Source organism: Hoylesella shahii, from assembly GCF_937990675.1.
GTDB lineage: Bacteria > Bacteroidota > Bacteroidia > Bacteroidales > Bacteroidaceae > Prevotella > Prevotella shahii.
Genome location: NZ_CALKQY010000072.1, coordinates 1 through 57,671 on the forward strand (window position 1 = coordinate 1; position 57,671 = coordinate 57,671).

Annotated in this window: 43 protein-coding genes and 1 tRNA gene (1 of these 44 running past the window's edge); 33 read left to right on the forward strand and 11 right to left on the reverse strand. The window is 43.0% G+C overall.

Going from position 1 to position 57,671, the window contains the following annotated elements; translation table 11 throughout:
- Positions 1-670 precede the first annotated feature (670 nt).
- The gene (locus QME03_RS10155; protein ID WP_281724290.1) at positions 671-2,380 is read right to left on the reverse strand and encodes a glycoside hydrolase family 10 protein; all 1,710 of its coding nucleotides are present in this window, start codon (positions 2,378-2,380) and stop codon (positions 671-673) included.
- Between the two features lie 265 nt (positions 2,381-2,645).
- On the opposite strand from QME03_RS10155, the gene QME03_RS10160 reads away from it, so the two are divergent.
- The 5 genes from QME03_RS10160 to rpiB all read left to right on the forward strand — a co-directional run bounded on the left by QME03_RS10160 (position 2,646) and on the right by rpiB (position 9,546).
- Positions 2,646-3,134 (forward strand): outer membrane beta-barrel protein, encoded by a 489-nt coding sequence (locus tag QME03_RS10160; protein WP_110369922.1) that lies wholly within the window; start codon positions 2,646-2,648, stop codon positions 3,132-3,134.
- A 353-nt stretch (positions 3,135-3,487) separates the two neighbouring features.
- Positions 3,488-4,141 (forward strand): DUF4468 domain-containing protein, encoded by a 654-nt coding sequence (locus tag QME03_RS10165; RefSeq protein WP_273116566.1) that lies wholly within the window; start codon positions 3,488-3,490, stop codon positions 4,139-4,141.
- A 288-nt stretch (positions 4,142-4,429) separates the two neighbouring features.
- Positions 4,430-6,727, forward strand: coding sequence for a putative porin (locus tag QME03_RS10175; protein ID WP_281724291.1), 2,298 nt, complete (start codon positions 4,430-4,432; stop codon positions 6,725-6,727).
- Between the two features lie 354 nt (positions 6,728-7,081).
- The gene (locus QME03_RS10180; RefSeq protein ID WP_281724292.1) at positions 7,082-9,100 is read left to right on the forward strand and encodes a transketolase family protein; all 2,019 of its coding nucleotides are present in this window, start codon (positions 7,082-7,084) and stop codon (positions 9,098-9,100) included.
- 2 nt (positions 9,101-9,102) lie between these two features.
- Positions 9,103-9,546: a ribose 5-phosphate isomerase B gene (gene rpiB / locus QME03_RS10185; protein WP_025815185.1), complete on the forward strand. Its 444-nt coding sequence runs from the start codon at positions 9,103-9,105 to the stop codon at positions 9,544-9,546.
- Between the two features lie 291 nt (positions 9,547-9,837).
- Here rpiB and QME03_RS10190 read toward each other — a convergent pair whose 3' ends face one another.
- The 4 genes from QME03_RS10190 to QME03_RS10205 form a co-directional block, all read right to left on the reverse strand.
- On the reverse strand, positions 9,838-10,971 hold the full coding sequence (locus QME03_RS10190; RefSeq protein WP_281724293.1) for a hypothetical protein: 1,134 nt from the start codon (positions 10,969-10,971) through the stop codon (positions 9,838-9,840).
- A gap of 196 nt (positions 10,972-11,167) precedes the next feature.
- Complete coding sequence (locus QME03_RS10195) at positions 11,168-12,841, reverse strand: peptide MFS transporter (RefSeq protein ID WP_025815187.1); 1,674 nt, start codon at positions 12,839-12,841, stop codon at positions 11,168-11,170.
- Positions 12,842-12,944: 103 nt separating this feature from the next.
- Positions 12,945-13,691: a porin family protein gene (locus QME03_RS10200; RefSeq protein WP_281724294.1), complete on the reverse strand. Its 747-nt coding sequence runs from the start codon at positions 13,689-13,691 to the stop codon at positions 12,945-12,947.
- A 3-nt stretch (positions 13,692-13,694) separates the two neighbouring features.
- A complete protein-coding gene (locus QME03_RS10205; protein ID WP_281724295.1) occupies positions 13,695-15,074 on the reverse strand; it encodes a LysM peptidoglycan-binding domain-containing protein in 1,380 nt (459 codons plus the stop codon).
- A 2,646-nt stretch (positions 15,075-17,720) separates the two neighbouring features.
- Between QME03_RS10205 and QME03_RS10210 the strand changes: the two genes are divergently transcribed.
- From QME03_RS10210 to metH, 14 genes are all read left to right on the forward strand, one after another.
- Positions 17,721-18,239: a DUF4199 domain-containing protein gene (locus QME03_RS10210; protein ID WP_274947148.1), complete on the forward strand. Its 519-nt coding sequence runs from the start codon at positions 17,721-17,723 to the stop codon at positions 18,237-18,239.
- A 222-nt stretch (positions 18,240-18,461) separates the two neighbouring features.
- A complete protein-coding gene (locus tag QME03_RS10215) occupies positions 18,462-19,424 on the forward strand; it encodes a glycosyltransferase family 2 protein (RefSeq protein ID WP_025815193.1) in 963 nt (320 codons plus the stop codon).
- Positions 19,412-19,903 (forward strand): DUF6452 family protein, encoded by a 492-nt coding sequence (locus tag QME03_RS10220; protein ID WP_273115844.1) that lies wholly within the window; start codon positions 19,412-19,414, stop codon positions 19,901-19,903. Before QME03_RS10215 ends, QME03_RS10220 begins: the two co-directional genes overlap by 13 nt.
- Positions 19,854-20,549, forward strand: coding sequence for a DUF6048 family protein (locus QME03_RS10225; RefSeq protein ID WP_281724296.1), 696 nt, complete (start codon positions 19,854-19,856; stop codon positions 20,547-20,549). Before QME03_RS10220 ends, QME03_RS10225 begins: the two co-directional genes overlap by 50 nt.
- 132 nt (positions 20,550-20,681) lie before the next feature.
- Positions 20,682-21,710: an FAD:protein FMN transferase gene (locus tag QME03_RS10230; protein WP_273262328.1), complete on the forward strand. Its 1,029-nt coding sequence runs from the start codon at positions 20,682-20,684 to the stop codon at positions 21,708-21,710.
- A 62-nt stretch (positions 21,711-21,772) separates the two neighbouring features.
- Positions 21,773-22,453 carry a Crp/Fnr family transcriptional regulator gene (locus QME03_RS10235; RefSeq protein WP_110369919.1) on the forward strand — a complete coding sequence of 227 codons (681 nt, stop codon included), beginning with the start codon at positions 21,773-21,775 and terminating at the stop codon, positions 22,451-22,453.
- 161 nt (positions 22,454-22,614) lie between these two features.
- Positions 22,615-22,974, forward strand: coding sequence for a ribosome silencing factor (gene rsfS, locus QME03_RS10240; protein ID WP_025815196.1), 360 nt, complete (start codon positions 22,615-22,617; stop codon positions 22,972-22,974).
- A 48-nt stretch (positions 22,975-23,022) separates the two neighbouring features.
- Complete coding sequence (gene ftsH, locus QME03_RS10245; RefSeq protein WP_025815197.1) at positions 23,023-25,026, forward strand: ATP-dependent zinc metalloprotease FtsH; 2,004 nt, start codon at positions 23,023-23,025, stop codon at positions 25,024-25,026.
- Positions 25,027-25,207: 181 nt separating this feature from the next.
- Positions 25,208-26,071 carry a phosphatidate cytidylyltransferase gene (locus tag QME03_RS10250; RefSeq protein WP_025815198.1) on the forward strand — a complete coding sequence of 288 codons (864 nt, stop codon included), beginning with the start codon at positions 25,208-25,210 and terminating at the stop codon, positions 26,069-26,071.
- A gap of 46 nt (positions 26,072-26,117) precedes the next feature.
- Entirely contained in the window at positions 26,118-27,458 is a 1,341-nt protein-coding gene (gene mtaB, locus QME03_RS10255) for a tRNA (N(6)-L-threonylcarbamoyladenosine(37)-C(2))-methylthiotransferase MtaB (protein ID WP_110369918.1), read from the forward strand.
- Positions 27,459-27,482: 24 nt separating this feature from the next.
- Positions 27,483-28,508, forward strand: a complete 1,026-nt coding sequence (locus QME03_RS10260) for a glycosyltransferase family 2 protein (protein WP_025815199.1) — start codon at positions 27,483-27,485, stop codon at positions 28,506-28,508.
- A 371-nt stretch (positions 28,509-28,879) separates the two neighbouring features.
- Positions 28,880-29,386: a DMP19 family protein gene (locus tag QME03_RS10265; protein ID WP_110369917.1), complete on the forward strand. Its 507-nt coding sequence runs from the start codon at positions 28,880-28,882 to the stop codon at positions 29,384-29,386.
- A 127-nt stretch (positions 29,387-29,513) separates the two neighbouring features.
- The gene (smpB, locus tag QME03_RS10270; RefSeq protein ID WP_273115115.1) at positions 29,514-29,993 is read left to right on the forward strand and encodes an SsrA-binding protein SmpB; all 480 of its coding nucleotides are present in this window, start codon (positions 29,514-29,516) and stop codon (positions 29,991-29,993) included.
- Positions 29,994-30,117: 124 nt separating this feature from the next.
- Positions 30,118-32,883 carry a methionine synthase gene (gene metH, locus QME03_RS10275; protein WP_281724297.1) on the forward strand — a complete coding sequence of 922 codons (2,766 nt, stop codon included), beginning with the start codon at positions 30,118-30,120 and terminating at the stop codon, positions 32,881-32,883.
- Positions 32,884-33,173: 290 nt separating this feature from the next.
- Here the strand turns inward: metH and QME03_RS10280 are convergent, their stop codons facing one another.
- The 4 genes from QME03_RS10280 to QME03_RS10295 form a co-directional block, all read right to left on the reverse strand.
- The gene (locus QME03_RS10280; RefSeq protein WP_281724298.1) at positions 33,174-34,316 is read right to left on the reverse strand and encodes a DUF6057 family protein; all 1,143 of its coding nucleotides are present in this window, start codon (positions 34,314-34,316) and stop codon (positions 33,174-33,176) included.
- Positions 34,317-36,404, reverse strand: a complete 2,088-nt coding sequence (locus QME03_RS10285) for an alpha amylase C-terminal domain-containing protein (RefSeq protein WP_410521771.1) — start codon at positions 36,402-36,404, stop codon at positions 34,317-34,319.
- Positions 36,405-36,649: 245 nt separating this feature from the next.
- A complete protein-coding gene (locus tag QME03_RS10290) occupies positions 36,650-37,099 on the reverse strand; it encodes a NanQ anomerase/TabA/YiaL family protein (protein WP_273146430.1) in 450 nt (149 codons plus the stop codon).
- A gap of 58 nt (positions 37,100-37,157) precedes the next feature.
- Positions 37,158-38,279 carry an MORN repeat-containing protein gene (locus QME03_RS10295; RefSeq protein WP_110369914.1) on the reverse strand — a complete coding sequence of 374 codons (1,122 nt, stop codon included), beginning with the start codon at positions 38,277-38,279 and terminating at the stop codon, positions 37,158-37,160.
- A gap of 435 nt (positions 38,280-38,714) precedes the next feature.
- Here QME03_RS10295 and rfbA point away from each other — a divergent pair, with 435 nt between their 5' ends.
- From rfbA to QME03_RS10310, 3 genes are all read left to right on the forward strand, one after another.
- Positions 38,715-39,593, forward strand: coding sequence for a glucose-1-phosphate thymidylyltransferase RfbA (rfbA, locus tag QME03_RS10300; protein WP_273116445.1), 879 nt, complete (start codon positions 38,715-38,717; stop codon positions 39,591-39,593).
- Positions 39,594-39,667: 74 nt separating this feature from the next.
- On the forward strand, positions 39,668-42,172 hold the full coding sequence (locus QME03_RS10305) for a GumC family protein (protein ID WP_273116447.1): 2,505 nt from the start codon (positions 39,668-39,670) through the stop codon (positions 42,170-42,172).
- A gap of 62 nt (positions 42,173-42,234) precedes the next feature.
- Entirely contained in the window at positions 42,235-42,666 is a 432-nt protein-coding gene (locus tag QME03_RS10310) for a BT0820 family HAD-type phosphatase (protein WP_025815203.1), read from the forward strand.
- 641 nt (positions 42,667-43,307) lie between these two features.
- On the opposite strand, the gene QME03_RS10315 is transcribed toward QME03_RS10310, so the two are convergent.
- Positions 43,308-43,490, reverse strand: coding sequence for a hypothetical protein (locus QME03_RS10315; protein ID WP_273262336.1), 183 nt, complete (start codon positions 43,488-43,490; stop codon positions 43,308-43,310).
- 346 nt (positions 43,491-43,836) lie between these two features.
- Positions 43,837-44,481 carry an HAD family hydrolase gene (locus tag QME03_RS10320; RefSeq protein ID WP_281724299.1) on the reverse strand — a complete coding sequence of 215 codons (645 nt, stop codon included), beginning with the start codon at positions 44,479-44,481 and terminating at the stop codon, positions 43,837-43,839.
- A gap of 188 nt (positions 44,482-44,669) precedes the next feature.
- On the opposite strand from QME03_RS10320, the gene mltG reads away from it, so the two are divergent.
- From mltG to QME03_RS10375, 11 genes are all read left to right on the forward strand, one after another.
- Positions 44,670-45,719, forward strand: coding sequence for an endolytic transglycosylase MltG (gene mltG / locus QME03_RS10325; protein WP_281724300.1), 1,050 nt, complete (start codon positions 44,670-44,672; stop codon positions 45,717-45,719).
- A gap of 635 nt (positions 45,720-46,354) precedes the next feature.
- Complete coding sequence (locus QME03_RS10330; protein WP_274947096.1) at positions 46,355-48,070, forward strand: glutamine--tRNA ligase/YqeY domain fusion protein; 1,716 nt, start codon at positions 46,355-46,357, stop codon at positions 48,068-48,070.
- Between the two features lie 145 nt (positions 48,071-48,215).
- A complete protein-coding gene (locus QME03_RS10335; RefSeq protein ID WP_281724301.1) occupies positions 48,216-49,634 on the forward strand; it encodes a tetratricopeptide repeat protein in 1,419 nt (472 codons plus the stop codon).
- Between the two features lie 9 nt (positions 49,635-49,643).
- The gene (locus tag QME03_RS10340; protein WP_281724302.1) at positions 49,644-50,327 is read left to right on the forward strand and encodes a DedA family protein; all 684 of its coding nucleotides are present in this window, start codon (positions 49,644-49,646) and stop codon (positions 50,325-50,327) included.
- A 28-nt stretch (positions 50,328-50,355) separates the two neighbouring features.
- Entirely contained in the window at positions 50,356-51,042 is a 687-nt protein-coding gene (gene trmD / locus QME03_RS10345; protein ID WP_281724303.1) for a tRNA (guanosine(37)-N1)-methyltransferase TrmD, read from the forward strand.
- 136 nt (positions 51,043-51,178) lie between these two features.
- Positions 51,179-52,516 carry a DUF3078 domain-containing protein gene (locus tag QME03_RS10350; RefSeq protein WP_281724304.1) on the forward strand — a complete coding sequence of 446 codons (1,338 nt, stop codon included), beginning with the start codon at positions 51,179-51,181 and terminating at the stop codon, positions 52,514-52,516.
- A 12-nt stretch (positions 52,517-52,528) separates the two neighbouring features.
- Entirely contained in the window at positions 52,529-54,127 is a 1,599-nt protein-coding gene (locus tag QME03_RS10355; RefSeq protein WP_281724305.1) for a ComEC/Rec2 family competence protein, read from the forward strand.
- 25 nt (positions 54,128-54,152) lie between these two features.
- A complete protein-coding gene (gene truA / locus QME03_RS10360) occupies positions 54,153-54,893 on the forward strand; it encodes a tRNA pseudouridine(38-40) synthase TruA (protein ID WP_281724306.1) in 741 nt (246 codons plus the stop codon).
- Positions 54,894-55,063: 170 nt separating this feature from the next.
- Positions 55,064-55,987 (forward strand): DMT family transporter, encoded by a 924-nt coding sequence (locus QME03_RS10365; RefSeq protein WP_281724307.1) that lies wholly within the window; start codon positions 55,064-55,066, stop codon positions 55,985-55,987.
- A 164-nt stretch (positions 55,988-56,151) separates the two neighbouring features.
- Positions 56,152-56,228, forward strand: a tRNA-His gene (locus tag QME03_RS10370).
- A 404-nt stretch (positions 56,229-56,632) separates the two neighbouring features.
- Positions 56,633-57,671 carry the 5' portion of a C10 family peptidase gene (locus QME03_RS10375; protein ID WP_025815211.1) on the forward strand. It continues 521 nt past the right edge of the window, so 1,039 of the gene's 1,560 nt are visible here — the first part of the coding sequence; it begins with the start codon at positions 56,633-56,635; the stop codon falls past the right edge of the window.

A 57,671-nucleotide genomic window follows, 5' to 3' on the forward strand; every position in this document is an offset into this window, starting at 1 on the left:
TTCGCAATTGAGACCTCTTAACATAGTTGGGACTATACGATTTAAAATATTATAGAATAGAAAAAGCATAAAAAAATGACTTTGTTAATCGATTGGGAGGGGGGTAAACAATATCAATATTTAAGGAAAACTTTTCGTCGAAAAAAATCTCCGCGAGAATCGATTATTTGCGAGCGAATGGACAGTTGGTGAAAAATATAGCGCTCACAATGTTAAATTCTATATTAAATATTTTACACCAAAGCAACCTATACACCCTTAACCCTTAAACCCAAATCAATGGTTAGAGCCTTTTAGGTTTTGTGTATGGTTGAGCACACCACCCGACTTATTCTGTTGACAGGGCGCTACGCAAAAAAATAAGATAGACAAAGATGCCGACTAGCATACGAAAAATAGACTGGAAGCCATGAAAATAATCTAAAAAACATGTGATAAGCGGTATAACGACTGATAGGAATAAATGAAACGAGCAGAGAAATTAAGCAATCACAATCATACAACACGAAAACACTCTTCGCCAATTGGCGATTAAGCATTAATTCGGGAAACTTGCGTTGTATGCTAAAGCTTTGGGCGCTCATTTACTCTTAAAATAAGACAGTTCAAAGAGGATATTGATAAGAAGTTTATTACTGCATTAACCAGTTAAAACCAATTGAGCACTCGTTTACTTCTTAGTAAACATCCCCAAACGATGGCCAACCCCCTTGCTATTAAGCGCTCTAAGCACATAAACACCATTGACAAGGCTTCGCACATCAAGCCTATCGCTTTGAGAAGAAAGCGTGGCAACATGTTGCCCTTGCAAACTTTCTACCACCCACACGCGCCCCCAAAGGGCATCAGCGCCAACAGGTAGCAACACCCTTCCATCGCTATAAGGCAACATCTTGAGTTGGCTTTTACCTCCGCCTGCAGCCTTGAGCGCTTGCAAAGGTTGGCTTTCGTTGCCATATCGGTCGATAGCGGTAATGGCAAAATACATTTTGGCGTTACGTGGGCTCACCGTAATGCTGTTTTTGGCATAGCGCACAGCAATGAGATTGCGTGCATCGCTAATATCAACAGGCAGCATTGTGCTAGCATATACATTATAGAATAGGTTTGGCGAATTGTTTGTGACACGTGCCGCATCCCAACTAACCACAGCTCTGCCTTGCTCCTCGCTCGTGGTGAGATTGGTAGGGGGCAAGGGTTGTTTGCTATTTTCCCAGGTCAAGGCTGGCGCAAGGGCTGGCGTTGGTGTAAAAATGCGCTGTGCATAGGTGTAAATCCCCTTGAGGTTATCTGTAAAAAACTTGCTTCTGAAATATGCATGTCCCATGCCATATTGCCTAGTAAACTGAAGTTCGCGAGTAATGACATCGAGCGCCCAATTCTTTTCGCTAGGCGACATAAAGTAAATGCCCAATCCAGGCACCACCATTCTGCCGTGACTTTGCTCTGCCCAGTCTATTGCGAAGGGATAAAAGTTGTTGCCTTGAAAATACATCATGGGATAAAGCGCATCCATCAATCCATCACGAAGCCAGGCTTGCGCATCTTGACACACCTTAGCATAAGCATTCCAGCCATTACTGCCAAACCTACTTAGGTCGTTATACTTACCAATGGGCGAGCAACTATATTTCACCCAAGGCTTTGCAGCTTTCACCTTGTTACCAATAGCACGCACAATGCCAGTGATGTTTTGCCTAGCAGCATCGTGCGATATATTTATTTTCCAGGTTTCGGGATAGCGAATATAGTCAAGATGTAAGCCATCGATGTCATATCGTTCGGTTATCTCCTTGCACATGTTAGCCAGATAAGTAGCCGTGGCTGAGTTTTCGGGATCCATAAATCCCTCTTCGCCCACCCTCTTAATAAGGTTGGGATGTTTACTGCGAAGCGTTTTACAACCTAAGCCATTCCATTTTCCCACAGGAATGGTTACCACCCAGGCATGAAGTTCCATTCCACGCTTATGACATTCGTCGATGGCAAAGGCTAAAGGGTCGTAGCCAGGCGACCTACCAGGCACGCCCGATAAGCATCCGTCCCAAGGTTCGAGCTGCGAAGGGTAGACCACAGTTCCACGAACACGCGTCTGAAACAACACAGTATTAATACCCGAACGTTGCAACTTATCCAAAATATCGCACAGTTCTTGCTTCTGCCTTCCAGCAGCCAAGCTGTTTTGGGCATACGAATGCGGCCAATCCAGTCCGCCAATGGTGGTGAGCCACACCGCCCTCACCTCACGTTTAGGCAATTTCCAACCCTGCAAAGCATTGGGTTTGAAAAACGAAAATGATTGGGCACACAGTGAAGTGGCGACAGTAAGTGCAAAAAATAACAGCAAGTATTTATTTGAAAACGACAGTTGCTTTATCATTCGTAAGTCTCTCTATCTGTTGTTGTTGCCTAGTTCAAATCCCAGGCACGATTAAATGTTTACTAAGATATCTAAATATATAACGAATGCAAAGATAAGTATATTTCTCGCATTTGTCGAATAATTTATTTACTTTTGCAGTTAATGTGGTTAAACGTAGGAAAAAGGCGGTTAAGCTTGTAACATAGCGCACTGCAATCATAGGCGTTTGAGCTGCAAAATAGAGAATAATCAATATCGAATTTAAAGTATTAATCCTTTAGAAATGAAAAAGAAGTTAGGTTTGCTTATCGTGTCGTTGATGCTAACACTCACGGCAAGCGCGCAGTTTGAAGAAGAAAAAGTTTACGTGGCCGGTTCGTTAACAGGACTAGACCTCAATTACAATGGCAACAATGGGTTTAGTTTTGGCGTGCAAGCCAAAGCAGGTTATTTCTTTGACGATGCTTGGATGATGCTAGGACAAGTGGCATATAACCACTCGGGCAATGAAACCGTACCCGACTATATCGCAGTTGGTGCGGGCCTAAGATATTATATCGAGCAAAACGGGCTCTATGTGGGTGTTAATGCAACACTTGTTCACACTTACCGCAACTACAATGACCTGATGCCTGGAATAGAATTGGGCTATGCTTTCTTTGTTAGTCGCACCGTAACTATCGAGCCATCTGTTTATTACAACCAATCGTTTAAGAGCCATACCAAATACTCAACCGCAGGGTTTAAAATTGGTATCGGTATCTACATCTAACAGAAAGCAAACAAAAAATACAAACAAGGCATAGGCATTGCAGGCACAAAAAACGCCTCTGTTACCACCAATAAGGTAAAAACAGCGCAAACAAATGCGCTAAAGGTAAATCGCCTACCCTTGTTTCTACAACCCTACGTGGCTCGCATGTGGCTTATCTGCCAAAGCATGCGAGCCTAAGTAATATTATTGTGCACCATTTTTTAGTTAAATATTGCATATTAACGATGCTTCCCTCTGATTATTCGTATATTTGTAAGTTCAATGCATAGGCCTAAAGCAACAAATAGCCATGCACACAGCCCAAGGGCAATTGTATTCATCAGCTATTCAACGGCACAAAACTCATCACGATGAAAAGAAAACTATTTTTAGCGCTACTCTTCGCTCCTGTTTTCGCATTCGCACAAAACGAATGGGAACGTCCACAGGATAAAACGCAAAACAAATCTACGCAGACAACAAGTAAAATAGAGAAACAAAACCCCAATATAGATGCTCGATACCTAGAAGGCGCAGTGCCCGAGGTTGAAGGAAAGGTGGTGTTCGACTATGAAATAGACGTTCCTGGGAAAACCGCACAAGAGATTTATGATGCCACCTATACAGCAATAGAAGAACTTACAAAGGGGCAAAACCAATTCCCAGAAAGTGCTATTGCGCTGGTGAACAAGAAAGAGCATATCATAGCCGCTAGATTTAAGGAGTGGTTGGTGTTTCAAAACTCGTTTCTGTCGCTCGACCGCACTGTGTTTAATTACACGATAATTGCTAAATGCTACGACGGAAAGCTTAATCTAAGCTTATCGCGTATAAACTATGCCTACGAAATGAATCGCGGAGCTGGCAACGGACTGGAAACAACAGCAGAGAAATGGATAACCGACAAATATGGATTGAACAAAGCTAAAACGAAACTCAGTAAGATGTCGGGCAAATTCAGACGTAAAACCATCGACCGCAAAGACGAGGTGTTTGAAACCATTAAACAACGCCTGCAACAATAAACCCACCTTTGGGTAAGAAACAGGCTAAACGCACTCTATTCAAATAACATTAGCAACACTAAAAGCAAGTACATGGACACGCAATATCCACACAAAAGACACAGACGAGATGATAAAGAACAAGACCAGTTCTTATTTATTAGAAACATTCTAAACATTATTTTCATTCTTGGGGCAGCCGTTGGCTTAGCCGTATATTTCTTTTCAAGCACCACTGTGGGTACATTTATCATATTGGGCTCAATGGTTTTTAAAATAGCTGAAACAATACTTCGCTTTATCCGCTAGATGAACAGGTTACTAATGCTAGTTGTTGGGCTATCGATGGCTCTTTTGCCCGCGATTGCACAAGACGATTTTACACGCATTGATGAGAACGGAAACTTCTCGTCGAACACGAATGAGAATAAAAAAGACTCGCTGGGTTCTGATAAAGAAATACCCAAGGGATTAAAGGTTTGGACCGTAGACACGCGTTTTGGCGATAGGATTGCAGCGCAACCCGACACCCTTTCACACATGTTTATGAACAAACTCTACACCTACGGACTGCGAGGTGAATATAACATGCTGGGTAACTTGGCGTCGCCCAGACTAAATCGTGTGTTTGTAGATAGACCCGCCGATACTCAATTTATCTTCACTCAGCCCTACAGTTACTTTATTGTGCCTGTAGATAGGTTCTTATTCACCAACACGCTGTCGCCCATAACAAACCTTAGCTACTTTAGCTGTGGCGACAAGAACGATGGCGAAGACCATTTCACAGCTATCTTTGGTGTAAATGCAGGCAAACGTGTGGGCGTTGGATTTAAGTTTGATTACGACTATGGTCGCGGTTTCTACCAAAATCAAAGCACGGCCATGTTTAATTACACCATGTATGGGTCGTATCTGGGTGACAGATACCAGGCCCACTTGCTCTTTACCACCAATCATCAAAAGACAAGTGAAAACGGAGGTATCACAAACGACAACTATATCACTCACCCCGAAACATTTAACGAATCGTACTCAACAAACGAAATCCCAACTGTTCTAAGCAAAAACTGGAACAGAAACGATAATATAAACGTGTTTTTCACACACCGGTACAACATCGGATTTAACCGAAAAGTACCCATGACCAAAGAGGAAATCGAGGCAAAAAAGTTTGCCTTGGAGGCTAAGAAAGACCAAAACCTGCGCGAAAAAAATAAAAAAGGGCACTCGGGCGATAACAACAGCAAAGACAATGACAATAAAACCTATACAGGTAGACCCGATAATGCCACCATTGCTGGCGCTGAACCCGAAGACTCGGTACGTAACAACGCTAGAATTAAAGTTGGTAGCAAGGCGCAAGCAGACAGCTTAATGGCCATCAACAAACAAACAAAGAAAGATACTGCATGGTTTAAAAACGAGTATGTACCCGTTACAAGCTTTGTACATACAGTGAATTTCGAAAACTATAAACGCATTTACGAGGCACACGAAACGCCAACAGGCTATTATGCCAACACTTATTATAATGCAGGTCGATTAACTGGCGACTCCATTTTTGATGAAACGCGCCACCGCCGACTGCGCAACACCTTGGCTCTGGCACTACTAGAAGGCTTTAACAAATGGGCTAAAGCCGGCATTAAGGCCTTTATTAGTAGCGATATACGCCATTATGAATTGCCCAACACACTAGGAAATCTAGAATCTTTTAATGAACAAACCATGAGCTTTGGCGGTCAGCTGGCAAAGACTCAAGGTAAGACGTTACACTACAGCGTTACAGCCGAAACGTGGTTTTTAGGAAAAGACGCAGGTCAACTCAAGGTAGACGCCACAGCCGACCTCAATTTTGCACTCTTCGGAGACACGGTAACGATGGCTGCAAGTGCATTCTTCCATCGCACAAGCCCTGGTTTCTACTTCCGTCATTACCAATCGAGACACCTATGGTGGGAAAACGACAATCTTTCTAAAACCATTCACTCGCGCCTACAAGCCACATTGAACTACCAAAAGACGCGAACAAAATTGCGTTTCGCCGTAGACGAGCTGAAAGATTACACCTATTTTGCACAAAACTACACGATAAACAACGACTTCACACGTTCGGCTAACACCGTAACAGTTAAACAAAGTGGCTCGGCAATCAATCTGTTAACAGCCGAATTGATGCAAGATGTGAAATTTGGACCCCTTAACTGGGAGAGCGTTGTGACATGGCAACGAACCAGTCATCCTGATGTTCTGCCCCTCCCTTCGCTCAATATCTACACCAATCTGTATCTTCGCTTTAAAATAGCACGTGTACTAAACTGCGACTTCGGTGCTGATATGCGATACTTCACAGCATACAACGCTCCCGATTATAGTGCCGCATTAGGACAGTTTGCTGTTCAAGCCCAAACAGATAAGGTGAAGATAGGAAATTATCCGCTCATTAACGTGTATGCCAATTTTAAACTTAAGCAGGCGCGATTCTTCATTTTGATGAACCACATCAATGCAGGCAGCGGAAACAAAAACTATTTCTTCGCACCGCATTACCCCTTAAACGAACGCATGTTGTGCTTTGGTCTTAGCTGGAGTTTCTTTAATTAAAACGCTTTTCTAAGCCCATAACAGTAAAAGAAACACCCCTCAAGGTAAAACAACAAAAAAGAAACACAACAATAGGTATAAACTAAGAAATAAAACCGCAACGACGCTTATCTCTATAAAAGATAACGTGTTGCGTTTTTTTCGTAAATAAACTTCTTAAATGATAACATGTGGCAATACCATTGCAGTGAACACGGCATACGTTTAAAATTACTTTAAAGTGAAAGATACAGCCAAAATCAATTGTTTTATTGAACATTAATTTGTAACTTTGTTTCCATATTCAGGTGGGAACACATCATCCCGAAAACAAAGCACATTGAAATGAACATGTTTAACTAAAAACTACAATAAATGAACGATAAGAAATTGATGGATTTGGCTGCGGACAACATACGCATTCTTGCAGCGTCAATGGTTGAAAAAGCTAAGTCCGGACACCCTGGCGGAGCTATGGGCGGTGCCGACTTCATTAATGTTCTCTTCTCAGAGTTCCTCATTTACGACCCCAAAGACCCATTGTGGACCGGTCGCGACCGCTTTTTCCTCGACCCTGGACACATGTCGCCTATGCTTTATTCGGCATTGGCTTTGCAAGGAAAGTTTACTATTGACGAGCTTCAACAATTTCGCCAGTGGGGTTCGCCCACTCCTGGTCATCCCGAAAGGGACGTAATGCGTGGAATTGAAAACACTTCTGGTCCCTTAGGACAAGGACACGCATACGGAGCTGGTGCAGCTGTAGCCCAAAAGTTCCTCGAAACGAAACTCTCTCACACAATGATGCAACACACCATATATATATATATATCTGATGGTGGTGTGCAAGAGGAAATTTCTCAAGGCGTTGGACGCCTAGCTGGAGCACTTGGACTAGACAACATTGTGATGTTTTACGATTCAAACGACATTCAACTCTCTACCGAATGTGGTGCTGTTACCTGCGAAAACACGGCAGCTAAATACGAATCGTGGGGATGGAAAGTGATAACTATCAACGGAAATGATGCTAACGAAATTCGTAAAGCACTTAAAGAAGCAAAAGCAGAGAACCAAAAACCCACGCTTATCATTGGTAATACAGTGATGGGCAAAGGCGCTTTGCGAGCAGACGGTTCTAGCTTCGAACATCATATTGGTACGCATGGCGCTCCTCTTGGTGGCGATGCTTACCGAAAAACAATCATTAACCTTGGCGGAAACCCGGATAATCCTTTCGTGGTATACCCCGAAGTGGAAGAACTTTACGCCAAACGCAATGAAGAACTGAAAGGCATTGTAGCCAAAAGGCGCGAAGAAGAGGCTCAATGGGCAAACAACAACCCAGAACTAGCAGCTCAAATGAAAGAATGGTTCAGCGGAAAAGCACCTAAAGTGGATTGGAGTACACTTACCCAAAAAACCGATGCCGCAACTCGTGTGGCTTCAGCTGCATGCCTAGGTTTGCTTGCAGAGCAAGTTCCAAACATGGTTTGCTCTTCGGCCGACCTCTCTAATAGCGATCGTACAGACGGCTTCCTAAATAAGACGCACGAAATGAAGCACGGCGACCTTTCGGGTGCGTTCTTCCAAGCAGGCGTAAGCGAACTTACAATGGCCTGCATGTGCATCGGTATGTACCTGCATGGTGGTGTTATTCCTGCCTGCGGAACATTCTTTGTATTCTCAGACTATATGAAACCCGCTGTGCGCATGGCCGCATTGATGCGCGTTCCCATCAAATTTATCTGGACGCACGATGCTTTCCGCGTGGGAGAAGATGGTCCGACACACGAACCAGTTGAACAAGAGGCGCAAATAAGACTGATGGAAAAACTGAAAAACCATCATGGTGAAGACTCGGTTCGCGTATTCCGCCCCGCTGATGTTAACGAAACCACGGTATGTTGGCAGATGGCAGTAGAGAATATGAACACCCCTACAGCCCTTATTCTTTCGCGTCAGAACGTAAAGAACCTACATCCAGACAACAATTACGAACTTGCTCGACGCGGTGCTTACGTAGTTGCTGGAAGCGATAGCCAATTCGACGTGATATTATTAGCCTCAGGTTCGGAGGTTTCTACACTTGAAGCAGGTGCCGAACTGCTAAGAAAAGAAGGTGTAAAGGTTCGCATTGTGAGCGTTCCCTCTGAGGGATTGTTCCGCATGCAAAGCAAGGAGTACCAAGAAGAGGTACTACCCAAGGGTTCGAAGATATTCGGTTTGACAGCAGGTTTACCCGTTACACTCGAAGGTCTTGTTGGTGCTAACGGCACTGTTTTTGGCCTAAATAGCTTTGGTTATTCCGCTCCATTCAAAGTGCTAGACGAGAAATTGGGCTTCACAGCAGAGAATGTATATTATCAAGTTAAATCTTTAATAAGAGAGTAAGTATGGAAATAAAAACTATTGGTATCGCTTGCGACCACGCAGGCTTCCCGCTCAAGCAATACGTTCTTCAATATTTGGAAGAACATGGTTATCCGTACAAAGACTATGGCACATATAGTGACCAGAGTAGTGACTATCCCGACTTTGCTCATGCCTTAGCAGAAGGCATTGAAAGTGGCGAGGTTTATCCAGGCATTGGTATCTGCGGAAGTGGCGAAGGCATTGCCATGACCCTCAACAAACACCAAGGTGTGAGGGCTGGGTTGGCTTGGATGCCCGAGATTGCTCAACTTATTCGCCAACATAACGATGCCAACGTGCTGGTTATGCCTGGCAGATTTGTCGACAATAACACAGCAAAGAAAATCTTAGACGGATTTTTCTCGGCTACATTCGAGGGTGGACGCCATCTCAATAGAGTGAACAAAATTCCTATCGCCAAATAAAGCACATGCTTTCTTGTTTTAGGCATCTACAAACAAGGCGAAACAGAAAAAAGGCAAACAGCTATTTAAATCATAGTTGTTTGCCTTTAATCGTTTTAGGCAAGTTGTATAAATTGCTTTTATGTCTATCAACAATCCAAAGAGGGCTTTCAAATCGACTACACTTGGGCATAGAGAAGAAGAAATAAGTGCTTTAACTTGGCATTCACCCGCACCTTATTCTTGCGTTATTGCCCCAACACACATCATGTGTTATCTACGAATTGTGAATTACATATCTTGCACAATTCTTTAAAGTCGTGCAATACTAGTATTTAGTAAACCATCAGCGAGTGTATGCAAGCGAAGATGGTACGTACCCTTGGAATAATCAATATTCATTAACTGCTGTGGCTCGGTTTCCAACGGCGACAATGCCAAAGCCACATGCCCCATTGTACGCCTAAGATTAAGTTCAACACAAGGATGAACCTTCAAATTAGACTCGCCCTCCACATTTACAAGCATCATATCCACACCCAACGGCCCCACATAGTTGTTGGCAAGAAGGCGCGATAACATCTCTGCAATGATGTAGGCAGTGGTTTTAAGCACATCAGCATCTACATATTGCAACAGATATTGAGTTTTTGTGGCTTCGGTGGCTAACAAACTACCAGTGTATGTACGCTTCGAAGTCTTGAAAATAGATAATCCAAGATATCTTACATGTCCATTGGCATCCACGTTAAACTCCATTCCAAAGTCACGCACCTTATTATAATAAGGCTCAACCGTTATGCAACCTTGCTTCTCTATCATGTTGGCGCACCAACCTGCTGTTGATGGATCAGGACTATTTTCAATGTAACGAATACCTCTACCGCTACTACTCCAAGGCGCCTTAACCACCACTTGCGTATGACTTTGTAACAATTTGCCCAACTGTTCCATAGATTTCACCACGAAAGATGCACCCAAAAAATTAGCAGGATGAATGTTATTCAATTGCGACACCAACGTAGGCAAGAGATTATCCGACACCCATTCACGCGAGCTTATGCATCTAACGTTCTCTAGCCATTCTGTTGTGGGTAGAGCATCGGCCTTTACACCCAAACCTTCGAGCAGCTCGCTAACATTCTTATCCCACCCCCAGGGTTCTATTTTTAGCGTGCTACAATTGATGGAACCATCGGCAAGCATTCGTTTTAGTGTGTCTCGGTCGATTAATTGTACCCCTTTTCCCCTACCCTTTATATGTCGAAGCCGTTCGTTAGCCGACTCCATTTCGGCTACAAGCACAAAATCGCCCTCGTTTGCCCATAAAGCCGGCAAGAAACCTAAGTCGGCATACAGGGTTCGCGCTGCTTTTGGCGCAGTGAAATGTTCGTTACCTGCAGCCAAAACCAAATCGTGGTCGGGATTAAAAATATGTAGTGTCATTGATATCCTATGTTTTATACTGCAAAGGTACGATAAAAACGGGGAAACCGAACATGCATAGCACGAGAAGTTGGCCAACAACTAGTATCACACAACAACAAAAAGGAGTGCAACCTCTTGGCGCACTCCTTTTATTATTAATGGCACAACCTCAAAACTCTTTGGATTTAGAGTTGGCCTTATAGGCAATAGTTTTTTAGCAAACCTTTTCCAAACGCTTAATGATGGAGAATATGAACAATGCCGAAATCAAACAGCAAGTGATAAGCACACTCCATACCATCCATAACTGCATATCGCCCCACAAGTAACCGATAACAGCAACCAGATAGTTACCAATTGCAGTAGCCACAAACCATCCACCCATCATCATTCCCTTATACTTGGGAGGTGCAACTTTCGATACAAACGAAATACCCATGGGCGAAAGCAGCAACTCGGCAAAGGTCAATACAAGGTAAGTAGAGATAAGCCAATCAGGTGAAACTAGTTGACTATCGCTGATACCCGAGTTCTTCACCTCGTTGGGAGTGGGCAAACCAAAAGAGGCAATAGCCAAAACAAGGAAGCCACAAGCCGCTATAAGCATACCATAACCAATCTTACGAGGTGCCGAAGGCTCTTTACCTTTACGAGCAAGATAGCCAAACACTGCCAAAGAAACTGGTGTTAACGCTACAACGAAGAAAGGATTGAACTGCTGGAATATTTGAGGAAGAATTTTAATCTCTGCATCCAAAGACGAATAGTTGGCAACAATACCGCCGATAGCAGCCAATAACACAAGGCCAGCGATAGTTTTACCCTTACTGGTTTTCGACTGGAAGAGCGAGAATGCACTATAAACAGAAACCACAATGAGCACCAAGTTAAGGATATCAAAGCCCAAACGGTTAAATCCTACTACTGATTTAGCTGTATAGTCACGTGCAAAGAATGTCATGGTAAGACCATTCTGGTGGAATGCCATCCAGAAGAAAATAACCACAGCAAACACCAACAACAGCGCAACAATACGCTGACGAGTTTCCTCTGGCGACAATTCTTGTTCAGCTGCTGCACCATCTGCTGCTTGAGAAGCTTTCTGTTTGTTGTTCACATCAGCATGTTTGAAGGTTGAACGGAACACCAAATAGATAATCATCGAGATAATGAGTGATACACAAGCCACAGCAAAACCATAGTTGTATGCGCGAGAAAGCTCAGCAATATAGGTGGTACAGAAGCTAGTCATGTCGCCTGCATAACCTTGTGCGGCCTTCAATTGTTCTAGCAACACACTACCATCTGGCTTAATTGTGCCATCAAGGAACTGGTGAGCCAACGAAGGAATTTGTGGCTCGTAGGTGAAGTTAACACCCGACAACACGTAATTGGTGATTTTTGTAGCTGCAGTAGGAGCGAAAAGCGCACCAATATTAATGGCCATGTAGAAAAGACTGAAAGCAGTGTCGCGCTTTGCGCTAAGCTGGGGATTGTCGTACAGATTACCCACAAGCACTTGCAAGTTGCCTTTGAACAAGCCTGTGCCACAAGATATCAGCGCCAAAGCACCAAACATCATGGCCTTACCCGACATATCTGCAGCAGTGGGTATGGCCAACAGCACATAACCAAAAAACATAATGGTGATACCCGAGGTTACCATCTTGCCATAACCAAACTTATCGGCTAAAATTCCACCGATGAGTGGCATGAAATAGACAAACCCTAGGAAACCGGCAAAGATGGTAGACGTCTCCGTTGCGGTGTAACCAAACTTCGCTTGTAAGAAGAGTGTAAAGATGGCAAGCATCGTGTAATAACCAAAGCGCTCGCCCGTATTGGCTAATGCCAATGCATAAAGTCCTTTCGGTTGACCTTCAAACATAATCGTTAATTTTTAGTTTTTAATAAATGATATTTTTAGTAATTGTATTTTTCTGTGGAAAGTGTGGGTGTTTAGCCATGGCTTGAGCGGTGTCCACCCTACTTTACTTGGCCGTGCGGGTCAAATCGAACAAATAAGCCATCTTCACAACAATGTTTCCAAAGTTGGAACGCCCGAAATAGTCGCGCTTACTTTCGCCAAAGATACTACCTAAACCATAATAATAGCGCCCTTCAAGAAGAAAATGGCCAACTCGTGGCACACTATATTCAACCCCCAAGCCTGCTGCGATGCCGTAATCAAACTTATGTTCAACGGCCATCGACTCTTGTTCTATCACCTTATTGGCTCTATCTGAAAGGTTTCTCGTGGCTGGGTCGTAATTGCTTTGCGTGCTTTCGCTAAGATAAATCCCCATTTGCGGACCCAATTGGAAGAAGAACTGAGCACCGCGGGTTTCTCGTCCCCAAGCCAAATGTGCAAAAATAGGTACTTGCACATAGTTTATCGTGCGACTATATTCCTCTGCCAGTCCTGTACTGCTATTCACTACTGCATTGCCTAGCAAGTCTTTTATATCTTGTTTCCAGCCAAGGGCGGCATAATTCACCTCGGCATAGATGCTACAGATAGTATTGAAGTATTTTTCGGACACATAACGAAAAGACAAACCACCTGTTATGCCGCTGTGGTAACCTTGGTCTACGCGCGGACTGAAGCCCACATTACTAAGCACGTATCCGCCGTTAAAACCAATAGAGAAGTTGTTGCGGTATGCTCCTATCTGAGCCTTGCATATTAAAGAGGTACCCAAACAGATGGCAACGATGGCCAATGTTCTTATTCTCATTCGTCAATAATTGATTAGTTCTATTCTCTTACCATTGGTATAGTGCACCAACATGAAAGCTTTGTTTTGCATTCCACCTGTGCCCACACGTCTAAAGTCAAGCGGAGTTTGCACGGGAGTATATGTATTTTGCGTCTTTGTGCCATTAAAAGCCTTGCCATATTTATGCACACCACGTATAAAGAATTGCGCATGGTCGTATCCCATCAACGCAAACTTTGGCAGGGCATACAGCGTTTCCAATCCAAACCAACGACGATAACCATTCTCTATATTTTGCGTTCTTGCCGAAACTGGGTTGTAATAGAAAGTGGATGGAATGTGGGTATTGAAAGTAAAAAAGTTGTCAAGATTGTTTCGTGTATACATTAGCCACTCGGTGTAACCGAAAAGCGACACAACTATACCTGGATTACTAGCCACTAGTCCTTTAAGTTTAGCCATGGCCACCGACAATTCTGGCGAACGGCCTGTGTTGAGCACAACAATATTGGGCTGAGTACGACTAAACGCCTTGGCAAATAGTTCCTCGCTCGACTTCAAATTGGTAATGCTATACGATACACCGCGATTATTTAGGCGATTGCGTAAGCCGAAAGTAAAAATACCTTTCTTACTCGTCGAGTCGTTACAGTCGATAAATACAGGGTGTTGATTACCAAAACGCTCTAAAAAAGCATCTATCGAGGCATTATTTATCTCGTCTGCCGATTGGTAAATCTGAAATATCTCTGTGTTACGGCTCACTTCGTCGCCCCATATAGAGAAGGGGATAACCAATTTAATGCCAGCACTCTTACAAAAATCTGATAGCGGCTTCACCTGCTTGGTGTACAATGGACCAAAAATAATATCGCAATTACGTAAGCCTGATTCTTGAAGTGTGGCGCGAATATCTCCATCAATGGGCACGTTCCAAGCACGAATATCTATAGAATAACCCATTTGTTTTAAACTATCGCATCCCATCAAGAAACCACGATAATATTCTGTAGCACGTTTACCGTCGCCATCCACATCATGTAATGGCAACACTACGCCCACCCTAATGGTTTTACCCACTGGGTTTTGCACTGCTTTTGGTGCTGTTTGCGTCTGTACAGCAGTTGAAGGTTGTGCCGTTGCTGTCTTTGGAGCAGTGTTCGAAGGGTAAGGAATGAAGATATAATCGCCTTTTTTCAGTTCGTACCCCGCCACTTTCATCTCTGGATTGGCATTGATAAGTTCTTCAACAGTAAGTCCAAAGTTTTTAGCGATACCAAAGATGGTGTCTTTTTTCTTCACCTGATACATGTCGCGCCACTTCAAATTTTGCGCCATTACAGTGGCGCAAACAAATACTGCGAACAGCATTAACAGGTATCTAAGAATTGCTTTTGTCATTGTTCTTCCAATAATTGGTTACTGCAAAGATAACGATTTTGTAAGAATGAACAATGAATTTTAAAATTAATTGCAGACTATTCTACATTTCTGACACGCATATTGCCTATAAAGCCTTTAAGAAATGGCAATTATCCATCAATATATAACCTTAATTTTTGCTTTCACCAGTCTTTTTTCTATTACCAAAAGCTTCTAACAGCTAACTTTTTCACTCATTAATTTAAATCATTACGAATCATCAAAATGTTAAATAATTAGATATATTTTACAAAACACACTCTCCGAACCAAGTCATTCTAGCAAAAACAAATGCCCAAAAGCATGCATTCTGCCACAATTAAGCCCTTGGAGCATTAATTTTTCAAGCCATTTTTCAACCTAAAACCTGCAATTTGCACCATTTTGCCTCTCTAGTTGTGCTTTAGCTCTCTGTTTTTCACTGCCTAAAAAACCGCTTTTTCATGCTAAATAGCAGAAAAATAAGAGCGTTTTACCTTCAAAGTGTATAAGTTTATGCTACTCGAAATGAAGCAAAACACATTATCAATGTCCTAAATATAGCATCTAAACTCGCGTTTTGCTGCATTTAGCATTGCGTTTTGTAGGAGATAGCATTGCGTTTAGCACGAGTTAGCACTGCGTTTAGTAGGAGTTAGCACTGCGTTTTGCTGCATTTAGCAAGCCTTTTTGCTACAAATAGCCCCAAAATATATAAAAAAGACTGTTGTTTTCAACAAAAAGCCCACTTATCACCTTAAGCCTTCTAACCCCATTTTTACCGAAACAAACCTCCGCGAGAATTGATTATTTGCAAGCGAACGAGCAATTGATGAAGAAAAAGTGACTCACAATGTTAAAATCCTTACTTAATATTTTACAATCTCTCAATATCAAGTATTCATAGTAATAAGTCTGGCATCAAATTCGTCGATTTCCTCGAAACAATAAGAATAAAAGTGCAATCCATTAAAACAGATAGCAAACTAAATATTTCCACCTTCGATACACATAACTCAAAAGCCACATAATCTAACTATTCAATTAATACGGAGTTAAAACCCAATCAATTCATCATTACACCTAGGCAATAGTTGAAATCCGCGCTATATTTTCTGTACAACTTACGTTTACTTAACTACATTTTTACTATAAATAGCAGGTTAACAAATAGCCCACCATCACTTCAAGAATAAAAACAGCATTAAAACAATCAAACAAAAACTGTATCGCCCCTAAACCCTTTAGATGGGTGAAGTGCATATTTCCATGAAAATCAGCAAAAAAGGGCAAACGTTCACCACAAAACAAACCTATTACTAAACGTTTGACGAAAGATAACCACACCACCGCAACCCATCATCACATATTTGGAGCGATATAAAAGCCAATAAAGAAACCGAAACTATACCAAGACAGCATATCTAAAAATTCAAATGCTCTACATCGCTACACCTTATTATATATAAGGACTACCAATAAACACCATCTTATCCATCTGTATAACCTCAACAATGAATAAAAAAACACCCCGTAAGTCATCAACACACAATCAATTTATCAAAAAAAGAAGCACAAATATTTTATGTTATTTTTTACATTACAGCAAAATCCCGCCTAATTCCATGGTCAAAATTGCGTATTTTCTAGATTTTTACAGAACTCTTTCATAAATCGACAATATTTTTTTAATTTTTTTCGACTTTTTATTTGACGGTTCAAATATTATGTTTAATTTTGCGATGTGTTTTAGAACCACAACCCTCTAGCACAAGAAAGTTCAAAACGTTATCAATTAACACTCAATAATTATAAATTATATGAATATAACAACGTTAGAATACAAAATAAAAATTAAACACGAAAATTCGTGTTAATAAAGAGCAACCCCTAACTTAGAAATGGAATTTTCAAAGAAAATCTCTACTCAAAGTAAAGGATAAAACAGATAACTCTTTTAAACAATATTTAATATACCATACAAAAGACAAGAATATTTCCAAATAATATACATATATATCGAAACCATGAAAACAAAGGCAATGTTTCCCAACCTATGTGTTTGGCCTATTCAACATCAAAATACCATTACACATCCTTGAAGCGCTACGCGCAGAAGCAACCTTAATACGCCATGAACATGCACAAAGTTAGTTCACATCACAATGATGGGTAAAACAAAAACGCCTGAAGCCTCGAGATGGGTTATTCAAAACGCCACGTTTAGGAACGATGCGCTTTGAATCCCATCCGGCCGAGGCATCAAAAACAACACACCAAACGAGCAAACAAAGCTCTACAAACTTGTCGTTAACAACTATAACATATACCTCTCGCTAACTGGAGAACATCAGGCTCTTAAAAGCAACAGCCAAAAACATCAGGTTAGGCAATGCAAGACAAAACACTCACACCAGTAGCGAAAGACATTGAGGCAGCAAAAACTAACATAACCCATGCAGCCTCACTTGAATAGAACTCGTTTTTATCAATCAATAATACTTCATAGCTTAATAAAAAGGCAGACTGATGAGACATCAGCCTGCCTTTGTTTTACGCCTAGTTAACCGCATAGTTTTAAGAGATTTATTAGATTTCGGCGCATAGCGCGTAATATATGATAAAAAATACGTAATTTTGCAGTGCATGAACTTTTTAGAATCATTGAAACAACTAAAGGCATTTGCCCGCCAAGACGGTGCCATTTTGGCATTGGTATGGATAGTGTCGTTCCTCTTCACCATGCTGCTACCTCAGTCGGCGATGGGGAATATCCTTACATTCTCCACACCATTCGTTGTAACTTGGCGTTTGCGAACCTTTCGCGACTACGCTCTCGATGGACAAATATCCTATCGTCGAGCTTTGGCCTACTCATGGTACACATTTGTCTATGCCTCACTTATCTTTGCTTTAGCGCAATATCTCTACATTCGCTTCTACGACTCGATATCGCTCGTAACAATGATGAGCAACTCGATAAAAGCCTTTGGTGCTACATATGAGCAAATGGGCATTAACGAAACCCAGATGCAAGAGTCGGCAAAACTTCTCACCTCGCTCACTCCTATGGAGCTTACGTTTCTATTCTTCACCCAAAACGTCTTTATAGGCTGTATTCTGAGCCTCATAACTGCTGCATTTGGAATGAAACGATCACGATAAACAAGCAAAGTCTTAACGCCGCTTGGAACAAAAACGCCCAACAACTTCTACGCATGGTGGGGTATTACCAAGAGCACAAAAGCCAACAAGGCAGGTATCAAGATTGTAAAAGCTTCAAAGAGAGACAACAGAGAAAGCAAGCTATGGTAAGAAATGCCATTAGCCCAATTAAGAGAATAACAACGATTAATCAACATAACTAATAAGACAACACAAACAAAAATGGACATTTCTGTAGTTATACCCCTATACAACGAAGACGAATCACTACCCGAACTCTATGCATGGATTGAGCGAGTGATGAACGATAACCACTTTTCATTCGAAGTGATTTTCGTCAACGATGGTTCTACCGATCGTTCTTGGGAAGTGATTGAAGAACTAAGCAAGCAGTCTGAACACGTTCGGGGAATAAAGTTCAGACGCAACTATGGTAAAAGTCCCGCTCTCTACTGTGGGTTCAAAGAGGCCAAAGGCAACGTGGTAATAACCATGGATGCCGACTTACAGGACTCGCCCGACGAAATACCCGAACTCTACCGCATGATAATGGAAGAGAAATACGACCTTGTCTCGGGCTATAAACAAAAACGCTACGACCCACTTTCAAAAACCATTCCCACCAAATTATTCAATGCCACGGCAAGAAAAATTAGCGGAATAAAAAACCTTCACGACTTTAATTGCGGACTAAAAGCCTATCGCAAGGCGGTGGTGAAGAACATCGAGGTATATGGCGAAATGCATCGCTACATCCCCTATCTTGCAAAAAATGCAGGGTTTGGTAGAATTGGAGAAAAGGTGGTGCAACATCAGGCTCGTAAATATGGCAGTTCTAAATTTGGACTCAATCGTTTTTTCAATGGTTATCTAGACCTTATCACACTTTGGTTTCTCAGTAATTTCGGAAAAAAACCCATGCATGTATTTGGGCTTTTGGGCTCGCTGATGTTTCTGTTGGGCTTTATCGCCACCTGTTTGTTGGGTGTCGACAAGTTATATTGCCTCGCACAAGGCATTCCACAACGACTCATAACCGACTCGCCCTATTTTTATCTCTCGTTAACAACAATGATGATAGGCACACAACTATTTCTTGCTGGATTCCTGGGCGACCTCATCAGTCGCAATTCGCCAGGAAGAAACGACTATCAAATAGAGGAGGAAATAAGATGCGGAGAATAATTCCACTACTCGTAATAACCATTGCGCTACTGGCTGCTTGCTCGTCTATTGACTGTCCGTTCAACAATACGGTTTATTCACAATACACTTTAGCTAAAGGCAATAGCCTTAATCCCGACACACTAAGCGACACGCTCACCATTTTCACAAAGCGCAGCAACGGACAAGACACCATTATATATAACAAAGGTGTAAAGACAACACAACTAAACCTTCCAATGAGCTATACGCGCAATGAAGATGTGCTGGTGTTTCAGCTAAAAGACACCCTGGGAAACATTGTGCACGACACCATCAAAGTGAGCAAAACAAATACGCCACACTTCGAGTCAGTAGATTGTGACATGACTTATTTTCACACAATAACGGCAGTTAGCACATCTAAACATGCCATCGACTCTGTTGTTCTCATCAACCCAAACGTTACATATGACACTTCTTCGCCACATTTCCGCATCCACTTTAAGAGCGGCCACTAGTGTTTTGCTATCCTTTGGTGCTTTGACAACCAGTGCACAGATACTTAAGCCCAAAACTCAAAGCCCCGACACCACCCGCTTTTTCCGTGGCCTTCAGGTCATGGCAGATGTGGTTGGCCCAATACAATTGGCCGTCAGCGACTACGGACAATATGAGGCAGCGCTGCGAATAAACTTCAAAGACAGGTATTTTCCTGTGTTTGAGGTGGGTTATGGCAGTGCCAACCACGAAGACGACCCGGTAACTCACGTGATGTACAAAACAGCTGCACCATATGGCAAGGTGGGTTTTGACTACAACATCATGAAAAATAAACATGATGTCTATCGTGTATACGTAGGAGCAAGATATGCTTTCACCTCATTCAAATACGATGTAGGCAGCTCTGTACTAAACGATCCCGTTTGGCAAGACCACGCTACCATACAGATTAACAATGCATCAGCCCACTGCCATTGGGCAGAATTGGTGTTCGCAGTCGACGCAAAGATTTGGGGGCCGCTGCATTTAGGATGGTCGGCCCGATATAGGCGCCGCCTGGCACACAACGATGGCGATGCAGGAAACGTGTGGTACGTGCCAGGATTTGGGAAAACAGGCACATCCCGACTGGGTGCCACATTCAACATCATCATCACCTTATAACAATTTCGATGCATGCACACGGCCACACGCCATTCTTTTACGTCCCCCGACAACGTGCATACCAATATTATATAGGCTGCATAAAAAGAGTATGCCAGCAAAACTCAAGATAACAAGACTCTAAACAAACAAATGAACACTCCAAATAGAAAACGCCGCCTGCTTTGGCAGATTCCATTTCTGTTGCTGCTTATAATAGGCACTATCTACATCATCAAGCAACAACAAGATACACCCTATCAACACGATAGCGGAACAGTGTTTGGCACCACATACAGCATTATTTATCAAAGCAATGATAATTTGAATAAAGAAATTATGGCCGCACTTAACGAGGTAGACCAATCCATGTCTACTTTCAACAAAGGTTCGGTTATCTCTAAAATTAATCGTAACGAACAGGTGCAACCCGACAAGATGTTCGCAGACGTATTTCAATTGGCCGAAAAAATATCCAACGAAACCAATGGAGCGTTTGATGTAACCGTGGCTCCACTTGTCAACGCTTGGGGATTTGGCTTTAAAAGCGGTGTTCGCCCCACCCCACATGCCATCGACAGCATAAAGCAATTTATTGGTTATAAAAAAGTGTCTTACGTGGATGGGCGCATCAAAAAGAAAGACCCACGCCTGATGCTCGACTTCAGCGCAATCGCCAAAGGCTATGGTAGCGATGTTGTTGCAAGTTTGCTAAAACGCAAAGGAATAGAAAACTTTATGGTAGAAATTGGTGGAGAAATCGTTACACGTGGCATTAGCGAAAAACGACTGCCTTGGAAAGTGGGCGTAACCAAACCCTCTGACGATTCGTTAAACGTAAATCAAGAGTTACAAACCATCTTAAACGTTACAAATAAGGCCATGGCCACAAGTGGCAATTACCGCAAGTTCTATTATAAAAACGGTAAAAAATATGCTCACACCATCGACCCTATGACGGGGTATCCTGTACAACACAATATCCTTTCATCTACCGTACTGGCTAGTAACTGCGCCGAAGCCGATGCATACGCCACTGCCTTTATGGTGCTAGGACTGGAAAAGGCACAAAAAGTGTTAGACCAACATCCCGAACTAATGGCCTATTTCATTTATTCGGATAAAGATGGCAAAAATGCAGTGTGGTTCTCTTCATCGCTAAAAGATAAGATACAAAAATAAGTGTAGCCTTTGTAGCTGCTACAGTAGGCATTACATAAACCAAAAACACCGTATAAGCACAGATGCAACACATGCCTCTTTATGCCAAGCTGATAGAGTTGCCCATGTTTCAAGGCATGAGCACAGACGACCTTGTTGCTGTACTGGGGCAAACAAGGTTTGACTTTGCACAAAAAAAAGCCGAAGAAACAATTGCAAAAGCAGGAAACGAATGTACACACCTTTGTTTTTTACTTAACGGAAAAATGCAAGTTGCATCGCAAGCCGATGACAATAGCTACACATTTATCGAAGAAATTGATGCTCCATATATTCTTCAGCCCGAAAATCTCTTTGGTATATCGCCCCGTTACACCCGCACCTTCATCGCTCAGTCAACATGTAGCCTACTGCTTCTAAGCAAAAGCGAGGTGTTAAGGCTAACCGACGACTTTATAATTTTTAAGTTTAACCTGCTTAACACCATCTCAACACAAGCCCAAAAAGCAGCTAGACAGCCTTGGAGACACTGCCGTTCGCCTCTACTACATCGCATTGCACGCTTCTTCATAGTTCATTGTCTGCACCCAGCAGGCAAAAAGCTAGTGCATATCAAGATGGAAAAACTTGCAAACGAGATGAACGACAGCCGCCTTAATGTATCAAGGGCACTCAACCATATGCAGAGTCAAGGTCTTATAGAATTAAAACGAGGACGAATTGCCATTCCCATGCTTGAGAAATTAGTAACCGAATGGGGATAACCCCCACTCAGCAACATCATTCGCATGCCAATTAACTTCAATAAATGCAACTCTTGCTGCAACTTTACATCCTATTTTGGCGTAAATATGCAGCAAATCGCGCACAAATCGAATAAATTATCTTAACTTTGTAGCTTCAAAGAAATTACATCAACATCAGAATGACAAGAACAAACAATTTGGTAGATACCATTATTAAAGGAATACAAGAGAAAAAAGGCAGCAAAATCGTTGTAGCCGACTTAAAAGGAATTGAGGGAGCAATAACCAATTATTTCGTTATATGCCAAGGAAACTCGCCCACACAGGTTGAAGCTATTGCCGAATCTATTGGCGATACAGTGCGCAAAGAACTTAAAGACAAGCCTACCAGCGCAGTAGGGCTAGGTCTAAACCAATGGGTGGCCATTGATTTTGTAGACGTTATTGTGCATGTTTTCTTGCCCGAGACACGTGCATTCTACGATATTGAACATCTTTGGGCCGACGCAAAACTCACCCACCTCACTGACATAGATTAAAATTGGCACAACGTTTGATAGAATGTTCGTGTCACCAACAATTGAATTATGAGTAATAAACAACCGCACAACAATAAACAGCCCAAGATGCCCCGCTTTAATATGAACTGGATTTATGGGCTGATAATCATTGCGCTGGGGCTTCTCTTCTTCACAGGAGGAGGCAACATGATGGCAGGAAGCGTAAAACAAGAGGCCACATACACCAAGTTTCAGGAGTATGTGAATAAAGGTTACGCCAATAATGTGGTGGTAAACACCGAACAAAAAACGCTTAAAATGTTTGTCAAACCCGAAAACACACGCGATGTTTTTGGTAAAGACCCGAAACAATTGGGCGAAAAACCATATGTTAGCGTGCAAATTGGCTCGATAGACGAACTTGAGAAATACCTCACCGATGCCCAAAAAGCAGCTAAGATAAAAGACTTTGCCTTCGATAACGATAAGGGCGGACACTTCACCGACATCCTTATTCAAATCGTTCCATTCGTTTTGCTCATCGCCATTTGGATTTTCATCATGAGAAGAATGGGCAGTGGCGGAGCTGGTGGTGGTTCGGGCGTTTTCAATGTTGGCAAAAGCAAAGCCAAAATGTACGAAAAGGGAAACGAAATTGGCATCACATTTAAAGACGTTGCAGGACAAGAAGGAGCTAAACAAGAGGTGCAAGAGATTGTGGAATTTCTTAAAAGTCCACAAAAATATACCGACCTAGGTGGTAAAATTCCCAAGGGAGCGCTGCTTGTTGGCCCTCCGGGAACTGGTAAAACTCTTTTGGCCAAAGCCGTTGCTGGCGAAGCTGGCGTTCCTTTCTTCTCTATGAGTGGCTCAGACTTTGTTGAAATGTTCGTAGGTGTGGGTGCTAGCCGCGTTCGCGACCTTTTCCATCAAGCCAAAGAAAAGTCGCCATGCATCATCTTCATCGATGAAATTGATGCCGTGGGACGTGCGAGAAGCAAAAATCCCTCGATGGGCGGAAACGATGAACGAGAGAACACCCTTAACGCGCTACTCACTGAAATGGACGGATTTGGCACAAACAGTGGTGTTATCATCCTAGCTGCCACCAACCGAGCCGACATGCTAGACAGCGCACTACTAAGAGCAGGGCGTTTTGACAGACAAATAAACGTAGACCTGCCCGACCTGCCCGAACGTAAAGAGATTTTCCAAGTTCACCTTCGCCCTGTTAAGGTGGACGAGACCGTAGACATCGACTTCCTGTCTCGCCAAACTCCAGGCTTCTCGGGCGCTGATATAGCCAACGTTTGTAACGAGGCTGCACTGATAGCTGCACGACACAATAGCAGTGCTGTAGGAAAACAAGACTTCCTTGACGCAGTTGACCGTATCATCGGTGGTTTAGAGAAGAAAACAAAGATAATGACTGCTGCCGAGAAGCGAACCATCGCCCTACACGAGGCTGGACATGCCACCGTGTCTTGGTTCTGTGAGCATGCCGACCCATTGGTTAAAGTGTCTATTGTGCCTCGCGGACGTGCTTTAGGTGCAGCATGGTATCTACCCGAAGAGCGACAAATCACCACTAAAGAGCAAATGCTCGATGAAATGTGTGCACTGATGGGCGGACGAGCTGCAGAAGAACTCTTCACCGGACATATCTCAACAGGAGCAATGAACGACTTGGAGCGAGCCACAAAAAGTGCCTATGGCATGGTGGCCTACGCTGGTATGAGCGACAAAATACCCAACATCAGCTTCTACAACAACCAAGAATACCAGTTCCAAAAACCTTATTCGGAAACTACAGCGAAGATTATCGACGACGAAGTGATGAAGATGGTTAACGAACAATACAACCGCGCTAAACAGATATTACAAGAAAATAGCGAAGGACATAAAAAACTGGCCGACCTACTAATATCGCGCGAGGTGATATTCGCCGAAGATGTGGAAGAAATTTTCGGCAAACGTCCTTGGGTTAGTCGTTCCGAAGAAATTATGGAAGACAACACACCTAAGTTGGAAGACATGCCCGACGAGGTGAAAGCGGCCGAAGAAGAACACCGCAGGTCGCAAGGACTTTAACAAATAATTTGCTTGTCGCCATTCGTTTGCCCTTTTAACAGGGCTAGCGAATGGCGGTGCGCTGTTATCATCGCCCACTTTGCCACACACACGCAATATTTTGCCCATATGGCATAACTGGTGAACATACCTAGCGCAGCAGCAAGCCCACCATTACATAACTGCGAAAAAAGAAAAGACAATGACTCCCAAGATTAAGAATTTAATAACGCGCACTATCACAGGCGTTCTTTTCGTAGCCATCATGGTTACTTGCTTCTTACGTCCCTTAGCTATGGTGTTTGTTTTCGCACTCATCACGTCGCTAACCCTTTGGGAATATGCAGGTCTAGTTAACGAAAACAAAGGCACCAGCGTTAATCGCTTTATTTCGACCGTGGCTGGAACCTACTTTTTCTTGGCTGTAGCTGGAGTAAATAGTGGTTTTATTGGCACCAATGCCGTTTTTGTGCCTTACCTTCTCACCATTGTTTATCTCTTTATCAGTGAACTTTACACCAAAGCAAACGACCCAATAAATAACTGGGCCTACACGATGTTTGGGCAGATGTACATTGCTTTGCCCCTATCTATGATAAATGTACTGGCCTTTAGGCAAGCAGGCAACGAGACCTATTTTTATTACCTGCTCCCTCTTAGTGTGTTTATCTTCCTTTGGACCAACGACACAGGCGCCTATTGTTCGGGGTCGCTCTTTGGCAAACATAAACTTTTCCCACGTATTTCGCCCGCAAAAAGCTGGGAAGGAAGTATCGGCGGGGGTATCCTTGTGCTGCTTGTTGCAGCCTTAATCGGTTATCTTGAAACCCAATCAGATGCACCAATCAACCTTTCTATCCCACAATGGTTGGGTTTAGGACTTGTTGTAGTGGTGTTTGGCACATGGGGCGACCTGGTTGAGTCGCTCTTCAAGCGCACAATAGGAATTAAAGACAGCGGCAACATCCTGCCTGGCCATGGCGGAATGCTCGACCGTTTCGATTCTTCACTCATGGCCATACCCGCTTCTGTGGTATATCTTTATTCATTAACACTAGTTCAATAATATTGTAGAGAAAGCTCTTCGGGGAGCATTCTCTCACTTATATAATATGATAGACAGTTCTGCTTTTCAAGGAAAAACGGCTGCTTACTACACCTTAGGTTGCAAATTAAACTTCTCGGAGACCTCTACCTTTGGTCAAATGCTCCAAGACATGGGCGTTAGAACGGCCAATGAGGGTGAGCCCGCCGACATTTGTCTGATTAATACATGCTCGGTTACAGAAGTGGCCGACCACAAATGCCGGCAAATTATTCACCGCATGGTGCGCCAAAATCCTGGTGCCTTTGTGGTTGTAACAGGATGCTACGCCCAACTTGAGTCTGAAAAGGTTAGCGCTATTGAAGGTGTTGACCTCGTTTTAGGTAGCAACGAAAAAGCCAACCTTATTCAATATCTCAATGATGCATGGGCCGACGGTCAACGCGGAGATACTTTGCACCGCCATTTCTCGGTAAAAACCAAAGATATTAAGACCTTTGCACCAAGCTGTAGTCGCGGTAATAGAACCCGCTATTTCCTTAAAGTGCAAGATGGTTGCGACTACTTCTGCACCTATTGCACCATCCCCTTTGCCCGTGGTTTTTCGCGTAATCCCTCTATTGCGTCGCTAATTAAGCAGGCACAAGATGCTGCCAACGAGGGTGGAAAAGAGATTGTGCTCACTGGTGTGAATGTGGGAGAGTTTAAAGGCGAGGGCGATGAGCGATTTATTCATCTGGTTAAAGCACTCGATGAAGTTGAAGGCATACAACGTTTTCGCATCAGCAGCATTGAACCCAACCTTCTTACCGACGAGCTTATCGACTATTGTGCGTCTAGCAGAGCTTTCATGCCCCACTTCCACATACCCTTGCAGAGTGGAAGCGATGAGGTTTTAAAACTAATGCATCGCCGATACGACACCGCATTGTTTGCCCATAAGGTGCAACGCATCAAGGAACGCATACCCAATGCCTTTATCGGTGTAGACGTAATGGTGGGATCGCGCGGCGAAGAAGAGGCCTATTTCGACGAATGTTATAACTTCTTGAAATCATTAGATATTAGTCAACTTCATGTCTTTCCTTACAGCGAACGCCCTGGAACGGCTGCCCTTCGCATTCCCCATGTGGTTAGCGATGCCGAGAAACGTCGTCGAAGCAAGCTACTTTTGGAGCTATCTGACGAAAAGTTGGAAGCTTTCTACGCCTCCCAGATAGGCACACAAAGCGAAGTTCTCTTCGAAAAATCGGCCAAAGGTAGAGCTATGCATGGCTTCACCCCCAACTATGTGCGTGTAGAATTGCCCGCATCACTAGCCAAAGAAGAGTTTGACAATCAGGTGTTGCCCGTTAAACTTACCCAATTTAACCACAACAAGACGGCCGTTAAGGTAGAATTAATATAATACATTCAACATAAGAAGAGACTCATGGACAAGATTGCAATCGTTATTCTCAACTGGAACGGGCAAAAAATGTTAGCTCAATATCTGCCATCCGTTATGCGACACTCGAATAATGATGCCGTGGTTTACGTTGCCGACAATGCCTCGACAGATAATTCGCTTGACTATCTTGCCCAACATTTCCCACATTGCCGCACCATTGTGCTAGAAAAGAACTGGGGTTTTGCCGAGGGGTACAACAAAGCTTTGGCCCAAGTTGAAGCCGAATATTATGTGTTGCTCAATTCAGACGTTGAAGTAACTCATCAATGGTTAACCCCATTGATAGAAGAAATGGATGCTCACCCCTCAACAGCAGCCTGTCAACCCAAACTTTTAGCCATGCACGATAAGGAATCCTTTGAATATGCAGGTGCCTCGGGCGGCTTTATCGACTGCTTGGGATACCCCTATTGTCGAGGAAGAATATTCGACCACGTGGAGAAAGACAACGGACAATATAATTACCGACAAGAGATACACTGGGCAACAGGTGCTTGCCTAGTGGTAAGAGCCAAAGACTACTGGGCCGCAGGAGGTCTTGACGCAAGATTTTTTGCTCATAACGAGGAGATAGACCTTTGTTGGCGTCTTAGGCTTATGGGCAAAAAAATATACTGCATACCCGAAAGTGCAGTGTTTCATGTGGGTGGTGGCACGTTGCCAAAGGTAAATCCCATGAAAACTTATCTTAATTTTCGCAACAATCTCACCATGCTTTATAAGAACCTTGCCTCTTCACAGATGCGTAAGGTTATGACATGGCGTTTGGTTCTTGATTATGTGGCCGCCTTGCAAACGCTTATTCTAAACAGGAACTGGGGAGACTTCAAAGCCATTCTTAAGGCGCGCCACGACTTTAATGCTTGGAAACACAGCTTTGACGCAACTCGTGGAGAGATTCAAAACACAAAAACGATTAACACCGATAATCCCAATAGCCACTTTTCGATATTATGGCAATACTATGTCAAGGGTAAACGCACCTTCGATATGCTACCGCAGAATTAGTCTATGGGTGTTATGCACAATCAATAAAACACACCTTTCAGTGAAACATACGCATAAACAGCCTCACCTACTCAATGCTCTCCACATTGTTCATAGCCATATAATAAGCAAGAAGAAAATAAACACCTTGCTTAATATTATTCTTCACAAAGCAACAATCAAAGAAAAATCGCCACTTTGTTAAATCTAGCCATTTAACAAGTTAATAACATCAGAAACACAAGCCTTTGTTATACAACAGAAGCCATAAAACTAGCGCATAAATTCATGATTTAAAAGCAGCAACACACACATTCTCACCTCATAATGCAGGCATTCGGTGGTTTTGTTGTAACTTTGTAGGCTAATAATATAAATTATAATAAAGAACTATGCCCAACAAAGTAACAGTTAGCGACGCCACTTTAAGACAAGCAGCAGAAGAAGGAATGGACGCCTTTGTAGACACCTTTGTGAATGCCATCAATGCCTCGGTGGGCGGAAAACTTACTGCCGAAACGATGGCGCAGCTTAATGCTAGCCAAATAACACTTTTGGCCTATCGCATTTTGCGCGATGAGGTGATGGATGGAGGCTTCATACAGCTGATACATAACGGCTATGGTGGGTTTATTTTTCTCAACCCCTTTGCTAAAATGGTTAAACAATGGGGTATCATAGAATTGGGAAGGCTCATCAGTAAGGTGCATCCCAACTTTAAAAAATATCGCGAAGAGATTGAGAAAGATTGCACCGACGAGGAGTTTATGTCACTTTTCGAGCGCTTCCCAGTGTTTGACGACTTCGACGATAGTTTCGTTGAACACGAAGAAGAATGGACTGCAGCCATCGCCGAATACATAGACGGGCATATAGAAGAGTTTGCTGAGATTGGGTAAAGACTGCCATGAGAGGCTACTCTCGTTGCACTTGATGGCACAACCTTTGCAAAAAGCTTAAAACAAACGGCTAATGCGTGGGCTATAACCCAATAAACAAGCCACATGATGAAAGAAAGGACAAACAATGGCCAAAGAAACAGATTCGATAAGAAAGAAAAGTGCCGTGCAAATAAGAAACAAGAAGGCTTCGTTTGAATACTTCTTTGTTGAAACTTTTATGGCCGGCATCGTTCTAACAGGAACAGAAATAAAGTCTATCCGCCTGGGAAAAGCCTCGCTGGTAGACAGTTTTTGCTATATCAACAATGGCGAACTGTGGGTTAAGGGAATGAATATTTCACCCTATTTCTACGGTTCGTTCTCAAACCACGAAGCTAAACGCGATCGCAAATTGCTTCTCACAAAACGTGAGATACGCAAACTTCAAGAGGCTACCAAGCAGGTGGGATTCACCATTGTACCCACATTGGTATTCATCGACCCACACGGACGTGCAAAAGTTGATATCGCTTTGGTTCGAGGTAAGAAAGAATACGACAAGCGACAAACACTGAAAGAAAAGGAAGATCGCCGACAAATGGACAGGGCGATAAAGAGATATTAGACAGATAAGGTCTGAACACGGCACTTTGTCGCACAAGATAAAATAATAACGGCTGTTTGGTACAGCCAACACAGAATGAGTGAAACACGCCAACTGGCGCAAATGGTTAGGAAAGGTCAGCACAATGAAAATTCAGGATATAATAAAACAGCGCATCATGATTCTAGATGGTGCGCTGGGTACAATGATTCAAGACTACAATCTGGAGGAAAAAGATTTCAGAAATGTTGAATTGGCAGCACACGAGGGTCAACTAAAAGGCAACAACGACTTGCTGAATATCACCCGTCCCGACCTTATTCTCGACATTCATCGCAAGTATCTAGCTGCTGGTGCCGACTTTATTGAGACCAACACCTTTTCTTCTCAATATATATCGCAAGCCGATTACCAACTTGAACACCTATCGCGGCCCATGGCTTTACAAGGTGCAAAACTGGCCAGACAAGCTGCCGACGAGTTTAGCACCAACGAATGGCCACGCTTTGTGTGCGGTTCGGTTGGACCTACTAACAAAACCTGCTCGATGAGTCCCGACGTGAGCGATGCCGCTGCACGTGATATAACCTACGACCAACTGTTTGATGCGTACAGCGAACAGGTGGGAGCACTCATCGAAGGAGGCGTTGACGCCATCTTGATAGAAACAATCTTCGACACGCTTAACGCCAAAGCAGCCATTGATGCCTCTGTGAGCGAAATGCAAAAACAAGGTCTGGACCTGCCAATCATGCTCAGTATGACTGTGAGCGACCTAGCTGGACGAACGCTTAGCGGACAAACAATTGAGGGCTTTTTGGCTAGTATTAGCTCTTACCCCATCTTCTCGGTGGGCCTTAACTGTTCGTTTGGTGCCGACCAGATGAAACCATTCCTCAAAGAACTGGCTAATAAAGCCCCCTATTACATATCGGCCTACCCCAATGCAGGACTTCCCAACACGATGGGACAATACGATGAGACGGCAGAAAGCATGTCGCCACAGATAGCCGAATTTATAGACGAGGGCTTAGTGAACATCATTGGCGGATGTTGTGGCACCGACGATAAGTTTATAGCTAACTATGCGGCCCTTGCCAAAGGCAAAAAACCACATGTTGTTATAAACAAACCCACCACCCTCTGGCTCTCTGGATTGGAAATGCTAAACGTCACACCCGAGGTTAACTTTGTTAATGTAGGCGAACGATGCAATGTGGCTGGTAGTAAAAAGTTTCTTCGACTTATCAAGGAAGGGCAATACGATGAAGCCATAAGCATTGCGCGCAAGCAAGTTACCGATGGTGCGCTGGTGTTAGACATCAATATGGACGATGGGCTGCTTGATGCAGAAAAGGAAATGACAACCTTTCTCAACATGATTGCAGCCGAACCCGAAATAGCACGCGTGCCCATCATGATCGACTCTTCTAAATGGGAGGTAATCATGGCAGGACTTAAATGTGTGCAAGGCAAATGTATCGTTAACTCTATCTCGCTGAAAGAGGGCGAAGAGCAGTTTATAGAACATGCAAGGGCTTTAAAACGTTTTGGTGCTGCATGCGTTGTGATGTGTTTTGACGAGAAAGGACAGGCCACTACCTTTGAAAGAAGAATTGAAATTGCCGAACGTGCTTACCACATCCTTACGCAAAAGGTGGGCATGAATCCCCTTGACATCATTTTCGACCCTAACATCCTGGCCATCGCCACAGGCATTGAGGAACACGACAACTATGCCCAGGAATTTATTCGTTCGATTGCATGGATACGCAACAACCTTCCCGGCACTCATATCAGTGGCGGAGTGAGCAATCTTTCGTTCTCGTTTAGAGGCAACAACTATATTCGAGAGGCCATGCATGCCGTGTTCTTATACCATGCCATCAAAGAAGGCATGGACTTTGGTATTGTTAATCCTGCGTCGAAAATTACTTATAGCGACATACCTGTCGATGAATTGGAAATTATCGAAGACGTTATTCTCAACCTGAAACCTAATGCAGCCGAAGCTTTAATTGACTTGGCTAATAAGAAAAAGGAAGAGGAAGAACAAAGAAAGGCTGGACTAGCTGGCGGAGATACGAGCACGCTGAAAAAAGAAGAGGAAGAATGGAGAAACCTAGAACTAACAGAAAGACTGAAATATGCCTTACGTAAGGGCATTGGCGACCATCTAGACGAAGACTTGCACTTGGCTTTAGAGGTTTATCCCCATGCTGTAGACATCATCGAAGGACCGCTAATGGCTGGCATGAACGAGGTGGGCGAACTATTTGGAGCTGGTAAGATGTTTCTTCCTCAGGTGGTAAAAACGGCTCGAACAATGAAACAAGCCGTGGCCATATTGCAACCTTACATCGAGAAAGAGAAAAAAGTGGGAGCAACAAAAGCTGGTAAGGTTATCCTTGCCACTGTGAAAGGCGATGTACACGATATTGGTAAGAACATCGTGGCCGTGGTTATGGCCTGCAACAACTACGAGGTAATAGATTTAGGCGTGATGGTTCCAGCCGATCAAATTATCAAAAAAGCCATTGAAGAAAAGGCAGACATCATCGGACTAAGTGGGCTTATCACACCTTCGCTTGAAGAAATGATTAACGTGGCACAAGAGATGGAGAAGGCAGGATTGAACATTCCTATCATGATTGGTGGTGCAACCACTAGTCAACTACACGTAGCCTTAAAGATAGCACCCGTTTATGGTGGTCCGGTTGTTTGGATGAAAGACGCAAGTCAAAACTCATTAGCTGCAGCAAGACTATTAAACAAAAGCGAAGAACAGACTTACGTAAACGAGTTGAACGATAAATACGAAAGTCTTAGATCTGGTTATCAAGACAAACAACACAAACTGCTGTCGATTGAGGACGCTCGTAAGAACCGACTGAATTTGTTCGACGATTAAGTTTGCAAAACATTACATCCCATTATAGGGCTATGAGCTTTACCATGACTTTTTTAAATGAACAGTAAAGAATTGAAACAGTTCTCAATAGTACATTAGAGCCTGAACAAAAGTTGTTTAATAGTCTTCAAATTGTCTGCCTTATTCTTGTAGGTGTGGCGCGCTACTCTAAAAGAATAAGACAGAAAAGATGTTAGTATGCTAACATATCATACATCTACAATCTAAAGCTAACTGCACTCAATGCAGCAAATAGAAAGGCAGCTGAAGTAAAAAAGCAATGCCCCACCCTATTTGCCGTAAGTGTAATAAAACCAATAAGTGTTGCCATAAACACTACGAAGAACATTAAAACGTTCGGTAAAGTTTTTGTATTTACCTTCCAAATCCTGAAAATCTTGATAATCTGTCTCCATCAAATTATCTGAATAATATGCTACAGGATTAGAACGTTGGTGCATATAGAGCGTTAATGCCTCGCGATAATGCCTAGGAAGTTCATTGTTATTGGGATAATAGAGAAACACTCTTGCTGCAAATTTATCTAACTGTCTGTCTAACAAGTAACCACACAGCATATAATCGTAAGCCGGTTTGGTGAGTTTATGTTCCTCGGCCCACTTCTCTAGCGCCCCCTGTGTGATATATTCGTCGTGTGGAGTGACTATAACAAATAGCGAATCGAGTGTTTTCGCATTGAGCGAAAGCCATTTCACGGTCTTATCGTTGGGCATCATTGCCTGTGAAGTACCCACCAATGAATAGTCAAAAAGATGTTCGCCCAGTACTCCCTCGCTGGCTAAGGCCAGTGCACGCAATGAAGTGAGTGCAGAATCGGTTTCCAAATCACGTTTCCCCACCTCCAAAGCCTTCTCATATTGTCTGTTTTTAATTAGCGCTTCCATCACAAGGCGTCGATGAAGTATACCCTTCACAGCTCCACCATAAGCAGTGACAAACATCAACAAGACCATAAACCACATAGACAAGTAAGGGTAATCAGACATGTTCTCTTCTTCGTGAGTGGTTTGTTGGCGCTTAATGCAGAACAACAATAGGCAAAGAGCCACCACTACAAGTGCTACCGACACACACAGCCCTGGTAAAAATGCTGAGAAGGGAGCAACGCCAGTAAAGGCAGATAGCAACATAAGCAAAAGGAACGAGGGGACATAAGAGGCCACAAGCAACCTTTTCGACCTTCCCAAAAGCACAAACACGCCTAATTGAAGCAGTACAAGCGAACCAGTAATGAGCAAACCAACCACCCAACGATTAAGGTAGAGTGGCACTCCCCCAGTGAGACGATGCACCCTCAACGCCAATTCTTGCGCCAGATAAAAGCAAGTATAAGCGATGCTGTAGAGAAAAAAGAGAATGGAGCACAATGCCCTAAAGAGCAGCGCCCCATTCTTTTGTAGTGAAATATCCATTTAGTTTTTTCTTAATACGACTGCCGAACGAGCCGGTATGTATAGCTTGAGCCACTCTTTGCGGTCGGCTACATACAGCGGATCGTAATTGGTAAAGTGTGTTACCTCATCATCGGCCAGATTATTACCACCAAACTCGCTGGCATCTGTATTCAACACCACATTATATGCTCCCGTTGGAACAAGGAAACCATAGTCTGTGTACGAGGTTGTAGGACTGAAATTAAACACAAAAATCAAGTCGCCACGCATAAAAGCCAGAACCTGGTCGCCATCATTATGCCAGATTTCTTGCACAGGTGTTTTGATAAAGTCTTTTTGACTTTTAATTACCTTGAGCATTTGCTTATCAAAATCGCCTAAATAGTGGTAGTCTAGTTCTTTATTGTCTACCAAGTTCCATTGGCGACGCGCATATTTATAACTCCACCCGTTGCCTTCGCGAGGAAAATCTATCCACTCTGGATGCCCAAACTCATTACCCATGAAGTTGAGATACCCACCATTGATGGCCGCAGCAGTAACAAGTCTTATCATCTTATGCAATGCAATGCCACGATGAGCCACATCGTTCTCGTCTCCTTTTTTGAAATGCCAATACATATCAGCATCTATTAAACGAAACACAATGGTTTTATCGCCCACTAAAGCCTGGTCGTGACTTTCGCAATACGAGATTGTACGTTCATCAGAACGGCGATTTTTTACTTCCCAAAAGATAGAACTAGGCTTCCAATTCTCGTCAGATAATTCTTTAATGGTCTTAATCCAGAAATCAGGAATATTCATTGCCATACGGTAATCAAATCCATAACCGCCGTCGTCGATGCGTGCAGCCAATCCAGGCATACCGCTAACTTCCTCGGCAATGGTGATAGCCTTGGGATTTACTTCGTGAATTAGCTTGTTGGCCAACGTGAGATAACAAATGGCGTTATCGTCTTGATGTCCGTTAAAATAGTCGCCGTAGTTGGTAAATGCTTCACCTAAGCCATGGCTATAATAAAGCATCGAAGTGACACCATCAAAACGGAATCCATCAAAATGGAACTCTTCTAACCAATATTTGCAGTTAGAAAGGAGAAAATGTATCACTTCGTCTTTGCCATAATCAAAGCAAAGCGAATCCCAAGCAGGGTGTTCGTGACGCTCTCCTGGGTAGAAGAATTGATTGGGGTCGCCAGCTAGATTACCCAACCCTTCCACTTCATTTTTCACGGCATGCGAATGAACGATGTCCATGATAACAGCCACACCATGCTTATGTGCCTCGTCAATAAGCGATTTCAAATCTTCGGGCGTACCAAAGCGCGACGAAGCAGCGAAAAAAGAACTTACATGATAGCCAAAACTTCCATAATAAGGATGTTCTTGTATAGCCATTATCTGTATGCAATTATATCCATCTTCGATGATACGCGGCAAAACAAGTTCTTTAAATTCGGTGTAAGTACCCACTTTTTCGGCATCCTGCCCCATACCAATATGGCATTCGTAAATGAGCAATGGCGAAGTATTAGGTTTAAACTTCTTTTTCGACCACGCATAAGTTTTTTCGGGTTGCCACACTTGAGCCGAAAAGATATGGGTTTGTTCGTCTTGCACCACACGGCGAGCCCATGCAGGGATACGTTCACCGCTTCCACCATTCCAATGCACATGCATTTTATAGAGTTGGCCATGGGCTATAGCCTTCTCAGAAAGGCGTAATTCCCAGTTACCAGTACCTTCAATACGTTTTGCACGATAGCGTTCGGTCTCTTGCCAATCATTAAAATCGCCAACAAGATAGATGTCTGTGGCATTGGGAGCCCATTCTCTAAACACCCAACCTTTTGACAATTTATGCAAACCATAATACTCGTGCCCATTGGCAAAGTCGGAAAGCGACTTGCGCCCATTGCTTGTTAGTTGTTTCATTTTCCACAAGTAATGGTTATGTCTACCTCTTATAGCATCCTCGTATGGTTCGAGGTAGACATCGTTTTTAACCAGCCCCATGCGAGCAGGAGCATTTTGTGGAGGCATTGCCGTTTTTTTAGAAGGCTTTTTCGCTTTCTTTGTGGGGTTAGCGTCTTTTGCTGACATAGTTAATACAATTAATATTTACGATTGCCGAGGTGGAAACAGGCTGTTGTTTAGGGGTTATCCGATGAACGCTCGGTTGCCAGTACGGCCTCATGTTGATGGTTAAACCTTTGTTCCTTTTATATTAGCTTGGCTCTTATCTCCCTTCTAGGTTATCTACAGCTATATTGTTCATCGCTATGCATCGACAAAATCGCACTAAAATGTTTTAGTGCAATGTTGCAAAGAGGTGAGAAAGAAGGCCTTTACATGTTACGTACTTTGAATATTGCCTTTTTAAATGTTGTGTATTGTGATATGCAAGGTGCGTGAGCATCTTGAGGAAAGAATATCAAAAAACCGCCTACAGGGCATGTTATGTAATGTTGCACTTGACCATTATGGTAGAACGATAAGTCTTTTTCTACAGAATAGTCTGCCGAAGGTAGTGATGCGAGTGATGCCAAGCCAAACGTTTCAGGTTGCTGAAGCGGTATTTGGATATCAATCATCTGCTGATGGCTTTCTAATACAGCCTCAGTTTTACTTTTTCCGTTTGCCATTTCAATTTTCAGCAACACGTCTTCACCTTTTATATTATAGCTACCAGGTGCAAGTTGTTCGAGTTTATTATCCCGAATAAACGCCTCCACCAAAGGGAAAAACGGGTTCAGTGCCACGTATTTTCCAAAATTCTCTAACAAGTCTAACACCATATCCTTTTCTCCTTATTTATAATTGCAGCTTATTTATTCAGGGAACAATCGTTTGGTTTTAGTCGTTAAAGCGCTTACCATTTTCGTAATGACCTTTGGCTTTCACTTGTCCGTTTCTATCTTTTTCAACAAAACGTCCATCGCGAATGCCATTGACATAGGTTCCTTCGAATCTATTTCCTGCTTTATCTTCCTCAATGGCTTTACCATGTCGTTTCCCGTCTTTGTACGAGCCTTTAAAACGCGCACCGTCGGCATAATGTATAATCACCTCTCCTTCAACCCGTCCGTTAGCAAAATTGCCTTCAAACACATCGCCGTTTTTCTTTGTTAGCTTTCCATGTCCATTCTGTCGGTCCTTCTTCCAGTCGCCAACATAAGCGTCACCGTTATTCCATACAAACGTACCCTTACCGTCTTTGTCTCCTTCTTGGAAGTGTCCAGTATAGCGATCGCCATTTGCGTATTTAAAAATGCCTTGTCCAGTGCGGTCGCCTTGTACGTAATCGCCCTCGTAAACATCACCATTTTGGAATTTATAGATACCCTTCCCGTTTTGGATATCATCGGTCCAGTTACCCACATATACATCTCCATCGGCATAACGGTTAGTACCTTTGCCCGAGCGTTGATTGTCTACCCACATGCCATTGTAGTTAGAGCCGTCGCCCCAATCAAAAAATCCCTGTCCCGACTTTTTGTCATCGTTCCAGTTACCATCATAATAAGCCCCTGTAGAGAACGTGTATCTACCTTTTCCCTGACGTTTATCATACGCCCAATTGCCTTGATACTTATCACCGTTATAATAATTCATCGTTCCCTGTCCATGCTGATGGCCTCGAAACCACAGACCAACGTATTTGTTGTTATTGGCATAATAGCAGGTTCCGTTACCATGTTGCTGATCTTGAAACCACTGCCCTTCATACCTTTTACCATCTGTAAAGGTTCGAACACCATACCCTTGGCGTTTACCTTTTACATATTCGCCTTCGTAAGTTTCACCATTGCTATACAGCGTGTTGCCCTTTCCATGTGGTTTTCCGCCAGCCATTTCGCCCTTATAAAGCCCTCCGTCTGCTGTCTCACACGAGCCAACGGTAATTTTCTGAGCAGAAACGCTCAGCGGAAAGAGGAATATTATCAGTTTAAGTATGTTATTTTTCACTGTTCTCATTTTATTGATTGTTGGAAATTCAAAATTAAGTATTTTAATTCGAACAGCAAAACGGTTTAGTAAAAATTAAGAGTAAAAATACACTCAACAATAAAGAAAATGCATGAAAAACAAGATTAGTGGACTATTGAAAAGTATAACCATCATCTTTGACCACATAATATTCGCAACAAAAACATCAAGAAAAAGATTACTTTCATTTTTTATTATTATCTTTGCAACATATATTAATAGGTGTGGAGTATAAAAAAGTGTACTCCTCTATGGCAGAAGCAGAGCAAAAGGATTATTCTTTAATGCGTGTTATCACCGTTTAGGCCATGTTCATCAATATCTAACAAGTTGCAGATGGCCGTCCGCAATACGTTGATCCCACACATTCAATTAGGCATAGGAAGTTATTATCGTCCCAAAAACGTTAAACAATTTAAGCATATGAAAGGAATTGTACTTGCAGGAGGTTCAGGTACCAGACTCTACCCCATCACAAAGGGGGTGAGTAAACAATTGATACCCATATTTGACAAACCCATGATTTACTATCCAATATCTGTTTTGATGCTTGCTGGTATCAAGGAGATATTGATTATCTCAACGCCACACGACCTTCCAGGCTTCGAACGCCTATTGGGAGATGGAAAGGACTTGGGCGTAAGGTTTGAATATGCCGAGCAACCCAGTCCCGACGGATTGGCGCAAGCGTTTATCATTGGCGAAAAATTTATCGGCAACGACACTGTTTGTCTTGTTCTGGGCGACAACATCTTTTATGGGGCTGGTTTCACGGGCATGCTTAGAGAGAGCGTTGAAGCAGCAAACAAAGGCAAAGCAACTGTGTTCGGTTATTATGTTAACGACCCCGAACGCTATGGTGTGGCCGAATTTGATGATAAAGGCAACTGCCTTAGTATTGAAGAAAAACCACAAAAACCAAAGAGCAACTATGCTGTTGTTGGATTATATTTCTATCCCAACAATGTTGTTGAGGTGGCCAAGAACATCAAACCCAGTGCAAGGGGCGAATTAGAGATAACAACTGTAAACCAAGAGTTTCTTTCAAGACAGTCGCTTAAGGTGCAAACGTTACAAAGAGGATTTGCTTGGCTCGACACTGGCACACACGACAGCCTAAGCGAAGCAAGTACCTTTATCGAAGTGATTGAAAAAAGACAAGGACAAAAGATTGCTTGCCTAGAAGAGATTGCATTGGATAACAAATGGATTAACAAGGAACAAGTAATTGCCTTGGCACAACCTATGATAAAAAACGAATACGGACAATACCTCTTGAGAATTGCCGAGATTTCGAAATAAGGGTTTTACCACATCAGAAAAATATAAAAATAACATAACCATAAGAGAGATAGGTATAAGAAAAATCAGATTGTATGGAAGAGAATATCAAAAACAACCAATTGGAAAGCGAGCAAGAGCCTGCGGGAAGGTCGCTTCTCAATTTTCAAACCATTTACATGACGCTCATCCTGAATTGGAGATGGTTTGCCTTGTCGTTAATTATTTGCCTTGGGTTGGCTAGCATCTACTTGCGATATACCACCCCTATATATCAGGCATACGCAAAACTGCTTATTAAGGAAGAGAACAACACCAGGGGAAGAAACAGTTTGCAATACAACTCTAACTTGGGCGTAGTGTCTAACTCTACGGGTATCGACAACGAAATGGAAATTTTAAAGTCGAGTTCTATCGCTATTCAGGCTGTTAAAGACCTTAAACTCTACACCACTTATATGAGTGTGGGAAAGGTTACCGACAGACTAATGTACAAAACACAGCCCATTTCTGTTGATATCGACCCCGTTCATCTCGACATGCTTAACAATTCTATCTCGCTTACCATCACTCGCGAGGGCAAGAATTACCATGTGGAGGGTACATATTACTCAACCAATGCCGAGGCTCCTGGTAAGGCATATGCCATAGACAAAACATTTACAGCCCTGCCTGCTGCACTTGGTACACAAACGGGTGTTCTTACATTTATGCCCAACTCTTCAACTCCTATGAAGGATGGCGAAAAAATGTCGGTGCGTATTAGTCCACCTAAGAACGTTGCTACTGGCTATGCTGCTGGACTTAGCATCGCGCAATCGTCTAAAAGCACGTCTATTGCCGTGCTCACCATCAACGACCAAAGTACAGAACGTGCCATTGACTACCTTAAACAATTGGCTATCTGCTATAACAGACAAGCTAACGAAGATAAAAACGAGGTTGCTGTAAGAACTGAAGAGTTTATTAATGGCAGATTGGAAAAAATTAACACCGAACTGGGAAGCACTGAAAGCCAATTAGAAAGCTATAAAAAGGCTAACAAGATGGTGGAACTGCAAATGAGTGCTAACCAAGCGCTCTCTAATAGCGACCAGTACGACCAAAAACTCGCTGAAGCTAACACGCAGATTGCTCTGCTTAACAGCATCAACGACTATATGAACCAACCTGCTAACAAATACGAGACGCTGCCCTCTAACATTGGAATCACCGACCAATCGGCCGTATCGCTCATCAACAAGTACAACGAAATTGTACTTGAACGTAACCGCTTGTTGAGAAGTGCATCGGAAAACAGCCCCACTGTTACGCCACTTACATCGCAACTCGACGACCTATCAAGCAGCATTCGCCGAGCTATGGCTCAGGCTATGCGTAGCATGGACATTCAAAGAAATGCTGTGGCTTCGCAATATGGTAAATACAACACCATGATACAACAAACTCCCGAGCAAGAAAAAACGATGAAACAAATCGGACGTCAGCTCGAAGTAAAAGCAGGTTTGTACCTGATGTTACTACAAAAGCGTGAAGAAAACTCTATTTCCTTGGCTGCTACTGCCGACAAGGGTAAGCTTATCGACGACCCTGCTGTGGTTGGAAAGGTTGCTCCTCGCACAGCTAACATCTATACAGCCGCAACAGCCATCGCTTTGGCAATACCCAGCCTTGTGCTATTCCTCATTGCTTTCTTCAGATATAAAATTGAAGGACACGAAGATGTGGCTCGCCTCACCCGTCTGCCCATTATCGCCGACGTGGCTGTTGCAAGCGAAACGGCTAAGACAAAAGCCGACATCGTGGTTCACGAGAACAAGAACAACCAGATGGAAGAAATATTCCGCTCGATGCGTACCAACGTTCAGTTTATGCTGAAAGAAGGTGAGAAGGTGGTTTCGTTCACCTCTACCATCTCGGGTGAAGGTAAAACGTTCATCGCTGCCAACCTTGCAGTATCGTTCGCTTTGCTTGGCAAGAAGGTTATCTTGGTTGGTTTGGACATTCGTAAGCCTCGCCTGGCCGAGCTGTTCGAGATAGACGACCATCGTCATGGTATCACTAACCTGCTAACCAAGTCGACAATTACTGCTGCCGACATACAAGCGCAAACGCTTCCTTCGGGTGTTAACAACAATCTTGAATTGCTCATGGCTGGTCCGATACCTCCCAACCCAGCCGAGTTGCTTACAAGAAGTTCGCTTGACGACATCATCGAACAGTTGAAACTCACTTACGACTACATCATTATCGACACTGCACCTGTGGGCCTTGTTACCGATACGCTGCAAGTGGGTAGAGTTTCTAACCTCACGATATATGTATGCCGTGCCGACTACACGCCAAAAGACAGCTTCGAATTGATTAACACCTTGAACGCAGAAAAGAAATTGCCTAACATCTGTGTTGTTGTTAACGGCATCGACTTGTCGAAGAAGAAGTATGGCTATTATTATGGCTACGGAAAGTATGGCAAATACGCTAAATATGGATACTATGGACGTTATAGTAAATATGGCCGCTACAACAATTACGGCAACTATGGTAACTATAGCAACAGCCATTACAGCAACGAAAACGACACATCAGTTAAACATTAAACAAAAAAACAACGCGGGTTTCATCGGCATCAGTCTGGTGAAACCCGCTAAATATCTAACACATGACAATAGCAGTAGATTTCGACGGCACCATTGTAGAACATCGTTATCCAGAAATTGGCGAGGAAGTTCCCTTCGCTACCGAAACGCTCAAGATGCTTATTAAAGACAGACACAAACTTATCTTATGGAGCGTAAGGGAAGGCGAATTGCTTGATGAAGCCGTAGAATGGTGCAAACAACGTGGAGTGGAGTTCTATGCCGTAAATCGTGATTATCCCGAAGAAGAAAAAGAAAACAATAACCACTTCTCAAGAAAACTTAAAGCAGACCTCTTTATAGACGACAGAAATGTTGGTGGACTGCCCGACTGGGGTGAAATCTATCGCATGGTAACAGACAACGTTACATATAAGCAGATAGTAAGAAACGCTATTAAAGCCCAAAGCAACCCCGAAAGCTATAAAAAGAAAAAACCTTGGTGGCAATTCTAAGTGGTGAAAGCCATTCGCTGCCCCAAGCTGTAGATTATTTCTAATCAACAAACAAAGCAACAATACAACGTAAGCCATGCCTTTTCGATCAACGAAATTGGCATGGCTTTATTGTTTTAAATAGTTTTGTGATAGGTATTTTCTCAACCCATTCCTATTTACAGCCTAATCGCTCATTAGTCTTAAATCCAAATCATTCGTTAGAGCAGCTTGAATTTTGTGTATTGAATAAAAAAATTGCATATCTTATCCTTGAAAGCGTGGTGCACTAGACCAAGAAAAATAAAACAAACAAGAGGCCGACTAGCAAACCAAAGACGAACTGGAAGCCATAAAAACAATATAAAACATGCGATAAACGATATAACGACCTGCGTGGGTTAAACTTTAATAAGACATTGAAAACAACAATCATAAAGTATCTAAGTAAGATAAAGCTAAGTTTATAGCAAACAGTAAGCCATAGAGTTGTTTGTGTCAACATGTTATCCCTCTTCTTCTATTTGTTAACAAAAGTAATAATACTTTACAAAACACACTCTTCATTCCCACCTATTCTAGCGAAAACAAGTGCTATAAAGCATATATTTTGCCCTTATTTTTCACCGCTTGCGCTTTATTTTACAACACTTTTGCGCGCATTACATGCATTTTGCACCATTTAGCCCTTCTATTTGCTCGTTACCCCACAATTTTTCACCGTCACAAAAACCGTTTTTTGTTGGTAAAAATCCCCTTTTTAAGCAATTTTCGACCTTAAAACTTCGCATTTTTTCAACATTTTCGGGGTGATAAGCTTCTCCGTTATCTGCAATAAGCAGCATTTAGACTTGCGTTTTGTAGGAGTTAGCACTGCGTTTTGCATGAGTTAGCATTGCGTTTTGTAGGAGATAGCACTGCGTTTTGCATGAGTTAGCAAAGCGTTTTGCTGCATTTAGCGCGCATTTTGCTGCAAATAGCCCAATATTTTACCTGAAACACGGTATATTTCATCGAAAACACAGCTTTATTACATTCATCAAGCCAACTTGATTTATATCGATTCAAACCTCAGCGAGAATCGTTTATTTGCGAGCGAGTGAGGAGTTGGCCAGAAAAAAGCCACTCATAATGTTAAAATTTATGCTAAATATTTTACATTTCGCATGTAACCAAACTCTTCCACGAGAATTAAAACAAAAGTTCATCGGGGGAACTGATAAACGTGCTTGCACCCGAACGCAATAAAAACTCCTTATCACGAAATCCCCAAAGCACACTTATACAGGGCATGTGGCAATTTTTGGCCGTTGCAATATCTACGTCACTATCGCCTATATACACAGCCCCTTCATTGGTTACACCAAGCTGTGCAAGAGCTTCTAATACGGTATCGGGTGCAGGTTTCTTATTGATACCCTCTCGTCCGCCTATCGCCACCTCCACATACTCACCGAAAAAGTGCTGACATAACTCTTGCGTGGCCTTATAAAACTTATTGCTCACCACTGCAATGTTTTTCTTTCTTCGCTTCAATTCGGCCAACATTGGCATCACTCCCGCATATGGTGCAGTGTTATCTAGTCCGTGTTCTAGGTAGTGTTGCCTAAAACATTGGTAAACATCTTCAAACTGGGGGTTGTCTAAACCATTGGGTATGGCTCGTTCCATCAGTTTTTTTACTCCATTACCCACAAACATACACACCTCGTCAATAGTGCGTCGGGGCATACCATACTGTTGCAAAGCGTAATTACAGCTCGTAGCTAGGTCGGTTAAGGTGTCTAACAACGTGCCGTCTAAGTCAAATATATAGGTGGAATATTCCTTCATCATATCTTTATCTCTTAATATTATTATCCTAAAAAAGCATAGCCCTTAAGATGCATGAATAGATAGTTAACCGTTGCTATTACGCAACAAGCATGTGTAATAAGGTGGTGCAAAGATATAAAAATATGCTTAGCTCGCCACAGATGTTGTTTAAAATCATTACCTTTGCAGTGAAATAAATACGAACAACAATGAAACACAACTGTGCAAAGAGATATCTCATCCCTGCGGGCATCTGTTTGCTCGTTATTATGGGCATATTCTATTATTATTTTTTCTCGGCCATGCTGCCATCTGGCAGCAGCACGCAATACGTATACATTGATAACGACGACAATATCGACTCGGTGTATGCTAAATTGCAACCTCTTAGCGAGGCGCAAGCCCTTAATGGCTTTCGCACACTTACCCGTCACAGTTCGTATGGCGAACACATTAAATCTGGGCGCTATGCCATAAAACCCGGGCAAGGAGCATTCACGGTGTTTAGACACATGAAGAACGGCATGCAAGAACCTGTAAATCTCACCATTCCCAGCGTAAGAACGCTGGATAGACTATCTGTAGAGGTGAGCAAACGTTTGCTAATGGACAGCACTCAACTGCTACAGGCCCTACGCGACCCTAAAGTTTGTGCCCGATATGGATACGACACGGCTACCATCCAATGCTTGTTCATCCCCAACACCTATGATGTATATTGGAATATATCAGTGGACAAACTGCTTGACCGCATGCAGAAAGAAAGCAAAAACTTTTGGAATGTGGACCGCACCGTTAGAGCCAACGAACTAAAATTATCGCCAGTGCAAGTGATTACGCTTGCTAGCATCGTTGACGAAGAGACGGCTAACAACGCCGAAAAACCCATGGTGGCAGGCATGTACTACAACAGATTGATGTTGAGAAATGCCGAATATCCTAAAGGTATGCCACTTCAAGCCGACCCTACCATTAAATATGCGTGGCAACAATTTGCACTCAAGCGCATATACAACAAACTGTTGAACATTGACAGCCCATACAACACGTACCGCAACAATGGCTTACCTCCTGGTCCGATACGCATCCCTTCGGTTGAAGGCATAGAAGCTGTGCTTAATCTCAAAAAGCACGATTACCTATATATGTGTGCCAAAGAAGACTTTAGTGGCACACACAACTTCGCCAGAACTTACGCAGAACACTTAGCCAACGCTGCTAAGTACACCAAAGCACTGAACGAAAGAGGTATTAAATAAAACACATAGGGGGCATTGGTAACTACACCAATGCCCCTATCGTAATTGCCCTTACAAAGCTGATATAATGCAACAAGAAAGATGCATTACAGACGCGTAAATCAACCTACATGAACACCTATATAATATGGTGAGAAAACGCACAACGCCTATTTTTAAAACACCCAAATGGCGCCATAAACCCACCCGTTAATACGCCCCAAACCTCAGAAACAAAGCTGTAAAGCTACGCGAAATAAGAAATTATTCGATATTATTTACTCATGCAATACCAATTAAAATGCGTTAATAGAGCAAAATGAACGTTGCTTTCATGCCGTTCTTTTTCAGATAAACCATAAAAACAAACAAGAGAAATAACACTTAGCTCTGTAAGTAACTATAAAACAAATGCGCCACACTTCACAGTGCAGCGCATCTAATCTCAATAGGTATTAGCTTTTTTAAGGCAAAAAGATTGTATTCAGGATAACGAGTGCAAAGTTACACGATGAATTTCATTCGCGCAAACTTTTTATTATGTTAGAAAACATATTTTGACACATAGTGTTAAAAATGCAACAATAAAGCTAACATGAATTTTGATATTATGCTGCTTTATAGTATCTTTGCACTATAATATAATAATGTAGACAATGGCAGAAAGAATAGAAAACTCAAATGAGGAGAAAAAAAACCTGAGTTTTGTAGAACAAATCATTGAACAAGACCTGGCCGAAGGTAAGAATGGCGGGCGCATACAAACGCGTTTTCCCCCAGAACCTAACGGATACCTGCATATCGGCCATGCCAAAGCTATCTGCATGGACTTCGGAGCTGCTGAGAAATTCAACGGAACATGCAACCTTCGCTTCGATGACACCAACCCGAGTAAGGAGAAAGACGAATATGTGGAAAACATATTAAGCGACATTTCTTGGTTGGGTTTTAAATGGGAAAACATTTATTACGCTTCTGAATATTTCCAAAAGTTGTGGGATTTCGCCGTATGGATGATTAAAAACGGCCATGCCTACATCGACGAACAAACAAGTGAGCAAATTGCAGAACAAAAAGGAACACCCACTAAGGCTGGTACGGCATCACCATATAGGGATAGACCCATGGAAGAAAGTCTTTCCTTGTTTGAGAAAATGAACCTACCCGAAACGCCAGAGGGTTCGATGGTTCTGCGAGCAAAGCTTGATATGGCTAACCCCAACATGCATTTCCGCGACCCCATCATGTATCGCATCATCCATACTCCTCACCATCGCACAGGAACACAATGGAATGCGTATCCAATGTACGACTTTGCACACGGACAAAGCGACTACTTTGAAGGTGTAACCCACTCTATCTGTACGCTTGAATTTGTGCCCCATCGTCCATTGTACGATAAATTTATCGATTTCTTAAAAGAGATGAACGGCGAGGAAGACAAAATGAACGACTTCCGCCCACGACAAATAGAGTTCAACCGACTAAACCTCACCAACACCGTAATGAGCAAACGTAAGTTGCACACGCTGGTAGACGAGGGTTTAGTGGCTGGTTGGGACGACCCACGCATGCCCACACTATGCGGTATGCGCCGTAGAGGATATTCGCCCGAGAGCATTCGCATGTTCATCGACTCAATTGGTTACACCAAGTTTGATGCCCTTAACGACATGGCTTTGCTTGAAGCAGCTGTACGCGACGACCTCAACAAACGCGCTTGTCGTGTAACTGCTGTAGTTAATCCCGTGAAACTGGTGATTACAAACTATCCCGAAGGCCAAACAGAAGAGATGGAAACGGTGAACAATCCCGAAAACCCTGCCGACGGAAATCACAACATCACCTTCTCGAAGTACCTCTGGATGGAACGCGAAGACTTTATGGAAGATGCGCCAAAGAAGTTCTTCAGAATGACACCTGGACAGGAAGTGCGACTCAAAAGCGCATATATCGTGAAGTGTACTGGTTGCACCAAAGATGCTGAAGGCAACATTGTGGAAATTCAAGCCGAATACGACCCACAAAGTAAAAGTGGTATGGAAGGCGCCAACCGCAAGGTGAAAGGCACGCTTCACTGGCTATCGGCCGACCATTGCACAAAAGCCGAAGTGCGCGTTTACGACCGTCTGTTTGACGTAGAGAACCCATCGGCCGATGAAAGAGACTTTAGGGAACTGCTTAACAAAGAGTCGAAAAAGGTGTTCACCAATTGCTTTGTGGAAAATTATGCCGCAAACAAAAAGCCTGGCGAATACTTGCAGTTCCAACGTATTGGCTACTTCATGGCCGATAACGACTCGTCTGCCCAACATCCTGTGTTTAATAAGACCGTTGGTTTGAAAGACACGTGGGCTAAGCAAAACAAGTAAGTTAGGGCAAACACTACAATCGCACTCCTTAATGCATCGCACACACGGGCAAGGGCTATCGGCAGACTTGTGCTGAATGCCCCTGCCTCGCACCTTAACATGAGGGACGAACCCCGTTCGCCCCTCTTGATTGTTTTTAATCAAAATGACAAACGACAGTTATTTTAGTAATGAGGAGTTTCAAGAGATACTCCAACGCTATGAAGAAGCCCAACAGAAGGGGTTAGCTACCTACTTCGACTCGGACGCACTCGCAGACATTGCCGAATACTACTATGAAGAGGGGCGCGCAAACGATGCCGTTGATGCCGCCCTTAAAGGCGTAGAGATGTTCCCAGGGGCAATGGCGCCTTTAGTGTTTATGGGCAGATACCAACTGTTGAAACAAAACAATCCCGAGAAAGCTAAATGGTATCTGGAACAAGTGGACAACCAAGAGGAACCTGAATGCATTTACCTGCAAGCTGAAATAATGCTCGTTGAAAACAAACAAGACGAAGCCGACAGTTTTTTGCGCCAACAACTGGAATGGCAAGAAGATGACGACCGAGACAACTTTATATTAGATGTGACCGACCTTTACCTTGACTACGACCTTATTGACAGCGCACAGCAATGGCTGTCGATGGCCGAAAACAAGCAAACAACCGACTATCAAGAGGTGAAAGGACGAATAGCTATGGGCAAGGGCGAATATCAACAGGGTGAAGAGATATTTAAAAAACTGGTAGATGAAAACCCCTTTGCCTCGCCTTACTGGAATCAACTGGCCTCATCTCAGTTTCTAAGCAATCGCATTCGCGATTCTATCGAGAGCAGTGAATACTCAATCGCCATCAACCCCGATGACGAAGAAGCGCTGCTTAACAAGGCTAATGGTATGTTCAGCTTAGGCGAATATGAGGAAGCACTCACCTATTATCACCGATTTAATAACTTGCATCGCGATGATGAAACTGGAGATGTGCTCATAGGTATCACCCTTATCAACCTGGATCGTCCCGAAGAGGCACTCGTGCACCTTAAAAAAGCCGAAGAGAAGGCCGTAGAGGGGTCGGTGAACTTAGCAGAAATTTACCAAGAAATGGCCTTTGCACTCTCAAGATTAGGCAGAGTGAAAGAGGCCCTAACCCATGTAGATAAGGCTATTGCCACCGAAATAGGCAACAAAGACGAACTAACAGTGCTTAAAGGGCATATTGAACTGGAAAACGGTAACCCTTTTGCAGCACAAGAATTCTTCTTGGAGGCTGTCCGAGATTCTAATTCGCCGTCTAATGTATATTTCAGAATTGCAGTATCTGTTTACGACAACGGATATATGCAGCTAGCTTATAAGATGTTCCACACACTTTTCCAATCGGCACCAACCGACTGGAAAGATGGATATTCGCACATGGCGCTGTGCTGTAAGCTGATAAATAAAAAAGACGAATACTTACACTACCTGAAAAAGGCCTGTAAGCTAAACCCTATAGAAGCCAAAAACGTACTAGGTGAGTATTTTCCCAAAGGCCTCGAACCCGAGAATTATTATAATTACATTATAAAAAATAAAAGTTAAGATAAAGAAATGAGTTGGTTATTACCCCTGCTAAACAACCTCAATTATTGGACGGTGCTGTTATTGATGTTTATCGAAGGCTCCGTTATCCCGGCACCCTCAGAACTTATTGTGCCACCTGCTGCCTACCGCGCAGCAGCTGGCGACCTGAATATTGTACTTGTTGTACTTGTTGCAACCATAGGCGCAGTGCTCGGTTCTACGGCTAATTATTTCGCAGCCTATTACCTTGGTCGCCCCGTTATATACCGCTTTGCCAATAGCAAACTGGGACATCTATGCTTGCTAAACCAAGAAAAGATTGAGAAAGCAGAAAAATACTTCTACGACCACGGTGTTATCGCCACACTCACAGGCCGACTCCTACCTGGCATACGACAGATTATTTCCATCCCTGCTGGTCTTTCAAAGATGAAATTCTGGAAATTCATCCTATATACCACCATCGGTGCAGGTGCTTGGAACACTGTTTTGGCTGCCTTGGGATGGTATCTACACTCGTTCGTACCCAAAGATGAGCTCTACACCATGATTGAAGAGTATAACAGTCAAATACAAATGGTTGTTATTGGTGTCCTGGGTGTGGCTGCAATTGTTGGTATAATTTGGTGGCAGATGCGCAAAAGAAAGAAGCACAAAGCTAACCCACATTCTGCCACAGAAGGCAAAACAGCTAACGAAGACAAACAATAAAGAATAACAAACGAAAAGATTTCCAACTGTGAGAATAGATATTATCACCGTGTTGCCCGAGATGATAGAGGGCTTCGTAAACGAATCTATCTTGGCGAGAGCGCAAAAAAAGAATCTCGCTGAAATACATTTGCATAATCTTCGCGACTATTCTACCGACAAATGGAGGCGCGTAGACGACTATCCCTATGGGGGATTTGCTGGCATGGTGATGCAATGCGAACCCATTGACCGATGTATTTCGGCACTAAAAGCACAACGACACTACGACGAAGTGATATTCACATCGCCCGACGGACAACAGTTCGACCAACACGTAGCCAACGAATTGTCGCTCAAAGGCAACATTATCATCCTTTGCGGACACTATAAAGGGGTTGACCAACGTGTTCGCGATCACCTTATCACACGCGAAGTATCTGTAGGCGACTATGTACTCACTGGGGGAGAGTTGGCTGCTGCCGTGATGGCAGATGCCATTGTTAGGCTCATCCCTGGCGTTATTAGTGACGAACAAAGTGCTTTTTCGGATTGTTTCCAAGACGATCTTCTTTCAGCTCCTATCTACACGCGCCCCGCAAACTACAAAGGCTGGGAAGTTCCTCCCATATTGCTTAGTGGTAACGAAGCCAAAATAAAGGCTTGGGAGATGGAAAAAGCCTTGGAAAGAACCAAACAGCTTCGCCCCGACCTATTAGAAGGAAAAGGTGAATAAAGGCATTGACCAATGCAAGACTTGCCACTAAAGCTGCTCGCAACAAACAAGAACTAAACAAATAACAACAAAAAAAGATGTAAAACAAAATGCAAAACGTAGAAAAATAACTACCTTTGCACATAAAATAGTTGTAATGAGACACGTATTAACTATCCTTGTATTATCAACTCTTGGTGTTGTTACGCTGCATGCGCAACAAGCACACAACGCTGCACGTAACGAAAAAGCCAGCAACAGCTATGCTGTGCTAAGAAATTATGAAGACTCACTCAGCCTTCTATATAATAAGGTGTACCAGCAAAACGATGTTAGCGCCCTGTCTACCGATTTTGTAGAGACCGTTCTACCCTATCAAAGTTTTAGGCTTTTCTCGCCACTAACGTTCTACGGAGGCATCGCCAAAGGCATATTCGACCTGCCTAGCAATGCCCCCGATAATCAATTGCAAACGCAAGGAGCTAATTATCTTGGCCCTAAGTTTACAGATACAGCACTTTTGGGTGTTTATCTAAAAAGACCCGAACTGGTTTTGAACCGGGAAACAGAACTGCAGACCATCGCACCTGAAGCAAAAACCACACCTGTGGTTATCAAGTCGAATGCTGGTTTGGCCGAAAAAGCTACACAAGTACCAGTTGATCCCGAAAGTGGACCTATCAAAGTGGTGATTACAAAGCCCAATTTCTGGACCTTTAAAGGCGACTACTACCTGCAATTTCTGCAAAACTACGTTTCAGGAAACTGGTATAAGGGTGGTGAAAGCAACTATTCAATGGTGGGAGCTGTAACCATTCAGCTGAACTATAACAACAAACAAAAGCTGAAATTAGACAATAAGCTAGAACTAAAACTTGGCTTCATCACTACACCCAGCGACTCATTACACAGTCTTAAATCGTCTGAAGACCTTATCAGATACACCAGTAAGTTAGGTCTTCAAGCCTCAAAGCGATGGTACTACACCTTGCAGTTGGTGGCCTACACACAATTCTTGCGCGGTTATAAAAACAATAGCAGCATGGTATCGTCTGATTTCATGTCGCCTTTCAACTCAAACCTCTCGCTCGGTATGGACTATAACGTAGATTGGTTGAAAGGAAAACTCAAGGGTTCGATACACCTCGCACCAATTGCCTATAACTTCCGCTACGTTAACAGGCTCGCTTTGTCGCCTCGTTATGGCTTGGATGCAAACAAACATACCCTTCACGACCTAGGTTCTGAATTTACTGTAGACCTAATGTGGAAGATAGCCGAGCCCATTAGTTGGCAAACACGTCTCTATGGATACACCACTTACCGCAGGGCTGAAGTGGAATGGGAAAATACTTTCACCTTCCAGTTCAACAAGTTTATCAGTTCTAAACTGTTTATCTACCCACGCTTCGACGATGGCTCGGCCCGAGACAGCAAGCACGGTTATCTGCAATTGCGCGAATTTATTTCTGTAGGCTTCTCCTATACAATGTAAAACAGACGTGACATGACACGTCCCAATGGCGTCATCCAACTCTATCCGCTGGTGCGCATCGCTTTGATGCTCATCTTAGGGATAATGTTGGCCGACGCCATTCCTTTTTTATCCAATCCCAATAACAGCGTTACATTGCTCTTAGGCACAACTGCCGTTGCCGTCATTGCCATTCGCCATGCGAATTTCTCTAGCATTTCCATCCTCACTGCCACAACATTTTTAGGCGCATGGCTCATGGCAATACAAAAAACAGACAGCCAATTGTGCCCCACCAACCAAAACATCACTTACAAAGCTATCGTTACCGACACCCCCGTGCAACATGGAAAGGTGCTGAAATGTAACCTCCTAGTAATAGATGTTGCCGAAACAAACAATACGCAAGCACCTTTTCTGGTGCGCGCCTCAATACTTAAAGATTCGATAACTCAACGCTGGAAGACACTAACAACAGGTTCGGCAATCGAGGTTCAATCGGTTCTAAATAACGACTTTGAGCTTTTCTCTTCTTCAAAATTCAACTTCGCGCGTTGGATGCAGGCACATCAAATCCAAGCAACAACCTTTATTTACTATACCGACTGGCAAGACTCGCAATTATCTAACACCGAAATAAACCGCATACCCACGATAACAAAATTGCGTTTGCAACTTTTACAAGTCCGAAAAAGCCTGCTAAATCAAACTTGGCAACAAAAACTTACCACCGACAACCAGGCTTTAGTGGCCTCTATTGCACTAGGCGATAAATCGAACCTTACCTACACCCAACGCGAGGCGTACAGCAAAGCAGGCGTTTCGCACGTTTTGGCCCTGTCGGGATTGCACCTCGGCATCATCTACAGCGTGCTTTCTTTCGTCTTTTCCACTCTTTTATATCGCTTTGTGCGCCGAGATTGGGCAGAGTTCATCGCCCAAACCGTTATAGTAGCCACCCTTTGGGCCTATATTTTCCTTGTTGCCCTTCCCCCAGGTGCTGTCCGCTCAGCTCTAATGCTCACACTCTATGCCTTTGTTTCGCTGCTACATCGCGACCGGCTTTCGGCCAATACACTTGCGTTTGCTTGCATAGTAATGCTGATAGCCAACCCTTCATCACTGTGGGATGTAAGTTTCCAACTGTCGTTTCTAGCTGTCTTATCCATCATTGTGCTATATCCACCCTTGTGTTCACTCTACAAAGGCAGCTCACGTTGGGCCTATTTCCTACGTCCTATTTGGAATCTTACCTGCGTTTCAGTGGCAGCACAGGTGGGTACAATGCCACTCATAGCCTATTATTTTGGACGCTTCTCGTGCTATTTCCTATTATCCAATCTGCTTATTCTTCCGCTAATAACACTTTTACTATATGCCACGCTAGCCTCGTTCTTTGTTCAAGGCGCCCCTTTTATTTGCAACTTGCTAACCTACACTATGCAATGGCTGGCAACAACAGTGCAAAAGTTGGTGGAATACATATCATCACTACCCCACTCCGCAATCGACGCCCCGCAAATCAATCTCATTCAAACCTATTTGGCTTATGTGCTTATCGCATTTCTCTATATCTTAGGCCTATATATACGCAAGTGGCTAAGAATTAGGCAGCAAATTAGACAGCTATAACCACTTTTTTTGTACCTTTGTATGGATGAAACAAAGATACTTCATATATTTTTCGTACGATGGAACTGCCTATCACGGCTGGCAAATACAACCTAACGCCACCTCTGTTCAGGCCGAAATGCAGCGTGCCATGTCGCTCTTGCTACGCCATCCTATAGAACTTGTTGGGGCTGGTCGCACAGATACTGGTGTTCATGCACGCACGATGGTTGCGCATTTCGACGACGAACAACTTATTGACACCATCCAACTGGCCTACAAACTCAATAGGGTGTTGCCATTCGACATCACTGTTGCAAGGATAGAACCTGTAGATGCCGACATGCATGCACGCTTCAGTGCCACCAAACGCACTTATCATTATTACATACATCTTGATCGCGACCCCTTTTGCAGAGCCTATTCGTATGCCCTACACCAAGCACCCGACTTCCATTTAATGAACGAGGCAGCCCAATTATTGCTATCGCACAAAGACTTTGGAGCCTTTTGCAAAAGTCACTCGGATGCAAAAACCACCTTTTGTGACATGTACGAAGCCAACTGGATTAAACTATCCGACACTAAATGGTATTTCCGTATCTCGGCCAATAGATTTCTTCGCAACATGGTTCGTGCCATTGTTGGCACACTGTTAGACGTGGGATGGCATAAAATTAGTATATCCCAGTTTGTTGAAATTCTTCATTCTAAGTCGCGTCAACAAGCAGGCGAATCAGTTCCTGGCCATGCTCTGTTTCTCGAAGACGTACAATATAAATTGTAGCTCGTGAGTTCGTTAACATTGCTGTCTATGAGTTATTGTATTTACGAACTTGCTTACTCGTGAATTGGCAAACTAGTAAAAGCTTAAACTTATTTGCTAAATAACCTCAAGACTTAAAAAACAATATACTCAAAAAACGCAGCAATTTCCTAATAACACAACAATTCCACATGCTTTGGTTAGTCTTAGCTTTTCTCTCAGCCACATTTCTAGGCTTCTACGATGTTTTTAAAAAACTCTCGCTAAAAGAAAACGCCGTACTCCCCGTATTGTTTCTCAACACCTTTATATCGACTCTCATTTTTGCTCCCTTCATTCTTAGCAGCTATTTGGGCTGGCTTTCTCCCACCAGTATATTCTATGTTCCCCCCACCACACTGTCAACCCAGGGGTATATTTTACTCAAAAGTATGCTTGTGCTATCCTCTTGGATATTTGGATATATAGGAATGAAGCATCTCCCGTTAACAATCGTTGGACCAATAAACGCCACACGCCCCGTATTGGTACTTATTGGCGCCATGCTTGTTTATGGCGAACAGCTCAACGCCTTACAGTGGTTGGGCGTGGCATTAGCCATCTGCTCGTTTTTCCTTTTAAGTAGAAGCGGAAAGAAAGAAGGTATCGACTTTAAACACAACAAATGGATATATGCCATAGCACTGGCTGCACTGCTAGGGGCATGCAGCGGACTATACGACAAGTATCTTATGGCACCTGTTGAACAAGGCGGATTAGGACAAGACAAGATGGCTGTGCAAAGTTGGTACAACTTATACCAGTGCTTGTTGATGGCCATAGTTACGATCGTGTTATGGTTTCCAAAGCGCAATACCACCCAACCCTTTCAATGGCGATGGACTATCGTGATGATAAGCGTGTTTCTATGTGCAGCCGACTTTGCTTACTTCTATGCCCTAAGCAAACCCGAAGCCATGATTTCCATTGTCTCTATGGTGCGACGAGGTAGCGTGCTAGTGTCATTTTTGTTTGGCGCATTCATCTTTCAAGAAAAAAATCTCAAACACAAAGCACTTGATTTGGCCCTTGTGCTCTTAGGTATGATTTGCCTATATTTCGGCACCAAAGGGTAGATTAATGCGCGCTTTCCAGCCATCCTTTCGCAAAATTCAAGTAGTAAACTGCCTATGTACCCAATAAAAATTGGGCAAAAACGAAAAAAAACGAACCTAACATTTGGTATATCCAAATTAATGTTATACCTTTGCAAACGATTTCAGAAAAGAAGTCACAAATGGTGGCTATAGTTCAGTTGGTTAGAGCGTCAGATTGTGGTTCTGGATGTCGTCGGTTCGAACCCGACTAGCCACCCCACCAACACAAACGTTCCTTCTCATAATGAGAAGGAACGTTTTTATTTATACACTATCAGCCCTTCTATTGCATACCCTTTTCAAGCCTCACGCCCTCTTTCAAAATGAAAGAACAAATACCTATAATACTTACAATTATTATAACCGCCTGAAGAGCAGTACTGAATAATGTCACAATAACAACGAAAAAACTAACACTTTAGAAACACAAAACAATAACAAAAAAGAAAAATAACAATATTTTTGTCTTTTTCTTTGCATGATAAATATTTTTACATATCTTTGCAACACCTAATATAGCTAAAGGTAAACACCCCATGGAATACGCAAAGCACAGACCCTGCAAACCATGAACACCATTTAGGGGTATAAAACCTTGATAATAACTTTTTTGTACCAAGCAACATGAAAAATATTAACATTCGTAAGGCGTATTGCCTCTTTACGTTTTTGGCCCTGACAGCTACCACAAAAGCCACTCAGGTGAGCCAACAGGATGCGTTCGACGTTGCAAGAAAGTATTTTGCAAAGCCCGAACTGATAAACAGGAGCACCTTAAAACCAGAGGGAGACCCAACATTTTACATCTTCACCAATACTGGGCATAAGGGCTTTGTAATCGTTTCAGGAGAAAGCGACTTGCCTGCTATAATTGGATATGGTAGCAAGTTCACCCCCAACGAAACACGTCTGCCCGACTACTTCTATTCGCTGCTTCGACACTACGAACTAATGGTGAAGGCATATCGTTGCAATAGACTGGGCTTTCCTAAAGCTACGTTGAGTGTAAAGAAAGAAATTAGTCCGCTATTATCCTGCACATGGAACCAAGAAATGCCTTTCAAAACGCATACCCCTAAAGTGAAAAACACAAATATGCCCACTGGATGCGTGGCAACAGCGCTCTCGCAAATGATGTATCACAACAAATGGCCAGTTAAAAGACCAGCCGAATTTGTTAGCACCACTGGAACAAAGGCCCAAAAGAGCAACGAATATCTATGGGGTAAGATTAAAGACAACAGCACACAAATGGACGATGACGGCAAAGATGCTGTTGGTGTGCTGCTAAGCGATGTGGGAAAAGCTGTAAACATGAACTATTCTAGCATTGGAAGCATGTCGAACATGCAATGGGCTCTTGACGCATTGCGAAAGAAATTTGATTATTCGGTTAAGCACATCTACAAAGAGTACATGCCCAAAGGTATGTTCTACGACATGGTAGTAGACGAATTGGAAAATGGCTACCCCGTACTGATTGGCGAAAGCAGCCATTCGTTCTTGCTTGATGGTATTGACAAACAGGGATACATCCATGTTAACTGGGGATGGGCAGGCGAAAACGATGGATGGTTCGACCTCTTTACCATCTATACACCACTCGATGACGACGTGTTTGGAACAGACTATTTCGCCCTAGAAATGGAAGCTGTGCTGGCTC

Coding starts and splice junctions, on each gene's coding strand:
- mtaB (WP_110369918.1), top strand. CDS start 26,118: ATGATAGACAGTTCTGCTTTTCAAGGAAAAACGGCTGCTTACTACACC.
- QME03_RS10235 (WP_110369919.1), top strand. CDS start 21,773: ATGCAACACATGCCTCTTTATGCCAAGCTGATAGAGTTGCCCATGTTT.
- rfbA (WP_273116445.1), top strand. CDS start 38,715: ATGAAAGGAATTGTACTTGCAGGAGGTTCAGGTACCAGACTCTACCCC.
- QME03_RS10330 (WP_274947096.1), top strand. CDS start 46,355: ATGGCAGAAAGAATAGAAAACTCAAATGAGGAGAAAAAAAACCTGAGT.
- rpiB (WP_025815185.1), top strand. CDS start 9,103: ATGGAAATAAAAACTATTGGTATCGCTTGCGACCACGCAGGCTTCCCG.
- QME03_RS10215 (WP_025815193.1), top strand. CDS start 18,462: ATGGACATTTCTGTAGTTATACCCCTATACAACGAAGACGAATCACTA.
- ftsH (WP_025815197.1), top strand. CDS start 23,023: ATGAGTAATAAACAACCGCACAACAATAAACAGCCCAAGATGCCCCGC.
- QME03_RS10295 (WP_110369914.1), bottom strand. CDS start 38,279: ATGAGAACAGTGAAAAATAACATACTTAAACTGATAATATTCCTCTTT.
- metH (WP_281724297.1), top strand. CDS start 30,118: ATGAAAATTCAGGATATAATAAAACAGCGCATCATGATTCTAGATGGT.
- QME03_RS10265 (WP_110369917.1), top strand. CDS start 28,880: ATGCCCAACAAAGTAACAGTTAGCGACGCCACTTTAAGACAAGCAGCA.
- QME03_RS10310 (WP_025815203.1), top strand. CDS start 42,235: ATGACAATAGCAGTAGATTTCGACGGCACCATTGTAGAACATCGTTAT.
- QME03_RS10350 (WP_281724304.1), top strand. CDS start 51,179: ATGAGACACGTATTAACTATCCTTGTATTATCAACTCTTGGTGTTGTT.
- QME03_RS10200 (WP_281724294.1), bottom strand. CDS start 13,691: ATGAGAATAAGAACATTGGCCATCGTTGCCATCTGTTTGGGTACCTCT.
- QME03_RS10285 (WP_410521771.1), bottom strand. CDS start 36,404: ATGTCAGCAAAAGACGCTAACCCCACAAAGAAAGCGAAAAAGCCTTCT.
- QME03_RS10305 (WP_273116447.1), top strand. CDS start 39,668: ATGGAAGAGAATATCAAAAACAACCAATTGGAAAGCGAGCAAGAGCCT.
- QME03_RS10340 (WP_281724302.1), top strand. CDS start 49,644: ATGAGTTGGTTATTACCCCTGCTAAACAACCTCAATTATTGGACGGTG.
- smpB (WP_273115115.1), top strand. CDS start 29,514: ATGGCCAAAGAAACAGATTCGATAAGAAAGAAAAGTGCCGTGCAAATA.
- QME03_RS10355 (WP_281724305.1), top strand. CDS start 52,529: ATGACACGTCCCAATGGCGTCATCCAACTCTATCCGCTGGTGCGCATC.
- QME03_RS10210 (WP_274947148.1), top strand. CDS start 17,721: ATGAACTTTTTAGAATCATTGAAACAACTAAAGGCATTTGCCCGCCAA.
- QME03_RS10320 (WP_281724299.1), bottom strand. CDS start 44,481: ATGATGAAGGAATATTCCACCTATATATTTGACTTAGACGGCACGTTG.
- QME03_RS10335 (WP_281724301.1), top strand. CDS start 48,216: ATGACAAACGACAGTTATTTTAGTAATGAGGAGTTTCAAGAGATACTC.
- QME03_RS10155 (WP_281724290.1), bottom strand. CDS start 2,380: ATGATAAAGCAACTGTCGTTTTCAAATAAATACTTGCTGTTATTTTTT.
- QME03_RS10220 (WP_273115844.1), top strand. CDS start 19,412: ATGCGGAGAATAATTCCACTACTCGTAATAACCATTGCGCTACTGGCT.
- QME03_RS10205 (WP_281724295.1), bottom strand. CDS start 15,074: ATGACAAAAGCAATTCTTAGATACCTGTTAATGCTGTTCGCAGTATTT.
- QME03_RS10365 (WP_281724307.1), top strand. CDS start 55,064: ATGCTTTGGTTAGTCTTAGCTTTTCTCTCAGCCACATTTCTAGGCTTC.
- QME03_RS10175 (WP_281724291.1), top strand. CDS start 4,430: ATGAACAGGTTACTAATGCTAGTTGTTGGGCTATCGATGGCTCTTTTG.
- QME03_RS10160 (WP_110369922.1), top strand. CDS start 2,646: ATGAAAAAGAAGTTAGGTTTGCTTATCGTGTCGTTGATGCTAACACTC.
- QME03_RS10225 (WP_281724296.1), top strand. CDS start 19,854: ATGACACTTCTTCGCCACATTTCCGCATCCACTTTAAGAGCGGCCACT.
- QME03_RS10260 (WP_025815199.1), top strand. CDS start 27,483: ATGGACAAGATTGCAATCGTTATTCTCAACTGGAACGGGCAAAAAATG.
- QME03_RS10315 (WP_273262336.1), bottom strand. CDS start 43,490: ATGCTGCTTATTGCAGATAACGGAGAAGCTTATCACCCCGAAAATGTT.
- QME03_RS10195 (WP_025815187.1), bottom strand. CDS start 12,841: ATGTTTGAAGGTCAACCGAAAGGACTTTATGCATTGGCATTAGCCAAT.
- QME03_RS10280 (WP_281724298.1), bottom strand. CDS start 34,316: ATGGATATTTCACTACAAAAGAATGGGGCGCTGCTCTTTAGGGCATTG.
- QME03_RS10290 (WP_273146430.1), bottom strand. CDS start 37,099: ATGGTGTTAGACTTGTTAGAGAATTTTGGAAAATACGTGGCACTGAAC.
- QME03_RS10250 (WP_025815198.1), top strand. CDS start 25,208: ATGACTCCCAAGATTAAGAATTTAATAACGCGCACTATCACAGGCGTT.
- QME03_RS10230 (WP_273262328.1), top strand. CDS start 20,682: ATGAACACTCCAAATAGAAAACGCCGCCTGCTTTGGCAGATTCCATTT.
- truA (WP_281724306.1), top strand. CDS start 54,153: ATGAAACAAAGATACTTCATATATTTTTCGTACGATGGAACTGCCTAT.
- mltG (WP_281724300.1), top strand. CDS start 44,670: ATGAAACACAACTGTGCAAAGAGATATCTCATCCCTGCGGGCATCTGT.
- QME03_RS10165 (WP_273116566.1), top strand. CDS start 3,488: ATGAAAAGAAAACTATTTTTAGCGCTACTCTTCGCTCCTGTTTTCGCA.
- QME03_RS10190 (WP_281724293.1), bottom strand. CDS start 10,971: ATGACACTACATATTTTTAATCCCGACCACGATTTGGTTTTGGCTGCA.
- QME03_RS10180 (WP_281724292.1), top strand. CDS start 7,082: ATGAACGATAAGAAATTGATGGATTTGGCTGCGGACAACATACGCATT.
- rsfS (WP_025815196.1), top strand. CDS start 22,615: ATGACAAGAACAAACAATTTGGTAGATACCATTATTAAAGGAATACAA.